Source organism: Sphingobacterium sp. 1.A.4 (assembly GCF_002734245.1).
Classification (GTDB): Bacteria; Bacteroidota; Bacteroidia; order Sphingobacteriales; family Sphingobacteriaceae; genus Sphingobacterium; species Sphingobacterium tenebrionis.
In genome coordinates this window covers 1-50,031 of sequence record NZ_PEAZ01000045.1, presented here as the reverse complement: position 1 = coordinate 50,031, position 50,031 = coordinate 1, and the positions used below count along the sequence as shown (strand labels likewise).

Sequence of the window (50,031 nt, the reverse complement as noted above, 5' to 3'; positions counted from 1 at the left end):
CAAATGCAGGGACAAAAAGATAGCTTTTACAAAGCTAGGTCTGTGGCACAATCAGGTTGAGAATGCGGGCATTGCTTCCTTTGAGAGCGTGGCAAGATCCATTGCAGCACATCACCAATATATACTACACTACTTCGATAACAGAAGCACCAATGCCTCGGCAGAATCTTTCAATGCAAAACTCAAAGCTTTTAGGAGTGTCTTTCGTGGCGTAAGGGACACAACATTCTTCCTGTACAGAGTGATGAAATTATATGCTTAAAAATCTTTACCCCCCAAACTTTCGGTATGATCCGTTACTTTCAGTATGGTTTTACTACGAAGGTAATTCAACAAAAAAAGGCGTCCATTTGGACGCCTATTAACCGGGTAAGTAATGGGGCTCGAACCCACGACCCCTAGAACCACAATCTAGTGCTCTAACCAACTGAGCTATACCTACCGTGATTTTGTGATACAAAAGTAGAACTTAAAAGCATATTCTCCAAATAAATTCAAGTAGATTTTATCCAAGACCATCGAATAAGCTCATTTTGAATTAGATAATTTTTTAGGAAACTTATTCAAACAACCTGCGTTTATACCCCAATTGGGGTAGGTGAATTTTCAAGTTTGTTGTAACATTTATGATATAAGTTGTTGATTTGTAGCTGATAAAACTGTTTTGGTTAAAGGTAAATCCTTATGATTAATTATTTATTTTATTATTATTAATAAAAAATACGTAATAACAAGTAATTAGAATAATTGATATATTTGATAGGTGCTCCATACAGGGGTGACAATAACCAAACTAGATTAATAACATGGTTTCCAAGAATATTTTAGTAGACACGACCAGTATTGGTACTTTTAAATTCTTCGCCTATGTATTTAATGATGAAGAGGGAAAAGTAGGGTTTGGTTTGTTCCCAAATGATGGGCCTTGTCCTTTAGTCTATCTTCTCAATGTACAGGGCAATAAAATCAAGATCTTTTTCAATGATGATCTGATAATGCGGATCTGTGAGCAAAGTAAGTTCAGCACCAATGAACGTCGAGAACTTTTTCGCCAATTCCTGGACTATGCGTCCAAAATGGAAAAGAAAGCGGCACGATTAGTTTTCCGGGATAGCAAAATGTCCTACTTAGCGGAGTCGAGAGAAATGGTGAGGTATAAACGATTATATATTCATTATAAGAATCCGATGAGTTTCTCTGGCGATCATGTTGCCGCCAATGAACCCGCTTAATCCTTTATTTAGGATCTATTTTATCCAACATCAATACCATATTCTTTAGTATGCTTATTGTCTGTTCCATTTCCTGTTGGTCTAAATGACCGAATCCAACCCGCATGCTGGTTAACTTGTTGTTTTGATAGAGAATGGTCTTCGGAATGTACAGATCATGCTTTAACGCCAACTGCGAAAGCTTATACAGGTTGATGGGTTTTCTCCAGGTCAACCAAAATGCTAGGCCAGCATTGGGAATCTGGAAGTCTATTTCATCTCCCAGTTCTTCCATCAATCGGACCGCCATTTCATTCCGTCGGGATCGGTATATCTTTAAGGACTTTTTCAGATGCCTATTGATGCTACCATCTTCGATCAGCTCGCCTAAAGCCTGTTCCATCAATACATCGCCTTGGCGGTCGATCATGCCAAGGTGTTTCTTCAGCTCTTGAATGAGGTTTTCCGGACAAACAATAAATCCCGTTCGGAATCCTGGAGCTAAGGACTTACCGAATGAACTCACATAGATGACCATCCCCCCATCATCGTGGCTTGCCAATGGAACCAAAGCGGGTTTGTCGTATTGAAAATCATACTCCTGATCATCTTCGACAATAATGAATCCATATTCCTTGGCCAATCGTAGCAGTTCCATCCTTCTTTTAGGGCTGAGGCTCACGGTGGTGGGGTAATGCACATGCGGGCTGATATGAACCATCCGGACCTTGTGGTTTTGGCAAATATGGCGAACAGCATCTATATCCATGCCTTCTTCGTCAATAGGTACGGTCATGAGCTGGCTTCCTGATTTTTGAAAGATCATGTTTGCTGAGAAATAACTCAATTCCCCAACCAAGACCAGGTCTCCGGGAGAAAGGATGACCTCAGAAAGGATATAAAGGCTCATTTCCATGCTCCTCGTGATCAATAGGTTACTCGGGCTGATCTTTAATCCTCTCGAATTGGCCAGATAGGAGGCCAATTGCTCCTTAAAATATTCGCTTCCTTCCTGGTTATAATAGCCCATTTTCTTTCTGTTGCTACGGCGTTTGAGGTTTGCGCTATAAACCCGGGAAAGATCTTCCAATTGGGTCAATCGGATATCCGGACTGCCATCATTCCAAACATACCTGCAATTGATATATTCGAAAGGATTATCAAAAAGAAAGGATTTTTTGAAGGTATAGCCGGTCCTTATTGGATACTTGTTTTCCGGTTTTGGGCTGTTGTTGGTCTTTGGAAGTAGGGAAGCCACAAAAGTTCCTTTGTTCGGGAGGATATCCACCCATCCTTGACTATGCAGCTCCTCGTAACTTGCGGTAGCCGTATTGCGGTGCATATGTAATTGTTCGGCTAATTGCCTGCTTCCTAAAAGTTTTTGTCCTGATTTGAGGATGCCACGATTGATGGCCAATACCATCTGATTCGTGACCTGAAGGTATACAGGAACATCCGAAAACCGATCAATTTTAATAAAACTTGCGTAATTATATTCCACCGGACTAGTTGTTATCTTTAAACTGGCACCTTATGCTGGTCCGGCAAGATAGTATTTTTGTTGGAAATTATTTAACATGAAAACCATTCTCCAAGAAATTGTTGCTGATCCCCATCTGCATGCGGCTTGGCTTAATACGCTCTCTTTTATGGAAAATGCCGGAGCCAGAAAGATTTCGGCATGCGAACATCCCGTAAAGACACAGATTATCCAACTAAAACACGCCGCTGAAGAGCATAGACATGCGTATTACCTGAAAAAACAGCTTTCCAAATTGGAGGTGAAGGGCTTTGAGGATTACGCAGATGGGAATCTCTTGGCAGCCAGGTCATCTAAACAATACCTTGCCCGTTTGGATCTGTTAGCCTGTCGTTATTTGAAGGAACAATTTTCCTTGGCCGATGATGATCTTAAGTATGCTGCTTATCTTTTTGTAACCTATGCGATTGAGGTTCGGGCGGATGAGCTTTATCCGATTTATCAGGAATTGCTGAGTGCAGCTGGCTCCAAGGTGAATGTGAAATCCATTATTTTGGAGGAAGAAGGGCATTTGGAGGAGATGATCTCTCAGTTGCAGGCTTTTGATTCGGGTTGGGAAAGGCATGCCCAGGAAATCTTGAAATTGGAGAACAGTTTATTTGAATTATGGGTAGCTGAATTAAGGAAACATGTTTTTCCGGCTGTGAATGTGCATGAAGGATCTTTGGGATAAACTGGAGGTGAGAAAGAGACTTGGTTCTTTACGTTTCTTAAAGGAAAGGGGCGAGGGGATCGACTTTTATTCGAATGATTATTTGGGACTTTCGAGGAATCTGGGTTTTAGGGAGGAGATGGTGAAGTTGGCAAGGAATAATCCGGAAGCATTGTTGGGAGCGACAGGGTCGAGATTGATATCTGGGACGGGAAAGATGGTGTTGGAAGTGGAGGATTTTATTGCGGATAAGCATGGGATGGAAGGAGCATTGTTATTTCCATCGGGGTATATGGCGAATGTGGGATTGGTTTCTAGTTTGTTGGGTAGGGATGATGTGTTAATCTGTGATGAGTATATACATCGATCGGTGATCGATGGCTGGAAGATGACGAATGCGAAACGGTTGAAGTTTAGGCATAATGATGTGGGGGATTTGGAAAGGGTACTGGGGTGTTTGGATTGCTTAGTCGTGCCTCCTCGCAAAATATTTATTGCGATTGAATCGCTTTATTCGATGGAAGGGGATTTCGCGCCGATCAAGGAGATTGTTGAATTGGCGGAGAAATATCAGGCTCATGTGCTATTGGATGAGGCTCATGCTTTTGCTGTATTTGGATGGGGTTTGGCGCATCAGCTTCAGATTCAAAATCGAATACTTGCGATAACTGTTACTTATGGAAAAGCCATGGGCCTTCATGGAGGGAGTATCCTGGGGTCCAAAAATCTGATTTCCCATCTCATTAATTTCGCGAGTCCTTTTATTTACAGTACGGCCCAACCAGAGTTCCATGCCTTATCCATCAGGACAGCATATGATTTCATAGAAAATAATCCAGAGTTGCCTATGCGCTTGTTTGAAAACATCCGATTATTCCAATCTTTGAAAACAGGTCCAGCATCTCCCATTCAAAGTTATTTCCCAAGTGCTGCCGCTGATCTTCAACAAATTCAAACCAAACTTTCGGAAAATGGGATCCTAATATACCCTATTTTCCCGCCCACTGTTCCAAAAGGAAAAGAAAGAATCCGGATCTGCCTTCATGCCGATCACCAAGAATCTGAGATCCGATTGATGCAGCAGCTGCTAAACGAAACGATTTAAAATGAACATAAAACCCAGACAATATTTTGTAACCGGTATAGGTACTGGCGTCGGAAAAACCATTTGTTCCGCGATGTTAGCCCAATTATGGCAAATGGCCTATTGGAAGCCTATTCAATCTGGCGACCTCGAGCAGTCGGATTCCATGATGCTGAACCATTTATTAGATCATAAAATCCAGATTTTTAAGGAAAGATTTAGACTCCATACTGCCGCATCTCCACATCAATCGGCCTATATGGATGGCATCGCAATGCATTTGGAGGATTTCGAATTGCCAGACAAACAGATCGATTTATTGGTCGAAGGGGCAGGTGGGTTATTTGTACCCATCAATGATAAGGAATGTATCATCGATCTTATCAAAAAATTGGCAATTCCAGCCATTCTGGTTTGTAGGGATTATCTAGGTGCCATAAACCATAGCCTTTTAAGCATAAAAGCGCTGGAAAACCATCAAATCCCTTTACACTATCTGGTGCTAAATGGGGAGTTCAATCCCTTTAGTAAGGAAATCCTTTTGAAACATATGCCAGGAGATTGCAGGTTGATCCAAATACCTGAATTAGGGGAGTTAGATCCAGCGCAAATGCAGTATGCCCTCTCCAAAATAACCATTGAAAAATAGTAGTAAATAGTAGATAAAATGAATAACATGAATGAAAATATGCTGAAACATGATTGGACCAAAGAAGAGTTGTTGGCCATCTATAATCGACCGTTGATGCAATTGGTCTTTGACGCAGCAACTGTACATCGGCAATGGCAAAAGCCAGATGAGGTGCAGATTTCCACTTTATTGTCTGTGAAAACGGGGGGATGTCCGGAAGACTGTTCCTATTGTGGACAGGCTGCAAGGTATCATACCGATATCAAAGTTCAGGCCTTATTGCCTACAGAAACAGTATTGGCGCATGCCCAAAAGGCGAAGGATTCGGGTTCATCCCGTTTTTGTATGGCAGCTGCTTGGCGGGAAGTGCGCGACAACCGGGATTTCGATCGTATCATTGATATGGTCAAAGGGGTCAATGAGATGGGGCTGGAAGTTTGCTGTACTCTTGGTATGTTGACCGAGAGCCAAGCTCAAAGGTTGCAGGAGGCTGGACTTTACGCTTATAACCATAACCTGGATACTTCGGAGGAATTCTATGATGAGATCATTTCCACGCGCCAATTTGATAATCGCTTGGAAACCATAAAAAATGTCCGTAAAGCTGGTATTACCGTCTGTTCTGGAGGGATCATCGGATTAGGTGAAACGATAGATGATCGGGTTTCCATGCTTCGTAGCTTAGCGAATATGGAAAAGCATCCGGAATCCGTGCCGATCAATGCCTTGGCCCGGGTGGCCGGAACGCCATTGGCAGACCTCCCAAGGATTGATATTTGGGAGATGGTGCGAACAATTGCTACCGCTAGGATCGTGATGCCAGCTTCTATGGTACGTTTGAGTGCTGGGCGCATCGAGATGTCCGAAGTAGAGCAGGCATGGTGTTTTATGGCCGGTGCAAATTCCATTTTTACCGGAGAAAGGCAAACCTTATTGGTTACTCCTAATCCTGGTGTTTCCGAAGATATGCAGATGTTGAAGAACTTGGGGTTAAAAGCCATGGTATTGGAAAAAAAAGAAGCATGCGCCAACTGATAGAACGAGATCTGGCTGTCAATTGGCATCCCTATTCCCAGATGAAATTGAGTCATCCCATACCGATCATTAAGGGCGAAGGCGCCTATTTATTTGCCGAGGATGGACAAAAGTATTTGGATATGGTTTCTTCCTGGTGGGTCAGTATTCATGGACATGCCAATCCAACTATTGCAAAGGCGGTATTCAACCAATTGAACACCTTAGAACAGGTTATTTTTGCAGGTTTTACGCATGAACCTGCCATTTTATTATCCGAAAGGTTATTGAATCTGTTGCCTAGCAATCAGCAAAAGGTGTTTTATTCGGATAATGGCTCCACGGCGGTAGAAGTTGCCCTGAAAATGTGCCTTCAATTAGGCCATAATCTAGGCAGGCCGAAAAATAAAATACTGGCATTTAAAGAAGGTTACCATGGTGATACCTTTGGTGCCATGTCGGTCAGTGAAAGAGGGCATTGGACTGCTCCTTTTTCCGACAAACTTTTCGACGTGATCTTTATAGATCCACCAACCTCATTGAATTTGGAACAGACAAAAGAATTGATTAGAGAGCATGCAGCAGAAACCGCATGCCTGATCTACGAGCCGCTGATCCAAGGAGCAGGAGGGATGTTGATGCACAGTGCTGAAGATCTGTCGGAACTGATGGCATTTTGTAGATCTTTGGGTATTCTTTTGATCCAGGATGAAGTTTTTGTGGGATTTGGAAGAACAGGGACCTTATTTGCCGCCGATCAGTTAAGTGTTGCTCCGGATGTGATGTGCTTTTCTAAGGGACTTACAGGAGGGACCATGGCGATGGGCATCACAACTTGTACGGATGAAATCTATCAAGCATTTTATTCCGATGAGAAGCAGAAAGCGCTCTTTCATGGTCATTCTTTTACAGCAAGTCCGATTGGCTGTGCAGCAGCATTGGCCAGTTTGGAGATCTTATTGTCTGCTGATTGCCAGCAACAGCTTGACAGCATTCATAAAAAGCATCTTGCTTTTTTAGGTAAGTTGATGCTGCATCCGAAGATCCAACAGCCCCGATTGATGGGAACAGTCCTGGCTTTTGAATATCATACCGCAGAACGGGATGGCTATTTTCATAGCGCGCAGGAATTCCTTTACCAAGAATTTCTAAAGAGAAATATCATCATGCGGCCTTTGGGAAATACCATTTATCTGGTGCCACCTTATTGCATAAAGGAAGAAGAGCTGGAGTACGTTTATGACATTATATTGGAAGTCCTAGATTGTTGATCTAAGGAATTTTGAACCATCCCATTCATAGATTTCTTCTGATTTCTCCACCTTGTAAATGACTTCAGAAACAGTTTCATCGTTAATGTCTGATTCGGATTCCCCTTGTTCGATACGCTTGACGATGATCTGTTTCCCTTTTTTATGGGTATTGGGAAAGACTAATTCCTCCGAATAATAAAATATTCCAGCATCACTTACCGAGGAAGTTTCAGGTAAGGAGTGGAGTTGCTTTCCATCCCAGGAAAAATAAAAATCGAAGGTATAGATCCCGCAGGATTCCCCAGAAAAGCTTACCTTAATGATGTTTTTGCTGTTTGCTAAGCCTTGGGCATCAGCAATTTCATTGTAGGAAAAAGATTGGCTGGATGGTAAATAGGCAAAGCTTTCCGTATCGATCAACTGCTTGTTCTTGTCCAGCACCTTAAGTTCCGTCCAATAATAATTGTTGTCCTCTTCTTGGTTCTGCCAAGCAAAGCCATGTAGGAACGTATTACCGGTTTTCTTGTCCACATTTGACCCCACTGCCAAAAGACCAGCCCAGATATAGCCTCTTTTCTTTTGGCCATTAAGAAGCACATATTCGATATAGTACCAAGGTAATTTCATCCCCCGAATGAGGGTTGGATTGATGGCATCAGCGCCTATGTATTTTAGTTCAGTTCCGAGAGCGAGTGAATCCAAAAGCTTGCTTTTCGTGCTGGGCTCCTCCCGGATATAGGCCATATTGGCAAAGACCAAAGTTTCTTTCTGATCATGTACCTGATAGAAGTTGAATTCCTCTACTACTTCATAGGCTGCAGGTGCTTGAGCGAAACTAAAGGAAATGCTCATCATGGCTAAGCTCAAAGCGAAAATAAATACTCGAAAATTCATAAAAGAAGATGCGTAATGTCTTAAGATTTAATAGCCGTGATGGCATATAACATCGGGATTTTGCCTTCCAATCCCTTAATTCTGTATTTGTCTGGACCATCCTGAACGGTATTCAAAAAACAGTTATAGGGTGAGTAATCAAATTCCTCAAAAGAGCTTATCTGTAAGTTATTGTTCAGTAGTGCCTTAAACACATCGCTCAAGGGATGGTTCCAAGAAACAGATTTGTTTTTGATGTCGGCATTACGGTCTGCATAGGTGCCTTCGGTGGTTTCAACAATCGTTTCGACATTGAAGTAACTGTAGGCAATTTTGCTGAATTCATAATCAAATGCCCAGACCATCGGATGAAATTCTACAAATACCAATTTGCCCTGTGGTTTTAAACAGCGATGAATAACCGCCGCCCATCTATCCAAATCTGGAAGCCATCCAATGGTTCCATAACTGATGAACACCATATCAAATTGGCCATTGAGTTCCTCAGGGGTATTATAAACATCGGAACAGATAAATTCTGCATCTAATGCCAAGTCCTGTGCCAATTGTTGCGCAAAGAGTATGGCTGCATCGGAAAGGTCGACCCCCGTCACTTTCGCACCCATTCTTGCCAAGGATAGACTATCCTGACCAAAATGACATTGTAAATGCAGGATGTTTTTACCTCTTACATCGCCCAGTAAATTTAACTCCACTTCCTTTAAAGAGGATTTCCCTTCCAAAAAGGAAGGCATATCATAAAATTCAGAAGAAGTATGGGAATTGGTTTTATCGTTCCATAGCTTTCGATTGATCGCTAGATAATCTTCATCCGGATTGTCCGGTTGGAATGCGGTATGGTCTGCCATTTTATTTCAAATTAAACATCAGGAGATATATCCCTAAGTGTCGGCATGAATCTTTTCCTCCGCCAATTCTTCATCTGCTTTTGTCTGCTCCAATTGGTTATCCTCTTGTTCCTCCTCAGCCTGCTTTTCATACTGAACCTTCACAAAGATAGGAAAATGGTCCGAGTCGAAATTATCCAATTTCTTAAGAGATATTAATTTAAAATCTGCAGAGATAAAGGCATGGTCCAATGGGAACTGCATTAAAGGCATTTTGGCATGGAAGGTATTGTAAAAACCTCTGCCGCGCCGAGGATCTAAAAGCTGACTGGTTTTTAGGAAAAGTTCCGTGGTATAACTCCAGGCCACATCATTAAGATCTCCAATTACGATGACGGGCATATCCAATTTTTCAGCTTTCTTGGCCACCAATAACAGTTCCTTATCGCGTTCTGTTGAACGAGGGTTTTCATTGGGAACAGGCGGGGTAGGATGTACCGCAAACACTTGAACCCGCTGCCTGGAAGGCAATTCCACCTGACAGAATATACTTGGGATCTCCTCTTCCACCAAATAGTTTACAGAAATTTCGTGAAGTTTGAATTTGGAGAATAAGAGCATGCCATAGGTATTGTCAATCGGGACTTTTACTTGAAAAGGGTATTCCTTATCTAGGCTTTCTGTTTCTTTCGCCCAGATATGATTGGTCTCTAATAAGAGGATAAGATCGGGGTCATTTTCATGGATCACCTGAAGGCATCCTTGATAATTAACATTATCTTCATATACATTGGATATCATTACAGCGATCTGATTGTTGGGCTCCAATTTTTCAGCCCGATAAACCTGTTTTTTTGCCAAAGGTGTAAAAGGCCAAATCTGCCAACAGAGATAGATGCCATTGATGATCAGGGCGTAAAATAGGATTTTTTGAAAGATGACTTCTTTATTTCCAAAGGATATATATAATACTATCCAAAGTATAACGAGTGCTAATTTCTGGATTCTAGGATATTCAAATACTCGGAAGGTCCAAAAGTCACTTCGGATTAAAGGTAGAATACTAAATAATAATATCAAGCATCCCAAAATCGGCAAGAATACGTCCATACAACCCTTAAGATTAATTTGTTTTTTTAAGTTTATTTCATGCAAAAGCAATGCCTTTTTTTTGTGACAACAGCTAATTTTTCATAATTTGATACCATCTAAGGATCCACCTAAGGATCTACTTGGAAAGGGATGTGAAAAATTAATAGCAGTCTTATGGCAAATCTATCAAGAAAAAGTTACGATACATTAAGCGAAGCAGTAAATGACCTGCAGAAACAAGGTTATACCGATGATTTTTTGATTTCAGAGGATGGCGAATGTCTTCGCTGTGCTGGAAAGTCTATGGAATTATCTCCAGATGAATTCATTATCGATGATATCTATCGTTTTGAAGGCATGACGGATCCAGCGGATGAAAGTATTCTATTTGCTATTTCTTCCAAGGATAATCTGGTGAAAGGTTTGGTAGTGAATAGTTTTGGCGCTGAATTCAGTTTCAGATCTTCGAGATTGGTGGAGGAATTGTATAAAAGATCAAGAAGTTAATATGTCAATTCAAGTGAATTTAGAGGATCTTATCTTACGGAATGCCCGAGCAGAGGAAGCAGAAGCAATTTGGTCGATCATAAAACAGGCAATAGATAAGCGGAAGGAGGAAGGAAGTAATCAATGGCAAGATGGTTATCCAAACCTAGGAGTTATCCAAGGGGATATTGAATTAGGTTATGGCTATGTGCATGTGGATGCTAATGGCGAAGTATATGGCTATCTTGCTTTGATTTTTGAGATAGAACCTGCTTATGAAATCATAGAAGGGAAGTGGTTGAGTGATCAGCCTTATGGCGTAGTGCACCGTATCGCAGTCAGTCAGGCAAATTATGTCAAAGGACAGGCAAGTAAGATGTTGAAAGAGGTAGAAGAATTATGTAAAGAAAGGCAAGTATACAGCCTACGTGTGGATACGAACTTTGATAACGTAGGAATGCTCCGCGTTTTTGAAAAACTGGGATATACCTATTGTGGCGAAGTGTATTTCCGTGGGGGAGCCAGAAGAGCCTATGAAAAGGTTTTAAACTAAATAGTTTTCTTCATTCCTAGTTTGCATACCAAATGATCTTTCCTCCGCAGGGATTATTCTTACGCAGGAATCTTTCCTACGCGTAGGTAGATTTTCCAAACGGCATCTTTTACCAATTGCGGGTTGCCCCAGATTTTCTCGACTTCGGGTCTTAATTGATCAATAGGGTTTTGACCAACCTGCTCGATGAATCGTTGCGTTGCAGACCAACTCAAAAGATGCCCTAAAAGATCTTCCATCTTAAATCTTTTTCGGATATAGAATTCAGGAGGCTCGATTTCCCGAAATGGGAAGGGGATGGTCGTATATTCCTGATCGATACTGCGGGTTTCGATCGGCCAATAAGGACCAACGGTTTTTTGATGGAAATGCTTGATCAATACATCCAATTCCTTATTTATACTGGGTATTCCATATGCCCAGGTGGCAATAATACCTCCTTTTTTAAGGACTCTTTTGACCTCCGCGTAAAATTTATCATAATCAAACCAATGTATGGCTTGCGCAATAGCCACCAAATCCACGGATTGGTCTTTTAATGTTGATTCCTCTGCTTTTTCGACCTTATAGGTCACCCGATCATGGGCGAAGGCATTGGTGATCTGTGCTTCGCTGGGGTCACTAGCATATACCGAATCGTAAAAATCTGCGAGGTGTATGGCAGACTGTCCATTCCCTGTACCACAATCCCATGCTAATTCATGGGTGGGGGTTAATTCGGAAAGATAATCGTAAAGCTCATGCGGATAGGATGGCCGGTATTGGGCATAAATGGAAGCTTGCTTAGAAAAATTGTCATTGAATGTAGCCATAATGCATATCTATTAACTTCAATTACTGCTAATAAATATACAAATTTTCAAAGAAAATTGATCTTTATTCTTTTGTTAACCAGCAAGGATTCAGATTGATGCAGACGAAAATGTAGATTTTTCATTACAAGAATATCTTATTTGACCCTTGAACATAATAAATCTTTTTCCACTGTATTTTTTGGAGTAAAAATTGCTATTGATTTTTTATATACAACCACATTTTCACTACTTAAGGAAAACACAAGTAAAAGTCAGTCCCAAAAGGGCTGACTTTTTTGTACATTAGAAATCCATTAAAACGCTATTACAATTCCATAAGATGCTCATTAGAGATATGTTAATTTCCTATTTTGATTAAATGTTTAACAATTAATTAATCCATAGGTTGTAGTTTTGCAGCACATTTATAGGGTAAATGGTAAATCTGCTGCGGATTCCTTTTTTAAGAGGAATGAAAAACAATTCTCAAAAATTCATCAAAATAATATGGAAACACCAATAACAAATGCACCGGAAAAGAGCTTGTCCGAAAAAATGCAGGAGCTCGTTATTAATTGTTTTACTTCAGCCAATAATTTGGAAAACCTGGATGAAGAACAGCAACAATCGATCTACAACCTATATGCAAAAATTAAATATAAGGATATCATCGATCAAGGATTTTGGAGTTTAGGAGGTGGGCTGACGCATTATTTCCTGAGCCTAAATGAGATGAAGCTTTCCTTGTTGGAAATTATGTCTACCAGATCTGACGAGAAAGAACGATTGATCCTAAAAGAATTGTTTCTTTTTCTGAATATCCTCGACGACCGAAGTTTCTATCAACTATTCTCGATTAGGCAGTTATTGCACTGTCCAACCGAAATCTTTCCTGAAAAATTGGAAGACATCAGTAGGGAATATTTTGATTAAAGAATATACTGTTGTTTGTATGTCTAGAGGGTGTTTCTGTAAGGGATTCACCCTTTAAACTTTCCAAAATAGTTATGTAAAATTTATAGGTATTTAACGAATTTTTCGAGGCATTTTAATTAAATTAGAACCAATTACCCAAAGGCTATTTAGCTCAGGGTTAAATCAGGTTATCTTCTATGGGATAACTACTGTGAACCAAATAAACTTATATGCACAACACAAGATTGACGGAGGAACATCTAATTTTCCGAGATAGTCTGAAGTCATTTATTCAAAAAGAAATTCTCCCACACATCGACAAATGGGAAAAACAAGGTGCGATTGACAAATCCATCTGGGAAAAATTAGGCGACATGGGATATATGGGGCTTATATACCCAGAACAATACGGCGGCCTAGATCTTGACTTTTATTATTCCCTTATCTTCTGCGAAGAAATTTCCAAATGTTTTTCTGGTGGTTTTAGTGTTTCGGCACTGGTGATTCAATTCATGTCTACGCCTTATCTTTGGAAACATGGTTCTGAAGAATTAAAATCGAAATACCTGACAGCCGTTATCCAAGGAGATATGGTAAGTGCCGTTGCGATCACGGAGCCTGTTGCTGGTTCGGATGTGCAGCGTATGAAGACCACAGCGGTGCTCGATGGCGATGAATACATTATCAATGGATCCAAAACATTTATCACAAATGGCTATTATGGCGACTTCTTTATCACTGCGGTAAAGACAGATCCTGCTGCGGGAAGCAAGGGCATCAGCTTGATCTTGGTCGATCGGAATACGCCTGGGGTAACCTGCAATAAAATTGAAAAATTAGGTTGGCATGCCTCGGATACCGCCGAAATCGGTTTTGACCATGTTAGAGTTCCGAAATCTCATCTTATAGGTGTGGAAGGAGAGGGCTTCAAATATCTAATGGGAGGTCTGCAATTAGAACGCCTGACAGCAGGCATACATAGTTTGACCACGGCGGAATCAGCCATGGAATATACCTTGGATTATCTTCAACAGCGGGAGGCCTTCAATAAACCCTTGAAAGATTTTCAGGTATTGCGCCATCGTTTTGCGCAAATGTATGCGGATGTGGAGACACTGAAAGCCTTTATCTACCATTGCTGCGATTTGCAGAACCAGGGGATATATGCCGTAAAGGAATGTTCCATTGCCAAACTGCAGGCCAGTGAATTGGCAATAAAGGTGGTATCCGATTGCCTACAGATGTTTGGTGGTTATGGTTTTACCGAAGATTATAAGATTGCCCGTTTATACCGTGATGTACGCGTTGGCACCATTATCGCTGGTACTTCCGAAATCATGCTCGAAATCTTGGCCAAGATCAGTATCGACCAAGTCGATTATTCAAAAAAATAAATCTATGGAAATCAATCACCTGCCCAAACATATACAATATCAAGAAAGAAACATCAATGATTATGTCTTAGAAATTTATGTGCATAATTCATTGGAAACCGCTTATGAGTTGGATTTTGGTTTTGTACGCGCTTTACTTCGCCGTGTTCAGAACCATTTGCTGAAGCCCGAAATAACCGGTTTGGTCCTGCATTTTTCAGGATCATTTCAATCCCTAAATTTCAGGCAGTTGTTCAAGCAGGCAAAAGAAAAGATCGAATTCAAGAAAAGGTTGTTTGAAATCATGGATCTGATGGTGGGAATCGATCAATTAAAAAAACCGATCGTTGGCATTTTTGATCATGCGCTGTTGGGTATAGGATATACCCTGGGGCTAGCATGTTCGAAATTGATCGCCGTTGGAAACCAGGCGACAGTTGGTTTTCCAGAGGGGGCCTATGCCGTCATCTATGGAATGGGATCGGTGGTCCACCTCAAAGAAAGAGTTCCTCTTTCAACAGCTTTTGAAGTGTTGACCAAAGGAAAGATCTATAAAGGCAGTGCTGCGCTTGAACTGAATCTGATCGATTCCTTTGTGGATAACCTGGATGATGCCCTAGTGGATGCCCTAAACTTCCTGGAACAACCAGGGAACGGCCTTAAAAGGCAGCAAGCCTTGAGTGATGAAGAGATCAACGGAGAACTGCAAAAACTTAACAAACAGGCCAATTCCAATATTCCGGCACATATTTCCTGTTTCATCATTTTTAAAACCAGTCCTTTCTTGAGCAAAGCGGAATTGTTGACCATGGAATTGGTCCAATTTGAATACATCCTTCATGAAAAGCAGACCATGTCCATTATCCGCACGATGTATTATTCCATGAAGGAAGCGGCAGCATTGGGTGCTAAGGCGGAAAGCCAGGTCAATAAACTAACGGTTTTAGGTGCAGGTATGATGGGTTCCGGGATAGCTTATGAGGCAGCGAAAGCTGGGATAGAAGTCCAACTAAAGGACATATCCGATGCTGCCGCCGAAAAAGGAAAGAGCTATTCGGAGAAAGTGACCAACAAATTGATGGAATTGGGTAAAATGACGCCCGAAAAGCAGCAGAAGATACTGGATTTAATCAATCCCATATCTCATTTTGAAGGGTTGGACAAACAGGACCTGATTATTGAGGCTGTTTTTGAAGACCTGAACCTAAAAGCTGCGGTCATCCAGGATAGCTTGCCGATATTAAATCCAAAAGGATTCTTTGCCTCAAATACCACGAGCCTTTCAATCCATAAGTTGGCTAAATTTAGTGCTAATCCCAGCCGATTTATCGGACTTCATTTTTTCTCACCGGTAGACCGGATGGCCTTGGTAGAAGTGATCAAAGGTGCAGATACCAGTCCTGAAACCTTGGAAGAGGCATTGACCTTTGTCCATAAGCTTCGAAAGATACCTATTGTGGTCAATGATGGCCCCGCCTTCTTTACCTCCAGGATTTTCTTCAACTACCTTCTGGAAGGGATTACCCTGTTATTGGAAGGAGCATCGGTAGAGGTGATCGATCGCCAAGCGAAGGAAGCCGGCTTTGCTGTCGGACCATTAGCTGTATTGGATGAGATTTCATTGGATCTCATGGTTCATGTATATGATCAATTACCAAAACTTCATACGAGTCAGAAAAGAGCTTATAATTATCTGAAAAAATTGATAGCAGAAGGTAGGCACGGAAGGAAATCAGGGAAGGGGTTCTATGAATATTCCAGCGAGGACCGAAGTAAAAAGCCTTGGGAGGATAAGGAGATTGAAAAGCCAGCTAAGCCAGCCTGTTTGATCATGATCAAATACAGGTTGTTGCACGTGATGGCTTTGGATAGTTACCGTTGTTTGGAAGATGGGATTTTGACCAGTCCGAAAGATGGCGATCTAGGCTCGGTACTGGGAGTTGGTTATGCGATGCAGACAGGAGGTGTTTTCGGTCATATCGATCAGGTAGGCCTGCATGCCTTTGTTAATGATTGCCTGGAGTTCGCTAAATATGGTGAACAATGGGAGCTCCCGAAATCCTTGATCGAACTATCGAAGAAAGACTTTAAATTCTACACAGGTTTTGATTCCAATTGGAATGAAGGCCCTTCAAAATAAGGAAGAGATTACTTTATAAAAAAAACATCGCCTACATTTAGGCGATGTTTTTTTTATGTGGTTACTTATACCATCATATCTACCAGGTCATTGACCGATAATTTGATGAAGTCTTCGTATTCCAAGGTATGTTGCAATACTATTTTCTGTTGTTTTTCGGCAAATACACGAGCAAGATTGATCTTATATTTTTCGATCAGTTTCGGGATACCTTCGGATCTGCGGCGTTTATGTCCAATCGGATATTCTACGACCACTTCTTCCAGGATGGTTCCATCGTTCAGCTCCAGTGTCAGCGCATTGGCGATCGAACGTTTCTCCGGATCATGGTAATCCACGGTGAACTGTGGATCTTCAATACAAGTGATTTTTTCCCTTAATGCATCGATTCGCTCATCTTTGGCGATATTATCTTCATAATCTGCTGCGGTCAAGCGTCCGAAGATCAATGGAACGGCCACCATGTATTGGATGGCATGGTCACGGTCTGCAGGGTTATGTAAAGGACCTTTTTTATCGATAATGCGGATGGCCGCTTCATGGGTTCTGATTTTAACGGATTTGATATCCTCCGAAGTTTTTCCCAATTCTTTTAATTTTCCATGTAAGGTCATGGCTGCTTCCACCGCAGTCTGCGAGTGGAATTCTGCTGGGAAGGAAATCTTGAACAACACATTCTCCATGACGTAGCTTCCATAAGGGCGTTGGAACTTGAATTCCCGACCTTTAAAGGATACATCATAGAATCCCCAAACCGGAGCAGTAAGTACCGATGGATAGCCCATTTCACCTTTTTGTGCTATCAACGCCAAACGTACAGCTCTGGAGGTGGCATCACCTGCTGCCCAGGATTTACGGCTACCGGTATTCGGAGCGTGTCGGTAGGTACGCAAGGATTGCCCATCTACAAAGGCTAAAGATAGCGCATTGACCAACTCATCGCGGTTCAAGCCCAAAAGTTTACCGACAACAGCGGTAGATGCTATCTTAACCAGGATCACGTGGTCTAAACCCACTTTATTGAAAGAGTTTTCCAAAGCCAGCACACCCTGCACTTCATGAGCCTTTACCATGGCTTCCAGCACGGTCTCCATCTTCAAGGGCTCTTTTCCTTTCTCCAGGTTGTTTCTACTGATCCAGTCGGCAACGGCCAATATACCACCAAGGTTATCGGATGGATGACCCCATTCAGCGGCCAACCAAGTGTCGTTGAAATCCAACCAACGAACCATAGCGCCAATGTTGAAGGCTGCTTGGATGGGATCTAACTGATAGGGGGTACCAGGCACCTTGGCACCATTCGGAACAATCGTTCCAGGAACGATTGGGCCAAGCATTTTCGTGCAAGCCGGATAGGTCAAGGCTTCAAATCCACAGCCTATCGTATCCAAAAAACAATAATGGGCGGTTTCCTTCGCTAACTGACTATCAATTTTATAGTCTAGAATATAATCTGCAATATCCAGTAATACTTGATCTGGATTGGGTCTGTTGTTGGAAATATGTGATGACATTTCTGATTGTTATGTACTTATTTTTATCTGTCTTTTAATGGAATGAATTTCTGGTTTTCAGGGCCCGTATAGTTGGCGCTAGGGCGGATGATCTTGCCATCTTCACGCTGTTCGATGATGTGTGCCCCCCAGCCGGAGATTCTCGACATCACGAACAATGGGGTGAACATATCGGTTGGGATTCCCATCAGGTGATAGGCCACCGCAGAGAACCAGTCCAGATTAGGGAACATTTTCTTTTCGTCCCACATCAGGGTTTCCAAGCGTTCGGCGATATCGAATAATTTCATATCCCCCAATTCCTCTGAAAGTTCCTTGGCGATTCTTTTGATGACCTGATTGCGGGGGTCTGAAATGGTATAGACCGGATGTCCAAAGCCGATGATGACCTCCTTTTTGGACAATCGCTCACGGATATCCTTTTCCGCATCGTCTGCATCCTTATACCTGCTTTGGATCTCGAATGCTACCTCATTGGCACCTCCATGTTTTGGTCCACGTAGCGCTCCGATCGCTCCGGCGATACTTGCATACACATCGGAACCGGTTCCAGCAATTACGCGTGCCGTAAAGGTGGAAGCATTGAATTCATGTTCGGCATAGAGGTTCAAGGAAGTCTGCATGGCCCGTACCCAAGCTTCAGAAGGTTTCTTTCCATGCAAGAGATGGAGAAAATGACCTCCTAAGGTCGTATCGTCGGTTTCTACTTCAATTTCTTTTTGGTGATGGCTGTAATGGTACCAGTATAATAGGGCAGAACCCATGCTGGCCATAAGACGATCGATGATCTCGCGGGTCTTTGATGGCTCATGTTCCAAAGGTTCCGGTTCCAATGTGCCGAACATGGACACGGAAGTTCGCAGCACGTCCATTGGATGAGCAGATGCAGGGATCAATTTTAAAACTTCTTTCAGTTTTTGAGGCAGGCCCCTTTGCTGAACAAGTTTATGCTCGTAGTTCTCCAATTCTTTTGCATTGGGCAATTTGCCATGGATCAGTAGATAGGCCACTTCTTCAAAACTGGCTTGATCGGCTAGGTCCAATATATCATAACCGCGGTAGTGGAGGTCGTTTCCACTTCTTCCTACCGTACAAAGGCTGGTGTTTCCTGCAGGAACCCCGGATAGGGCAACGCTTTTTTTCGGTTTAAAACCTGATTCATTCGTTTCTTTCATATCATTTCTTGTTAAACAATTGGTCTAAACGATTCTCATAATTATAATAGTCAATACTTTGATAAAGTTCTTCACGGGTCTGCATGGTTTCCAGAACAGCTTGCTGGCTACCATCATTCCGGATATGTTGGTACACATTCAAGGCAGCCTTATTGGCTGCGCGGAAAGCTGAAAGTGGGTAGAGTACCATGGAAACCTTAGCGCCTTTAAGTTCCTCCACGGTGAACAAAGGCGTTTGCCCAAATTCGGTGATGTTGGCTAATATGGGAAGTTGGGTAGCCTCCTGAAAGCGGGTATAATCTTCCAGGGAGCGGACAGCTTCTGCAAAGATGAAATCCGCACCAGCCTCTGCATAGGCTTTGGCTCGTGATAAGGCATTTTCAATGCCTTCGGAAGCAATGGCATCGGTTCGGGCACCGATCACAAAATCAGCATCTCTACGAGCATCTACCGCTGCGCGGATGCGGTCTACCATTTCGTCCAAACTGACCAATTCCTTGCCGGGACGATGCCCACAACGTTTAGCGCCTACTTGGTCTTCCATGTGTATACCGGCAGCACCAGCTTTTTCGAGAGATTGGATGGTACGAGCGATATTGAAAGCGGATGGTCCAAAACCGGTGTCGATATCTACCAATAAGGGAGTTTTACAGACATTGGTGATACGTTCTACATCGATTAGCACATCTTGTAGAGTGGTAATTCCAAGGTCTGGGATGCCCAGTGAACCTGCAGCTACGCCACCTCCAGAAAGGTAAATGGCTTTGAATCCTGATTGTTCTGCTAATAGTGCATGGTTGGCGTTGATGGTTCCTACGATTTGTAGGGGTGATTCGGCTTGAAGAGCTTCTCTAAATTTTTTTCCAGCAGATTCCTTCATTCTGATGAGGGATTTTTTAGTTTATAAATAGGGTTATGGACGCTGGAGCTTCATCTTCTTTTGCTGTCCAGCGACCTTTTTAAAGATAAGAAAATCTGATGGGTTTAGGAATTAAAATAGAAAGCTTGTCATGCTGAGCGTAGTCGAAGCATCTGTACGGTGGTATGGTGGTATACGAACAGATCCTTCGACTTCGCTCAGGATGACATGGGGGAAGATTGCTTCGTCGTGCCTCCTCGCAATGACGGTATGGCTTGCCTCCTCGGAAGGACGGGTTTTGCTTCGTTGCTCCAAAGGATGTGCGGTCTTCTCGCAAAGACGGGATGGCTTGCTTCCTCGCCATGAGAGGTTTTGCTTCGCTCTTAAAGCAGGGTGAAAGTAATGTAAAAGTATGTATTTAGTAACCTAAGTATACTAAAACCCGCTTTAAGGTTGCTTAAACCATGGTTTTACTACGAAAACAAGCTTTTAACATAGGAAAACAACAACATTATCTAATTTAACAAAAAAAAGCCGTATCAACATCGATACGGCTTCTTAATATTAATAACCTGGATTCTGAATCAATCCTGGTTCTACGCGTAAGCTGTTCTCATGGAACGGCCACACATAATTATGTTGTTGGAACGTTCGATCTTCAATCTTTAAAGTTTCCACTTTTCCATTTACCAAACGGGTGTGTCCTAATGCGGGTTGGTTCAACACCTGTTCCGCAATTCGCCAACGGATGATATCGTCATATCGGATACCTTCTCCAGCTAATTCCGTTCTGCGTTCGTTACGGATCAAGTTTACCCATTCCTCTTGGGTTTTGCTGCCCAATTTCACGTCTGCCACGGTCATATCCAATCCAGCACGTTTTCTCAACTGGTTGATGCAATCTTTCGCCAGGTCATCCACTTGTCCCAACATGATCTGTGCTTCGGCATAGGTCAATAAAACCTCCGCATACCTTAACAATGGGAAATGCATGTTACCACCAGATTTGAAAGCATCGGTTTCATCGACAAACTTCTTGAACCAATAGCCAGATTTACTGGAACGTTGGTTCTCAAAATAGAATAAGCTAGCCGTATTGTAAATATCGATCTTATCGCCGTAAAACGTATCTCCTTGGCCAAAAATACTGGCTTTTAAACGTGGGTCACGATTTAATTTCGGATCCAGTTCATATTCCTGTTTCGTGTGCAATGGACAATTGTCGATCGGTCTACCTTGTAGGGTCCAATACGAATCCACCAAAGATTTGGTCGGAACAGAATAGGATTGTCCATTACCCGTACGGTATTGTGGTGCCAGGTCGCGGAAAGAGTTGGTCGCCGTATTATTATGACTTTCCATATCGAATTTCATGATGAACTCCTTGTTGGTCTTATCCGCTTTGTAATTGAACAGATCGGCATAGTTCGCATGCAACTGATATTTTCCACTTTCGATGATCTCTTTGGCCAATTTGGCTGCCAGTTCGTATTTGCCGTTATACAACGCATAACGCATGGTCAATGCCTTGAACGAATACTTATTGAACATATAAGCATCTGAAGTATACTCATTTTCCGGTAGGCGGGAAGCAATTTCTTCCGCTAAAGGAAATAGGGTTTCCAAAATTTCTTCCTTGCTTTTTGCAGGCTGAAGGGCGGTTTCCATGTTGGCCGGCTCCAAGTGGAAAGGTACATTTGCCCAACGGCTGGTCAATTTGAAATAATGCCAAACACGCAGCGCTTCCAAGATACTCTTGAATTTAGTACGAACGGCTTCATCCTCCACATAAGGAACATCCACATTCGCAATAAAGGTATTCAGACGGCCCAAATGTTTCATCTGCAATTCATAGTAATATAAGAATGCAGTGGTATTGGCGTTGATATTACCATTGGCGATACGTTGGTGATGGTCATTTTCGATGCGGCTATAGGCATTGTCCGATTTAGAATCTTCCAAATAGAACAATAATCCGCGAGCACCCACCGAAGTGAACACATCCACATAACTACTGTACACCACACGGCGAAGGTCTTCCTCGGTATTGAAGAACTCAGTAAAGGAAGTTGCCGTAGGATCTGTTTTATCTAAGAATTTTTCACAACTGGCCAAAGACATACTTGCCAATAGACCAAAATATATGATTGATTTTCTCATTTTCTTTCTCTGTTTATTGATTAAAAGATAGTGGCTCTGATACCAAAACTATAGGTAGCCATGCGTGGGTAGTTACCATTTCCACCGTTACGTTCTGGCTCTAATCCCTCGTATTTGGTGAAGGTAAAGGCATCCTGTGCATTCACATACACGCGTACATTTTGGAAAGCTTTGCCCCATTTCGGGAAAGTATAACCCAATTGAAGCATCTTGATGCGGAAGTACGACGCGTCGCTCAACCATACATCACTAAGGAAAGTGTTGGTGCTTGCGCCGGTCCAAACCCTTGGAAAACGGGAGTTCGGATTTTCTGGTGTCCATCTGTTGTCTGCATATTCTTGGCGCGGTGCACCTAATGCATTCGATGCATTATCTACGTAGATCGGATAGCCTTCCTGTCCGCCAATGCGGGATGTACGGCGGCCAACACCTTGACCCAAGGCTGCAAAGTCCCAACCTTTGTATTTCAGGTTTAGGTTGACTGAATAATTCAAATGTGGGAATGGATCACCTAGTTCCACACGGTCATCATCATTGATAATGCCATCTCCATTCTGATCTCTATAACGGATGTCTCCAGGAATGGTATTCGGTAATTTTGCTGTTGTCGCATCAATTTCCGCCTCGTTCTGGAAATATCCATCGGTTTCATAGCCATAATAGTTATCAATGGCAATGCCGTTGTACCAGATTTTATCGTTGGTGTTTTTGAAGATTAAGGTGTCAGTTTTATTGTAACCAGCCTTTTCAACTTTGTTGCTGTTGTCGAAGAACATACCACCAATGGTATATTTCAAATCCCCGATATTATCTGACCAATTTGCCGAGATTTCATATCCTTTATTTCTAACCTCACCAATGTTTACCGCCGAAGTTAAGGTGTTCGATCCGGTTAGTGGAGGTACTGGGAAGTCGGAATAGATCAGGTCGTACGAGAATTTGTCGTATACATCCGCTGTAATATTCAAGCGGTTGTCCAATAAAGTCAGGTCTGCACCTACGTTCCATTGTTTTTGTTTTTCCCAAGAGAATAATGGATTTGGCACACGCATGGTCCATCCCCAGGTATTCACTACTTCCTGCCACAGGTATGGATCCACATTCTCATTACCGATCAAACCGTATGATGCACGGATCTTGAAGTTGGTCAAGGTTTTGCTGTCGCGAAGGCTGCTCATGAAGCTTTCGTTATGCAGGTTCCAAGCTAGGGCAGCAGAAGGGAAGAAGCCCCATTTCTGTCCTGGCGCAAATTTACTACTACCGTCTGAACGTGCGGTTAATTCCAGCAAATAACGTTCATCGAAGGAATAGTTCAACTTTCCGAAGAAAGATGCCTTATTGATCTCGCGGTAATCGGTGTAGGTGAAGTTCATCATCTCTGAACCAGCTGTCAGGTACAGTTTATCCTTGTTTCCACGAAGATCTTTGGTATAGTTTACCAATGCTCTAGCCGTGATTTGGGATTGGCTGACACCTTGATCGGCAGTCACCGAATTCGCCCAGATGGTAGCCGGTTTTCCGGTGGCATCATAGAATTTAAAGGTCTCACGAACAGATTTGTTCGCCGATTTATTGATCATATACGAAATATTACCCTCAATGTTCAAGTTCGGATTGATGTAATATTTTGGTCTTAGGTTGATCGTACTCCGGTCGTGCATGTAGTTTTTGATACCACCATGGTTGATGGAAGCAACCGGGTTCAGGTTGTTGTGCAACATGTAGTGATTCGGAAGGTCTGTCCCTTCAAAAAATACTTGTTGCGTAGGGTTCATTCGCCAAGCGATCTGGTATAGGCCATGGCCATCATCATTGGCCATCAAACGATCTACCTGTAAACGGTGGGCATAGAAATCGGCAAGAAGCACGAATTTGTCTGCAATATTGACGTTGGTATTGAAGCGTGCGGAGAATTTTTGTGTTCCTTCAATGTTGTTCAATCCATTTTCCTGGATATGGCCAAGCATTAGGTTAAATGTTCCTACACCACCACCACCGGAAATATTAGCCGATTGGTTATGGGCATAGGCGCGACTTTGCATCACTTCGTCCAACCAATTTACACTTTTAGTCTCGCCGCTTTCCGCTTTTTGGATATCCTCTGCGGTGTATAGCGTGGTTTGTCCTTGAAGGGATCTGGCTTCATTGTTCAGACGCATGTAATCTGCGGCATTCACAAAGGTAGGTAGGTCGATTGGGTTGTCGATCGATCCCCAAGCATTCAGGTCCACCTTGAATTGTCCAGTTGTACCGCGTTCTGTTTCAATGATGATTACCCCATTGGCACCTCTAGAACCATACATGGAGGTAGAAGCCGCATCTTTAAGGACGGTTAGACTCTTGATCTGGTTCGGGTCGATGTCGCTTAAGGATTGTTCCATTCCATCGACAATGACCAAAGGACTTGCATTCTGCAAGGTACTCACACCGCGGATAGCAATACTTCCTGGGGAGCTTCCTGGAAGGCTGTTGCCCTGCAACATGGTCACCCCTGGAATGGTTCCGCTGAAAGCTTGTTCCATTTTCATGATCGGACGCGTTTTGGTCTGCGACATGTCCATTTGGGCAACTGAAGAGGCTAAGTGTTTCTTGTCGACTGTAGAATAACCCACAACTACGACCTCATCGATGCCTAGGTTTTTTTCGGCAAGAATGACATTCAGGTTTTTTTTGTCGCCAATGTTGACCTCTTGGTCGTCATAGCCGACTGCGGAGAAAATCAAGACGGAAGCTGTCGCTGGGACTTGAATTTCGAAGTTTCCGCCTGCATCGGAAGCAGTACCTAGGTTGGTTCCTTTGACCAAGACACTTGCATTCACCACAGGTCGATTTTGATTGTCTTTAATGGTACCCGTAATGGTCTTATTCCCTTGGGCATAAGACAACGAGCCGCATAAGACAATGAATAACATCATTGTAAAGATATTTTTCATGATCTGATTTTGGTTATTGATTATATAGATAGTTAAATAATTCAATTCCATAGGCTTAATCCGGTAGATGTTGAGGATTTTGCTCGCCGAAAATACAATTAATTAGTTTAATAATGTTTAATAAGGTTGAATAATGTTGTTAAATAAAGTTTATAATAGTTTGGGAAAGTATAGATTTTATAGATAAGAAAAGAAATAGTAAGAATAATTAATTTTATGATTAAAAAATGCCGTTTGGGTTGGTGGGTTTATCTTTAGGGGTAAATTTTGTGTTGGAAATGTTACAATTGGGGGGGGAGGAAGGGAAGGGAAGGGAAGGGAAGGGAAGGGATGAAGGTTGGAGAGAAAAGGTAAGGGGTAAAGATGGGGATGGAAGAGTGGGAAAGGGATGGAATGGAAGGGGAAGCGGATGGTGGTTGAAGTGGGACGGTAAGGGGCGAGGGAAGCTGGAGAGGGAACGGGATGGGTTGGGGAGTTGTCATGCTGAGCGTAGTCGAAGCATCTGTACGGTGGTATACGAACAGATCCTTCGACTTCGCTCAGGATGACATGGGGGAAGATTGCTTCGTCGTGCCTCCTCGCAATGACGGGGGGACGTGCTTCCTTGGAAGGACCTCGTACCTCCATGCAATGACGGGAAGCCTCCATGCAAAGACAGAAATTACATCAGGTCTGCTTGGATAGTTAATATTTTCTTTTTCTGCAGGAAGTATCGTTGATAAATCAAATAAGGCAGGGCTTCCATGGCTTCTCTTAAGATCATTATATTTTCATCTACATAAGCTGAGACCATGAAATATTTCCACTCCTTATCCATATACTTTTTTAAATTTTCCACATACTTCTTGTCCAATTCATTTTCAAACCCTGGATATTCCAATAATTCCTTCAATTCTTTTTTCAGCCTCAACTCTAAAACCTTGAATTCAATAAAGAAGGTTTCTATTTGATTATAATCCAAGACTTGGTTCAGATAGCTAAATTTATTGTTCATCTCATAATAAAAATTCATCTGATCTTCATAGATCTTATCATAAGCCGACAGTTGCAGATGAGCTTCCAAAAACTCCTGCTCCATATTCCTGGTTTTTGCCAGATGATGGAAATGTTTAAATATCTGAATATTCAATTCATCCAATTCAGCTGCTTTAGATTCTTCCTCCTTTTTCAATCTTTCCAATAACTCAGGAATGGCTTTCCGATGAAATTTAATACCATCATAATCAAAGGTCTTTACTCCAATTTCTTTAGCCTGAATAGATTTTAAAGTGCCAATATCTTGACGCAGGGCTTGCAATTCATACGATAGCTTCGTATCCTCATCCGAGAAATAGGATCTTTCTGGAATATTACCATCTAGATCAATCTTTTCGTAATCAGAAATCACTGGGGTTACTAAGTTGTAATATTCATTGAATACCTTATCAAAACTTCCTTTGTTAAAAGCCAATTCGTATTTATGGATAAATTCATCCGCACCCAATTTAACAATAGGTATGTTTGCATTTGGCCCTTCATCCTCCAAAAACAAATTTTTAAATAGGAAATCTGATATTTCCGAGATCACTTTATCCTTATCCTTGATCATATCCATCGCGGGGCTATCCTCTTCCACCGCCTTAACAATATTCAATTGCCTAACCTTTTTCACCCGGTCGGCAGTGCTCGGATGCGATGCCCATTGGTTTTCGAAGTTCAGTTTAGATTTATCGTATTTGAGATTGCTATCCAGATCGATCAACGGCATGCCATCCTTCATCTCATAACTGTTCTTTTTTGCTAAAAAGCGAAGCATGGTCTGATGATCCGCATAAATATCATCAGGAAAAAAACTTTCGGAGGAGCGATTAAAATAGAACTGCACCGCTTCATTGAAGGCATGGTCAGCAAAATCTAAACGCATCAGGGAGCTGCTAAAGGCTTCCGACCCAGCAATATGGGCTGCCACTTCATCCGCATGGAATTCCATCTCGCGGGATAAGGCCATGTAATTCTTATTAATGAAATTATATAATTTTTTGAGGATCCATTGAATCCCTCGGATAGCATAAATCGCTCCCCAGAGTGTGATGACTAAAGAATTACTCCAGCCGGTTACCCTATTGATCGTTCTATCAAAAGATTCATTGTTATACAGCATGTTAAAGATCACTTGGTTCACATGGTACACGTAGGAACCAAGCTTCATGCTCCGTTGGGAGAAATGACCAAATTCATGCGCAATAATGGCCTTTAACTCCTGTTTACTAAGCACATTGATCAAGCCCATCCCGATTTGGAGGTTTTTCCGAACGGGAATGATCATGCTCCAAAAACTGGAATTATAGAAAACCGAGGCATTAACTTCCTGTGTTATAAATACTTTTTTGGGGAAGTCCGTTCCAGCTTCTTGTACAACCTCATGGATCATTTGGAACAGTTCAGGTTGCATGTCTGCAGTAATCTCAAACATTCCCTCCGTATGGTTTTGATTCTTGGAAAAGATGAATTTTATAAGGAAAAACAGAATGGTCAATCCGGCAAAGATTAATCCTGCACCAAATAAAATGATATATAAATTTGGAATTTCTATGATCAAGTGGATACCAAAATAGGTGAGCGCAATGGTTAATCCTATTGCGGCTATTAAAAGCAGCATATAGACAATGACGAAAATGAGAATGGAAGTAAGGGTTTTTTTGACGCTTCGCTGAAATGCCGGGCTGGTCTGAATATGCATAAAAGGTAATTTCGATTAGTTTTATAAATATAGACGAAATGAAGAATATATTTTACAGAAAACCTATTAATAATATTTAGTTAATATTTCTTTGGCCGTTAAATAGCCTCTATAGAATGCTTCCTCGAATAGGGAGAGTCCGGAAAGGTCAGAATGTGCAAAATAAATCCGGTCGGCAATTGGTTTGGCCATTTCCTTCCGGGCCTCACTCATCATGAACCCTGGAACTGGGCTGATCATGCCATGGCCTAAACGATGGATACGCATATCCAATATTTCCTCCTCGATGCCATAATGTGCTTTGGAGAGATCTTCAATAATGAAATCCCGCCATTGTTCCTCACTAAAATCCAATAGTTTCTTTCGTTCCTTTCGAAGGTCTTGGGCATCTAAAGAATGGTAATAGCTGATTACATAAGGAGCCTTATATTGGGCAAGGCTCTGATGCTGATCAAAGATATAGCCTAAGCCCTTGCCATCATGGATCACATTGTCCCAGGATAAGGGAGCGCCCGAAGCAGCGGGGAAACTTTTCAGGGTGATCGTGGCAATTAACCATGGTGCATAAGCAAATTTATCGCTTAAGGTTTTCCGTGAAGTGATCAGGTATTTATTTACAAATTGCGGACAACAATTGATGAGTTGATTAGTTATATAAAGAGTTGATTTATTGGTTTTAATGTCGTATACCTGAACTTGAACTTTGTTCTCATCCCATTCTATTTTATAAGCTAAACAATTGTTCTTTATCTTTCCTTCCGCGTATTTTTTCAATAAGGACACCAATCTTCCATTGCCTTCCTGCCAGGTCAATACGGCTTCTTCATTTCCGAGGTAATCATGCTTTCTACTGGAAAAATAATGTATACCTGCAAAAGCTGAGGTATGTTTAACGCCTGTACCGAAATCATCCCTGCAACAGTAATTCACATAACTAAATACCGGTTTTGTTTTGAATCCTTGATCCAGCAGCCACTTTTCCATGCTGATGCTATCCAGATCCTCCAGATCATGATCGTTTGATGCGAAAAGTGTTGGAATATCAAATACATATTTTCCATCCCTACCTTTCATTTCCGTAAAATCCTTCATGAGGCCATGAAAACGCTCCATTTCGGCCAATTCTTCCTCATCTAGCCCATATTCAGGAACAATGCCATTCTGCCAATAATTGTCGATAAAGAGCCTATGCATCGGGTCAAAGGACAGCTGTTCTTCATCAAATATTGGTTCACCAGTTGCTGTCCAACCCTTAACGATCTTTGACTTTTCTAAAAATTGGTAAATTTCTTTGTTGGAGGCGTTGGGTATGGGCAGGTAATGGGCGCCCTGTGGATGTTTACTGTAGGAATTTGACCCTGATTTGGAGTTTCCGCCCACTTCATCTTCCATTTCCAATAAGAGAAAGTCCTGGAAGCCCTTTTCATGGAATTGATATGCAGCAGATAAGCCTGCGATTCCACCTCCAAGAATCAATACAGGGATTTCAATCTTTTCAGAAACAGGGGGGAAGTCGGGTAGCCATAAGCGATGCCCTAAGATGTGGTTGGTGCCGGTCAGTTTTAATAAGATATGGTTTGCCTTTCTTTTGCAGGCTTGCAGGAAAGTAGTGCCAAGACCCAATAAAAGGCTTGCTTTCAGGAAATGTCGTCTGTTCCACTTATATCTTGCTCCACTCTTCATCGAAATACCGCACTAAAATCTGATTGTCCAAACGATTGATCTCCACCGGTATTTTTTGCATATCTGTTGCAAAGTCCGTGAGTTTGGAGAAATTGTAGTCATAGAAACGCAGGTTGTCCACCTTATGGTTCACCTGTTGGAAATCTACGTTTTTATCTGGGGAGAATAAACAGAAGCCCCATTCGCCGAAGGAAGGCACATAGGCATGGTAAGCCTGTGGATTCGGAAAAATAGAAGCTATGGTTTCATGAATGCACCAATAGGCTTTGGGCGCATAATAGGGTGATGTAGTCTGCACAGCAATAATGCTTTGCTCATGCATCAAAAACCGTAAGCGCTTGTAAAAAGCATTGGTGTACAATTTGCCTAAGCTGTAGTTGGAAGGATCCGGAAAATCGATGATGATGACATCATATTGCTCCTGATGGTCCTTTATCCAGATAAATGCATCTTCATTTACGACCCTTACCTTAGGGCTGTTCAATGCATCCTGATTATGCTGACGAAGAATTTCATTAGTCTGAAACAATTTGGTCATCCCTTCGTCCAGGTCGACCAAGGTAATATGTTCTACCATAGGGTATTTCAGGATTTCCCTGGCGGCCAAACCATCGCCACCCCCTAAGATAAGCACACGTTTCGGCGTTTTGGCAACCGACATGGCGGGATGCACCAGGCATTCATGGTATCTGTACTCATCCTTGGTGTTGAACTGAAGGTTGTTGTTCAGAAACAGCTGGTAATTTCCGTTGGAGGAGGTCAGTACAATACGCTGATAGGTCGTCGAATGCTTGTAGATGACGTTGTTTCCATATAGCTGGTTCTCCGAATAGGCCAAGAGCCGATCGGAATAATAAAAGACAATCAGCAGGAATACCAAACATAGTATAGCCTTGATCTTCATCCAGGTCGGCCTTTTCAGGAACTTGCTCAGGTAAAAGGCAAGGAAAACCCCTACACAGATATTGATGATTCCGAACAGGAGGGAAGTACCCATAACCCCTAATTTTGGAATCAGCAGGATCGGGAATAAAACCGAAGCGATCAATGCACCGATGTAATCAAAAGCGAAAACATTGGAGACCAAATCCTTGAATTGCACCCTGTCCTTGAGGATGTTCATCAACAAAGGGATTTCCATTCCACAGAGACAACCTGTCAGAAATACAATAAAGTATAAAATAAACTGGAAATGTTCAACCTGTTGAAATAGAAGGAATAAAAGAACAGAACTTGTACCCCCAATAATACCTATCAAGAGTTCGATCTCGATGAATCGATCGAACAGGTTCTTATGGATAAATTTGGCAAGATAGGATCCAACCCCCATTGAAAAGAGGTAAGTGCCGATGATGAAAGAGAATTGCTTTACCGAATCTCCCAATAGATAACTGGCCAATGCACCAGCCACCAACTCGTAGACTAATCCACAAATGGCGATGATGAATACAGCTAATAAAAGGAAGATGGAAAGATTTTTCTTTCTATCCATGAATTGAGGCTGCGATAATAATGGAGATGCCTAAAATAAAGCTGGCAAAAACGATTGCCAAGGCGACATTATGGTTTTTGACAATCTCCTGCCAGGACTTTTCCGGCGTCAATTTCTCGATCAATAGATAAGCCAATAACAGGATTACTATTCCGATAAGGGAATAAATAACCGAGGCAGCAATACCTTTGAAAAAATAATCGTAATTCATATGCTTTTGCTTATTTATGACTACCACTCATCAGTGGCGATCTAGTGTATATTATTCTGTTTCCTGTACGGGTATGGTCCACCTGTGCTTGCACTTCTAAATCTGCACTACAGGTTTTCATGTTGTCCTCATAGTATTTATAGGCAGGGAGGGCAAGACAAACAAAGAAAAACAGGATCAATAATCCATCTTGTTTGATCATGTACCAACCTGAAAAATCCCCTCGTTTACTTAGTTCCGCAATTTTATCCGGTTGGTTAAAATTGATGAAAAAGAAAATAAAGATCATCACCGTGGCTGCATAGGTAAATATCAAAGGCGTATAACTGACCCCACCATATTTCAGTTTGATCTGTTCCTCCAATTTGACCGCTTGATTAGGCGATCCGGTCATCGAGGTTTCAAATACTAAATGGTATTGTCCCGGTTCCACCCTACAAAAATCAATATTCAAGGCATTAGCCTGATTCGAAGGATTAAATTTATGCACGTATGGTCTAACTTGGCTGACCTGATTGGTCTTCTTATTCACTAGATTGACCTGGATTACCAAATTCGGTACCGAAGAGATGGAGAATCCGTCCATAACCAACTGTTTTTTGGTATTTCCCTTCAATTCAAATGGCGTGGAAACAAAGCTGTTCGCCAGGTTTTCGCTGGTAAAGGTTTCATTGAAGGTCAGGGTCTGGGTACTGAGCTGATTATAATACAAAAAGTAAAATAATATCCCAGGAATAAGTAGAAATGGCAATAAAGCCCCTAAGAGCTTGGAATTGATGTGCTTCTTTTTCTCTTCGAACTCCCTGTACTTCTCAAACATGGAGTAATAATTAGGACCGTGTAGATACTTTCCGGCATAATATTCCCTCTTCCCTTGGAATATTTCTTCCGAAATAAACTTATCCTCATTCAAGGAATGAGCATAGGTAATGTAAGAGGAGGTGGCATCGAGATCTTCAAAAACAAAACCTTCCGCATAGATCACATTTTGCGTTCCGCCTTCTTCCCGATTATAATTACCATCGTATTTAATGCGATTTTCAGATTTGCGGTCGATTTTATCTTCGGAAATCGGCTCCAGAAAACAGGCATACTCATCTCCATCGGCCAAGTACAGTTCCTCATCATCCGTAGATAATCCGACATATTCGTTGGATTTTCCTAAAACACCGGCACGGCGGATTTTGGTGATGATCTGATAATGATTGCCTTGGAAATTAATGAATTCCCCAAGGATTGGCCATAGCACATCCTTTCCAGGATTCAGGTTTTTTTGAAAAACCCACTTATCCGGATCGGTACCTTTAAAATAGGCATGGCAATTCGGGCAGACGTAACCCTGGAATTCGGATACTTCTACCTTAAAATTCTGTTTATGTTGGCATTTGGAACAGCTGATCTGCATAGCTTAGCGATTTACCAAAGTTTCGTTCAAAACCGTAGCTTCAAAATATGCTTTATATTTTTCTCCAATGGCTATTACCTTTTGTGAATTGTCTTTCAGGTAATTACATAGGTAAATATCAAGGGTTAGTTGATGGAATTCTGGCCAGGTGTGTACACAGATGTGGGATTCCTTCAAACAAATGGCCGCCGTAAATCCGTTCCCATCAAACACATGAGAGGATAAACCTACTACCTGTAGATCTTCTTCAATCAATAAGGATTGGCTGAAGGATTGGAACTGCTCCAAAGAAGTCAGTAATTCCAGATTAGAAACCTGTAGGGTAAGTAAAAGATGTTTTCCGGGCCTGTATTCGTTAAGCATTAATTTTGGCTAATAATTAGGCTCGAATATACACAATTTTTAAGGATTCCCTAACTTAAATGATAGCTTTGGTTCTTAAATTCCATGGAAGCATAATAGCTGTACTTCTCTTTATCGAGGGGATAGTCCCAACAGCCCATCCGATGATAGATCTGTCCACCGAAACCGCTTTTAAAGCGGAATAATCCATACATGGGATGCGAAGGATCGGCCTGTGGCGATATCCCGAAGAAATCGTATTCTGTACAGTCTTTTTCTTTTGCTAATTGCATGGCTTTCCATTGCAGGGCGTAGGTTGCCATGTAATTTCTGTTTTCGGTAGCGGAAGCACCATAAAGGTAGGTCCCCCGGTTCTTGGATACGACGAGAAACATCGCAGCCAAAGGAAGTTCATCCACCTCGGCCAATAAAAGATACACATCGGCCGGTGATTGCGTATCATTTGCCCGGGCAGATAGGACTATGCGGAAATAATTGATATCATGGAGGAAGAAATTATTCCTTTTGGCGGTTTGTCGGTATAGTTCATACCAGATATCCAAGCTTTCCAGTCCTAGGGATTTTACTTTTACTCCTTTACGGCCAGAAAGGTTGATGTTGTATCGGGTTTTTGGCTTCATCATTCCCAATAAATGATCCTCATCCTGATTGAGATCCATAAAGATCGTATTGGATGGCAGGATATCGGTATTGGCTTTTCGGAGGTTCCAATGTTCGGTATTGAAGTTGAAACGAAGTTCTTGGATCCTTTTTTCGGGAACACCGATCCAATTACCATGAATATCATAGCAGTCTTCTTCTTTCGCCCATAGCGACTCCCAAGATAGGTCGTAGCGGATCATGATGCAGTTTTTGGGAAGGAAATGCCTCAGTGTTTCGGATAATTGTTCCAGAAAGTATCCTTGGTTTTCTTCGGAAGGTTCTAATTCCGGACCGTAAGGCACATAAGCAATACAATGCTCCTGATCAACAGCCTGCAAGATGATCAATAGATCGCCGATGAAATAGGCATCATCCTCGGAGCCAGCGAAAAGTTCCGAATTCTTCACCTTGAAATTAAAGGCCATAGAGTTGACCCCCTGAAGTCTTTTGACCTCCGACCAATAAGCTGTCTGTTGGATAATAGACGTATTATAGATTTCCTTAATCGCCTTGTCTTCTAAATCTGCAATCATGATTGGGGGCAAACATAGCCATAAACTTTAAATAAAGGGTTTTTATTTGTCACAATTGGGTTAAAAGAAAATAGATGTAATCACAATTAATAAAATTACAGGTTAGATGATAGTAAAAAAAAAGAATACTAAAATTAAGGAATGTTCGTTTAAAGATTATATTTCAAATTTGTTATGACATATATAGGCTAATTTGTAGCTTTAACACTACAAAACAAGCTAATAAAAGCTGGAGGTATTAAGAATAACTCAATTTTTTATTTAGCTTTGAGTGCTAGTTATTAATTCGCTGTATTAATATTTATTTAATTGAAACTTTCGCGAATATCGTTCGTTAAAGAATTATAAAAGTTGACATTTGTTGGGTGAGAAGATGGCTCCATCTTCTTTTAACTTGTGTATATAATAGTGTGATCTAAGGCCTGAACTCCAGTTCAGGCCTTTATTATTAGAAAAAATTGTCTATTTTGCTTTGCAAATACCAAACCCTGTGAAATTACACTGCCTATTATTGATCTCGTGCATTTTTTGTGCATGTACATCTGCGCATAAGACGAAACCCGAAAGGGAAAAAGTAAAAGATCCGTATAATACGATGGCCTATAAGTTTCTGGATGATCAGCAGCCGGATAGTGCCTTTTATTATTTCGATAAAGCGAAGACGTTTTATATGAAACGGAACGATAGTTTAGGCATTGCTGCTGCCTATATCAATATGGCGATCACGCAGTTTGAGTATAACGATTTTTACGGTTCGCAGGAATCATCCATCGAGGCCATCCCATACCTGGATACAATTGATCAAACGAGTAGATCATATCTCTCCATGAATTATAATACCCTTGGAAATAGCAGTGATGAGATCAATTTGCCCGAGAAAGCAATCTATTATTACCAGCAAGCTATTCGATTTGCATCAGATTCTTCGCAGGTAGCTGTATATCAGAATAATTTGGCATTGAGTTATCGGAAAATCGGGAAAAAAGTGGAGGCCTTGGAACTGTTAAAATCAAGCCTGGCAAAAAGCGAATACGGATCGCTGGATTATGCTCGCACCTTATCCAATATGGCCAATACGCGAAGATTATTGGGGGATACGACCAATGTGCTGAAGGATTTACATCGGGCACTGCAAATCCGTAAGAAAGAGAATCATCTGATTGGGATGAATTCCAGTTATGCTTTACTTAGCGATTATTATGTTGGGAAGAACAGCGATTCAGCGATGTACTATGCGAAGAAGCGATATGAAATGGCAAAACAACTGAAGATTCCCACAGATCAGATGAAGGGTTTGAAACAGCTCATTGCTCTCCAACCCAATCAGAATAACAGCGATTATTTTAAAGCATACATCCGGATTCAGGACTCCGTGAGTACCGTTCAGACCATAACCCGAAACCAATTCGCGTTGATCAGGTTTGAGGCGGAAAAATCAAAAGCTGAAAACCTTCAACTGCAGAAGGATAAGGCTTTGGCCGAAAAAAGCCTAGTCTGGCAAAAGGCCGGAACTGCTTTTTTGCTCCTAACGGGTCTTTATGCGGTGCTGTGGTTTATCAGGCATCGAAAGAGACAGGCCTTACTCATGGAGAATAAAATTCAGGAAAATAAATTGAAGACCTCCAAAAAGGTGCATGATGTGGTGGCCAACGGAATCTACCGGGTGATGATCGAAATCGAACATCAAGATCAGTTGGAAAAAGAACATGTGTTGGATCAATTGGAAGATATGTACCATAAATCGCGCGACATCTCCCATGAGCGGGATATGGAATCGGAGGAGGGTGTTCATGACCAGCGAGCCTATCATGAACAGGTAGGTGATCTGATTAAATCATTTGCGAATGAACATTGCAAAGTGCTATTGGTCGGGAATGAGCCGGAGACCTGGAAGGGGATTTCCAAGAAAAATAAACAGGAGCTGTTGAATGGATTTCAGGAGCTGATGGTGAATATGAGTAAGCACAGCATGGCCAGTACAGTTCTTTTTAAGTTTGAAAGAATGAACGGATTCTTGTTGATCCAGTATTCGGATAATGGAATTGGTGTTAAAAATGGGTTTGAAGGAATGGATGCTAGGGCCTATTATGGAAAAGGTCTTAAAAATACGGTTTCCCGTATGGAAAGCTTGAACGGGCAGATTAATTTTGAAAGTAGGGAAGGAGAAGGATTCAAATGTAGGATCGAGATTCCAGTGAAGGACTAATGCTTTCCATTAAGAATTGAATTATGTTTAAAAAAGTACTCATTGCTGAAGATCATGAGATTGCGAATATCTCGGTTCAGAAAACGTTGCATGAATTTGGAATTCCAGATGCTAAATATGTTTTCTATTGTGACCATGCGCTGACCTGGATCAAAAAGGCGGTTGCACAGGGGGAGCCATATGATCTTCTGTTAACGGATATTGAATTTGAGGATGATGATAATCAGCAGGAGTTGCTGAATGGTTTGGACCTGATCCGTGCGGTAAAGACTGTTCAGCCGGATATCAAGGTAATCATTCTTTCGGCTTTGGATCGGACAGCTGAAATTGATGGCCTATTCAAACAAGGTTTGGTAGATGCATATGTTCGAAAAGCACGGAAGGATGCGCAGCACTTGAAGGAAGCTTTGCAGGCTATAGCCATGAACAAAACCTATAAATCGCCAGATTTAAAGAAGGTAACGCAGGAGAAGAATTCGCATGAATTTTCGAGTTTGGATATGCATATCGTGCGGTTTTTGTATGAAGGTATTCCTCAGAAGGAAATGCCTAAGTACCTACAGGAAAGAAATATAAAGCCATCCAGTTTAAGTTCCATCGAGAAACGGTTGAATTTGATGAAGGATGTGCTGGATTTTAATAAAAATGAACAGTTGGTTGGTTATTGTAAGGAGATAGGATTGATTTAATTTTCAATCCTATGCTCTTTATTCTCTTTTTTTAATACCTCTTATGAACTGGTCTTCTTATGAACTGGTCTTCAAAGAAGCCATATCAATCACAAATCGATATTTAATATCCCCTTTCAGCAATCTTTCGTATGCCTCATTGATATCTTGGATATTAATCACCTCCACATCGGCAGTAATACCATTTTCTCCGCAGAAGTCCAACATTTCCTGGGTTTCTTGAATACTTCCGATCGTTGATCCAGCAAAGTTCTTTCTGGCTGGAATCAGACTAAAAGCCGCAATAGGTAGTGGATGTTCCGGTGCGCCGACCAGGGCCAATGTCCCATCGACCTTTAACAGTTTCAGGTAGGCATTCACATCATGCTCCGCAGAAACACAATCCAACACAAAATGTAAGGTATTGGCATTGGCCGACATCTGTTCCGGATCGGTAGAAAGAATGACCTCATCTGCCCCTAAACGTTTTGCATCCTCGATTTTTGATGTTGAAGTTGTAATAACCACGACATGGGCACCCATGGCTTTCGCCAATTTAACCCCCATATGGCCAAGACCCCCGATTCCAACAATACCGACTTTCATCTCTGGACCGATATTCCAATGCTTCAACGGCGACCAGGTCGTCACTCCGGCACATAATAATGGGGCGGTCGCAGCAAGATCCAGATTATCGGGCACGCGTAAAACAAAGTCTTCATCTACCACCAGCTTCTCCGAATATCCCCCGAAGGTCTGTTTGTTCAAATGCTTATCCGGGGAGTTGTAGGTTTGAATATTCCCTTTTTCACAATACTGCTCACTTCCTTTTTGGCATTGTTCACATTCGCGACAGGAATCGACCATACAGCCTACGGCCGCTAGGTCACCCACCTTAAATTTACGGACTGCATCACCAACCCTCGTGATCCGACCTACGATTTCATGTCCCGGTACATTCGGATATACCGTTCCATGCCATTCATTGCGTGCTGTATGCAGATCGGAATGGCATACCCCACAAAAGAGGATGTCGATCTCCACGTCTTTGCTAGTAGGTTCCCGGCGGTCGATTTGCATTTCTTTCAATGCCGCTTCTGGAGCATCGGTTCCAAAAGCCTTAACGGATTGTGTATTCATGGTTGTGTTTTTCTAGATATATGCTACAATATACATAATTGCTGATTTCTTTGGTAGCTTTGTTATAGCAATATTTTGATTATTACCGTTTAAATTTAAAAGGAGATACAGATGGCAAGTACAGGAATGAACAGAAAAAACTTTATTAAGAAATCGGTGTTGGGAATATCAGGTTTCAGTATGTTAAGCAGTTTCGGAGAATCGAAAGATTTCAGGGATGAAAATCATGATGGAACAGCGTTCCAGGAAAACCAAAATATAGCAGCTATGGATACTTTACTATTTAAGAATGTTCGTCTGGAAACAGGTTTTGTATACCAGGGAGAGGAGGTCATTGGAACCGACACCGATTTATTTCAGGTGGAGGTAGTTAATGGGAAGATCAATAAAATAACGGCCCAGCATGGGGGTCTGGGCCTGGGCTTGTTTCTGGAGCAGGGCAGGTCATCGATGCGAAAGGAAAATTGATGCTTCCTGCATTTAAGGATATGCATATTCATTTGGATAAGACCTTTTATGGTGAAAAGTGGCAAGCTGTACGTAGAGGTTCTGGAGGGGTGAAAGGGATGATCGCACTGGAGCAGAAGATCATGCCGGAGATTTTGAAGAATGCAACTGCCAAAGCGGAAAAGCTGATCGAACTGTTGCAATCTAAGGGGTCAACCTTTGCAAGAAGCCATGTGAATGTGGAGCCGACCTCATAATTGGAGGCCTTAAAGAAATTGCAGGTGGCTTTGGATAATAAAAAGGATTCGTTTTCTGCGGAATTGGTTGCTTTTCCTCAGCATGGGCTGTTCTATACGGACTCTGTTCCTTATATGAAGGATGCCGCACAGGCTGGAATTGATTTTATTGGAGGGGTGGATCCGTTTAGTTTGGATGGAAGTATTGAGAAGCCGATCGATTTTACGGTGCAGCTGGCTTTGGATCATGGGAAAGGGATTGATATACATTTGCATGAGGGCGGTGAATCGGGTGTGAAGACGGTGGAGTATTTGCTGGATAAGGTGTTGGAGAATCCTGGGTTAAAAGGAAAGACCTATCTGAGCCATTGTTTTGTGTTGGGAAGGGTGGAGAGACAGAAGCAGGAGGAATTGGCGGTTAGGTTGGCGGAGGCTGAGGTGGGGATTATATCGACCATTCCGTTTGGGGGATTGCAGATGCCTATCCCAACGTTGTTGAAGCATGGGGTTAAGGTGATGACGGGGAATGATAGTATAGTGGATCATTGGAATACGTTTGGAACAGGGTCGGTATTGGAGAAGGCTAATTTAGCGGCGCAGTTGTATGGGTATGTGTCTGAGTTTGATCTTTCTAGGGCGCTTAAATTGGCAAATGTGGAGGTGTTGCCGTTGGATGATAAGGGGAATATGAAATGGCCAAAGGTTGGAGATGTGGCGGATTTTGTGTTGATGGATGCGAGTTGTTCTGCGGAGGTGGTTTCGAGGGTATCGGATGTGAATATGGTGGTGAAGAATGGGAAGGTGGTTAAGGATTTGAAGATTTTTGAGGTGTAGATTTGACGTGTAGAACTGTATCGTCATTGCGAGGAACGAAGCAATCTCCTCGCCATTGCGAGGCCCTACGTCATTGCCAGGCCATCGTCATTGCGAGGAACGAAGCAATCTTTCGACTAGTGTAAAGATTGCTTCGTCGTGCCTCCTCGCAATGACGCGGAGATTGCTTCGTCGTGCCTCCTCGCAATGACGGAGGGCTTCAAATGACGTTAAAGATTCAAATCGCCTTCTTTGCCTAAATCATTCTTCTCTCCAGTTATAGCATTTTTAAGCATTTCAAATAAAGTTACAATTTTACTTGATCCCGTATCCCAATAATGAGCATCTTCCGGGCTCACCTTCAAAACCCTAATATTCGGATCTTCTTTTCCTTTTTGGAACCATCCCTCCATCATTTTGTTCCAATATTTATCAATACGTTCCTGATCCCTGCTCATAGATGCTTTCCCATTAATACTCAAAAACGTATAGTTCTTCGGATCGGCATAGAACAAAGAAACCCGATTATCCTTTTCCAGATTCTGGAAAGTCTCACTCTCTGCGGAACATAAATAAAAGATATTTCCAGATTCATCCACTTCCTGACGGCTCATCGGAACCCCATGTGGATAATTTGAACCCGATGGAAAGGAACAAACCGTACCTACATCAATATCATCCACAATTGTCTTTAATTTCTTGATCGCCTCTTCGTTGTTTTTATTACTAATAGCCATGATTTTCAAATTTTGATTACCTATTCAACACCAACATCAACATAAAAGTTTTAGGAAATAAAATTTAAAATACTAAAAATATTAGTAAATTTACCCTGATCATAGGAGGGAATATGTTTGATTTTGGTGATAAGCTACAGATATTGGCCGATGCTGCGAAATACGATGTAAGTTGCAGCTCGAGCGGAGGGAAAAGGAAAAACATAGGAGGTATAGGAGATTCTTCAAGCAGCGGTATTTGCCATACCTATACCGAAGATGGCCGCTGCGTATCCTTATTAAAGATTCTGATGACCAATTACTGCATCTTCGATTGCGCATTTTGTGTGAGTCGGAAGAGTAATGATATCCAACGGGCAGCATTCTCGGTGAAAGAAGTGGTGGAACTGACGATGAATTTTTATCGCCGGAATTATATCGAGGGATTATTCCTGAGTTCTGGAATCTTCAAATCGGCAGATTATACGATGGAACGCCTGATGATGGTGGTCAAAAAGCTCCGAACGGAGGAGAAGTTCCATGGCTATATCCATTTGAAGGCTATTCCAGGCGCCAGTGAAGCTTTGTTGAAGGAGGCGGGATTGTATGTAGATCGGATGAGTGTTAACCTGGAGATCCCTACGGAAGAAGGGCTGAAATTGGTAGCTCCCGAAAAGGATCATCAATCCGTTCGTGAACCTTTGCAGACCATCAAGACCGAAATCATGTCTTTAAAAGAAGAGAAGAAAACCATTAAGAAAGTGCCGCTTTTTGTACCTGCAGGACAAAGTACACAAATGGTGATCGGAGCAACAGGAGAGAGCGATCTGGATATTATGGGCACCGCCAATGAATTCTATAAGAGCTATAATCTGAAAAGGGTGTATTATTCGGGTTATATCCCCATCAATCCGAAGGATTCCTTGTTGCCACAAGTAGGCACAGCACCGCCATTGCAACGTGAAAACAGGCTTTACCAAACCGATTGGTTATTGCGATTCTACGGATTTTCGCTCCATGAGATCTTGAATACAAAGCATCAGAATCTGGAATTGGATATGGATCCGAAATTAGCCTGGGCCATTCGCAATCCGCAGTTCTTTCCGATAGATATCAATACAGCATCCTATCAATGGATCATTCGGATTCCGGGGGTTGGCAGGCAATCAGCGAATAAGATTGTACAGGCGAGGAAATTTGGGAAATTGCGGGAGGATCAGGTGAAGAAAATGGGGATTGCTTTTAATCGGGCGAAATATTTTATGAGCTGCGCGGATTCGGTGTTTGGCTTGGGATTTCAATATCCAGAGCAAGTAAGAAAAGCCTTGGTCAAGCAACCCTTAATCGGAGAGGCTTCAAATTCATCCCGATTGATTTCTGAGGTTGATTCTTATCAGCTGACCTTATTTTAAATTGAGAATTATTCATGTAAATTAAGAATCAACCATGTACTATATATTCGATGGCACCTATGCCGGTTATATCTGTTGTGTTTTCGAGGCTTTTTCGCGGAAGGAAATCGATGCTCGACCGACTCGGTTGGATCTGATCCAAACCACCCTGTTTTTCGAAAGTCGGCCGATTGAAACCCATCCGGAGAGATTCCAGCGGGTAGTCCAGGCCATGGAAAAGAAAATAGGCCATGCCGGCATGAAACTTTTCTACCAGAATTTTCTGGCGGATGAGGAAAAAGCTTGGCTGAATGGATTCCAATTATTGATCAAGCTTTTCCAATCCGAAACTTTGGATCTGAAGAACTATGGAGATCCGCAGATCCTGCAGTTCCATCAGACCATCAAGAAAGTCAATCGCGAGCGGCATCGGATGAAGGCTTTTGTTCGCTTTATGAAGGATGCCAATGAGTTATATACAGCTATTATAGAACCTGATTTCAATGTGCTTCCTTTGATCATTGATTTTTTTAGGAACCGTTATGCCGATCAGCAGTGGCTGATCTATGATATCCGTAGGCAATACGGCTACCATTATAACCTGAAAGAAGTGCAGGAGGTATTCAGCACGGCCGAAATGCTGACGGATGAAAGCCAGAGTCTGCAGGTGAGTCTGGACTTGAAGGAGGAGGAATACCAGATTCTTTGGAAGAAATATTTTAAGAGTACCAATATCGAGCAGCGCAAAAACCTGAAGCTGCATATCCGACATGTTCCGCAGCGCTATTGGAAATATTTGACAGAAAAGACCTAAACAATTTTTGTCCTTTCATGTTCAATAGGTAACCATAATTTTTAGACTTTATACCATTTATCATGAAAAGCAAAAAAAATCCAAAGACTGAACAATTGGACAAGCATGTTGTGGACAACATGGACCGTATGATGACCAGTAACGATGGAGTGCCCATCCATGACAACAACAATACCCTGAAGGCCGGCAATCGCGGACCTTCCCTGCAACAGGATCATCTCTTTTTTGACAAACTCATGCATTTCGATCGCGAACGGATTCCGGAGCGTGTGGTTCATGCTAGAGGATCTGGCGCACATGGTGTATTTGAAGCCAAGGAGGACCTTTCGGATATTACGGTGGCTGATTTCTTGAAGAAAGGAACAGTAACTCCGGTGTTTGTCCGTTTTTCTACCGTTGCTGGATTTAAAGGATCTACGGACCTTGCGCGAGATGTGCGTGGATTTTCCGTGAAATTCTATACCCAAGAGGGAAATTATGATTTGGTAGGAAATAACATCCCGGTTTTCTTTATCCAAGATGCAATGAACTTTCCGGATGTAGTACATGCGGTTAAGCCAGAACCCGATAAGGAAATCCCACAGGCGGCATCAGCCCATGATACATTCTGGGATTTTATCTCCTTGATGCCGGAATCTGCACATATGTCTTTATGGGTGATGTCGGACCGGGCGATCCCACGGAGCTTGCGGATGATCGAAGGATTCTCGGTGCATACGTTCAAGTTTGTGAATGCAGAAGGGAAAACGACTTTTGTGAAATTCCATTGGAAACCAAGATTGGGTGTACATGGGGTAGCTTGGAATGAGGCACAGAAGATTTCCGGATTTGATGCGGATTTCCATCGTCGTGATCTTTGGGATGCGATTGATCAAGGCAATTTCCCACAATGGGATTTGGGCGTGCAGTTGATCCCGGAGGAAGATGAAATGAAGTTTTCTTTTGATATTTTGGATCCAACGAAGATCATTCCGGAGGAATTGGTGCCGGTGAAGATCATCGGAACGATGACCTTGAATAGGAATCCGGAGAACTTCTTTGCGGAGACGGAGCAAGCGGCTTTCGATCCGGGAAGATTGGTGCCAGGAATTGATTTTTCGGATGATCCGTTGTTGCAGGGAAGGATTTTCTCGTATATGGATACCCAGAATTACAGATTGGGTGGTCCGAATTTCCATGAGCTGCCGATCAATAGGCCGGTGAATGGGAAATATAATAATCAGAAGGATGGATTTGGAAGGATGGATGTGTTGAAGGGGAATACCAGTTATTTTCCGAATAGCCAGGGGAATGGCTGTCCATATCATGCAATGTTGAATGGGGAGATGGGAGGTTCTGAGGGAAATGCTGGTTCTGCTGATGGAAAATCTGGTTCTTCTGATGGAAAGGGGGGGATGCATGCTGCTCAGGCGGGCATGAAGGGTACCCAGGGCTATCAAACCGGAAGGCAGGAAGTGCAGGGTTTGAAGGTTCGCGAACGTTCAAACTCTTTTGCGGATCATTTTACGCAGGCCAGGTTGTTCTTTAATTCCTTGAGTGAAGAGGAGCAGACGCATATGATCAATGCATTTAGTTTTGAGCTATCAAAAGTGAACTCGGAGGATATCAGGAAAAGGGAGTTGGCGATCTTGTATCAGGTAGAGCCTAAATTGGCGAATGCTATTGGGAAGAACTTAGGATTGACGCCTTCGAAGACTTTGGATGAGCTGACCTTGAAATTTGCGCGGAACAATCATCCGGATTATCCGATCAAACCGAATAAGCCAGAAGTAGAGAAATCTGCGTATTTGAGTATGAAGGTGAAGGATGGTGAAGGTACTATTGAGACGCGTCAGGTTGCTTTTTTGCTGGATGATGGGGTGAGTTTTGAGAGTGTGGATAAGGTGAGGAAGGCTTTGGAGAAAGCAGGAGCGAAAGCGGTGTTGATTTCTTCGAAAGTGGGTCAGTTGAAGTATAAGGGCGGAGAGACAGAGAAGATCCAGCATACGTATTTGACGGATGCATCTGTTTGTTTTGATGCTTTTTATACGCCAGGCGGTGATTCAATTGCGAAATTGGCTGAGAATCCGGATTATCTTCAGTTTATTAATGAGGGATATAGGCATTGTAAGGTCTTGGCCTTTGCAAAGGATGCGGAAGGATTGGTGGAAAGGTCTTTTATTAGGAAGGATGAAGGGGTTGTCTTTGAATCGGAAAGCGATTGGCTAGCGAATTTTATTACTCAGATGAAGAAGCACAGGATCTGGGCTAGGGAGATGGCAAGAAAGGTTCCTTCTTAGGAAGAGGGGCGTCATTGCGAGGAGGTACGACGAAGCAATCTTTCGCTAAGTGTAAAGATTGCTTCGTTCCTCGCAATGACGTAGAGTTCATCGAAATGACGGGTATCTCCAATTCTTATTGTACTCACATTGTATGCAGACTGTAAGTGAGTTGTAAGTGCCTTTTAGCACTTACACCTCACTTACATATCACTTACAACTCAATTGCAGTAAGAACCAAAACTTGTACAAACCTTGTAAAAACCTTGTACCAACATTCTCCTCAAAATCATCAAAAACCCCATCCCAAAACTAAATTCCATCCCATCCCCAAATCCTTCAAATCCCCATACAATCCATCCCCTTCACCATGACGTAATTTTCATTAACTTTGCTTCATGTCTACATCATCATTGATTTCCCAAGATACCATCATCGCTTTAGCGACCTCACCAGGTGCTAATGGAGCTATTGCTGTCATCCGATTATCCGGTTCGGAAGCCATTTCCTTAGTCAATCAAGTTTTCAAAGGAAAAGATCTTTCCAAGCAAGCCTCCCATACCGTTCATTTTGGTACCATCCGCGATGGCGAACAAATCATTGATGAAGTATTGATCACATTATTTGTAGGTCCAAATTCCTATACCAAGGAAAATGTGGTAGAGATTTCAACCCACAACTCCAAATACATCATCGAACGAATTATCGGTCTTTTGATCAAAAAAGGTGCTCGTGCGGCTAAGGCTGGGGAGTTTACCTTACGTGCTTTCTTGAACGGTGGAATGGATCTTTCCCAAGCGGAAGCTGTGGCGGATCTGATTGCTTCCAACTCGGCGGCATCCCATCAGATTGCCATGCAACAGATGCGCGGTGGATTTTCCAACCAGTTGCAGAAGTTGCGGGAGGATCTGGTGCATTTTGCTTCCTTGATCGAATTGGAATTGGATTTTGCGGAGGAGGATGTGGAGTTTGCCAATCGGGAGCAGTTGCGGTCTTTGATCCAGGAGATCCATCAGGTGATTTCCAAGTTGATCCGCTCTTTTGAGCAGGGAAATGTGTTGAAGAATGGAGTTCCCGTGGTGATTGCTGGTAAGCCGAATGTAGGGAAATCAACCTTGTTGAATGCTTTATTGAATGAGGAGAGGGCGATTGTTTCGGATATTGCCGGAACGACCAGAGATACCATTGAGGATGAGATCAATATTCATGGGGTTACTTTTCGGTTTATTGATACGGCGGGGATCCGGGATACGGAGGATGTGATCGAGGCTAAAGGTGTGGAGCGGACTCGGGAGAAGATGAAACAGGCGAGGTTGATTATCTATCTTTTTGATCCTACCCAGGATTATATCGCTGCGGTGCAATCGCAGATTGAGGAAGTGAGGTCTTTGAATATTCCATTTGTGACGATTATTAATAAATCGGATCTGTTGTCGGAAGGGGAAAGAATGGAGTATGCGGTTTTGAACCCGATTTATATTTCTGCGAAGCAGGGATTGGGGATTGAGGAACTGAAGGATGAATTATTGAACCAAGTTAATCTTTCGAATATTAATACGGAGGATGTCATGGTGACTAATATTCGTCATGTTGAGGCTTTGCAACATACGCAGGAAGCTTTGGAAAAGGTGTTGTATGGGATTGATAATCCGATTACATCGGATTTTTTGGCGATGGATATTCGGCAGGCTTTGCAGTATTTGGGCGAGATAACTGGGACGGTTACTACGGATGATTTGCTGGAGAATATTTTTAGTAAGTTTTGTATTGGGAAGTAGTTGCGTATTACTGGATAAAACTAGATATTAGTAAATAAATATAAAGCATTGAAAATGAAATATTTTCGATGATTTATTGTTTGTAATGCATTAGTTTTGAAACGATGCACTTTGAATGGTTTTGTACGTGGTTTGTATTTTTTGATTTCGCCACGTACATGACGTACAAATTTTAAAAACTAATATCTTATGAAATCTTACAGAGTTACGCTACGTGAGCAAAAGAACAAGTCCGGCAGAACCAGTCTTTACTTGGACATCTATCCACCGATTTACGATGAGAAGAAGAAAAAAGAAACCCGTCGTAAGTTTTTAGATTTATATCTGTTTGAAAAGCCGACAAACAAAATCGAACGTGAGCATAATAAGTTCACCATGGTTAAGGCTAAGAAAATAGAAAGTGAATGGCAAATGGATCTGCTCGGTCAAACGCTTGATATGCCATTTATCTCCAGTAAAGACTTAGACTTTCTAGCCTATTTTAAAAGCATCGTCAAGAAACGATACACTTCGAAAGGAAATTACGATAACTGGCTATCCACCTATAATTATTTGGAAGATTATACGAAGGGGCAATGCCTGATGTCCGAGGTGGATGAAGCTTTTTGTCAGGGATTTAAGGATTATTTGGATAGCTGTTATACGAAGAAATCATCAGCCTATAAATTGTCGGTCAATTCGAAATACAGCTATTTCAATAAGTTTCGTGCAGCTATTAAACAGGGAATGGAAGATAAGCATATTCATCATAATCCTATTTTAAGGATTAAGGCATTTCCACAGGGAGAAAGCTTCCGTGAATTTTTGACACTGGATGAAGTCAAAAAATTGAAAGCTGTTCGTTGTGATAATCCTGTTTTGGAAAAAGCTGCTTTCTGGTCGATACGTACAGGAATGCGTTGGGGGGATTGCCTAAAGTTAAAATGGATCGACATACAGTATTCGGAAGATCAAGGTTATTTTGTACGTTTTAATCAGAACAAGACAAAATCTTATGAAACTTTGCCTATTACGGAAGAAGCGGTTAAAGAACTCGGAAAGCCTGTTTTTGATTTGCAAGAGTACGTGTTCAAGGGATTGACTTATAGCTCGCATAATAATTTCTTGTTAGCCAAGTGGGCAATTAACGCAGGGATTAACAAACATATTACCTTCCATTGCTTTCGCCATACTAATGCTACGTTATTGATTAGTGCTGGCGAGGACATTTATACCGTATCGAAAATGCTTGGGCATAAAGAGTTAAGGACAACCGAAATTTACGCAAAAGTGTTAAATTCGAAAAAAGTAGAGGCAGCAAATCGTATAAAATTTTAAATGTTATGACCAATTTGATTTATATAAATAAAGATAATTTTCGTGAAAACCATCTGTTGTCAAAAATTAGTTTTTTATTCCATGAAATGACTTTCTATTTCGATGCCTCAAAAGAGTTGAGAATGATGGGGTTCAATATTGCATTAAAAATATTTAATGACCAAAATATCCAAATTTATAAGACTGTGCTGATAATCAAGAAATATTTTGCGTTGGTATTTCGCATATTGATATTATTGACGGCTGTTTTCGTGGGGTTTTGTTTTTTAGGAGAGAATATAAATTTTTTAGGACGAGTCGTTTTTCTAATATCCGTAATGATTGGATTTCTTTTGTTTGCGTTTCTTTTCTCGAAAGATGAACTCGATAGTATCGATAATTCGAAAGATACATTTTATGAGTTCACTGAAGAAACATTCATGTCTGCTAATATGAATACGTCAACGGAAAATAATGTAAAATCAACAGGCAAAATATTAGATCAAAAATGCTTACCTCTAACTGATGAAAAAAATAATATTCTTGGTCTTCCTCAGGATGTCGTCTATAAGCTTATCTTACCACTTAAAGATGGAAGTTTAGGTGACGGATTAAGAATGAAGAGCGACGAGTTTGAAAATTTTTATAGAAAATTTACCACGGATGACGGAGAGCCTTTTATTATAGCTAAATCCATCGAAGATTATAAAACTTATTTTTACTCTTTGTATTATCATTTGAAAGGAATCAGTTATCGTTATGATGTTATCTTCGATAAAAATCGATTTTTTAAGGAAATTTCACGAACAATCAAAAACTTTGAAGGAAAAAAAGCCAGTTTTCTTAAAGTTCATCCTAACCGTCTTTTGTTAAAAAAAAGAATAATAAAGCATTTTGAATCGATTGAAGTATAAACAATCAAACTTTTTTAAAAGCATTTAGAACGTATTTTAATACGCATTGTACTTTTAGTGCGCATTGATTTTAATTAATCATACTCGATAATAGTTTTGCTTCAAACAAAGAAGTATAAGCTATGGAAAATCCATTCATCACTTTAAGTCAGCGTTTAGAGAAAATCGAAGACTTAATAGTAAACTTAGATAACTCGTTTCGAAAGCTTGGTCTTTCTGAATTGAAAACTAAGCGCGAACCGGAATTTTTGGACGCAATAGAAGTCGCTGAACTTGCCAAAGTGAAGCTTACAACGATTTACGCCTATAATACACGCGGGACTATTCCTATTTATTCCTCTGAAACGCCTATAATTTATAAGCGGGATGAAGTTATTGAATGGCTAGGTAATGGAAAACGCTTAACACCACGCCTGGTTGAGCTAATGCAGTTACGAAAGATGGTTAAATAGCGATCGTAAAAGCATAATGATAGCAAAGGTAACTGAAAATAGAAGAAAGTCTTTGGTCGTCACTCCAAACCATGTGATGGATCTTTTATCGTTTGTCGATTCCACTTATCAATTGCACATCTTTCTGTTGATTTTGGAGAATTTAAAAGGTTTTGCTCAAAAAGAGTTCGATAATCACTTGTCGGGACAGAGAAGTTTGTTTGGTGAAGAGGTTATAGTTATGCAAATCGCACTTTCGGAAATTTCCAATGCATCGGAGTACAGAGATGTCAAAAAGGCATTTTTAAACATGTCTAAAATCCATTGTGAAATAAAGTATGATGAATCAAATGAACGTAAGGTCTGGAGTGGAAGTTTATTTAGTGTGAGTATTCCGGTTGTTCCTAATTATTCATCTTTTGTGAAAATCCGCATGGATATTGTTGTGGCGAAACTATTCACAAATTTCAGAATGAACTGTAACCCTCCCGAAAATTCGGACTGTCTGAAACGCGAAAATTCGTAACTTAGAACAGTACAATGAAAAAGACAAGAATCAGCGAGAGCCAGATTGTTTCTGCGATCAAGCAACATGAATCGGGTAAAAGCACTTCGGACATCTGCAGGGAGTTGGGTGTCCACCAAGCAACCTTTTACACTTGGAAGAAGAAGTATTCCGGGATGGACAGCCAAGAGCTGCGCCGTATGAAGGAACTGGAGGAAGAGAACCGCCGTCTCAAGCAGATGTATGCGGACCTCGCCCTGGACCACAAGA

At 41.7% G+C, this 50,031-nt stretch carries 46 protein-coding genes and 1 tRNA gene; 27 read left to right on the top strand and 20 right to left on the bottom strand.

The window, feature by feature from the left end; genetic code table 11:
• The coding region (locus CRJ00_RS06980) for a transposase (protein ID WP_144038071.1) at positions 1-262 on the top strand (262 nt) is incomplete at its 5' end.
• Positions 263-368: 106 nt separating this feature from the next.
• Here the strand turns inward: CRJ00_RS06980 and CRJ00_RS06975 are convergent.
• A tRNA-His gene (locus tag CRJ00_RS06975) sits at positions 369-442 on the bottom strand.
• Positions 443-806: 364 nt separating this feature from the next.
• Here CRJ00_RS06975 and CRJ00_RS06970 point away from each other — a divergent pair.
• The gene (locus CRJ00_RS06970) at positions 807-1,232 is read left to right on the top strand and encodes a hypothetical protein (RefSeq protein ID WP_099366151.1); all 426 of its coding nucleotides are present in this window, start codon (positions 807-809) and stop codon (positions 1,230-1,232) included.
• A gap of 4 nt (positions 1,233-1,236) precedes the next feature.
• Here the strand turns inward: CRJ00_RS06970 and CRJ00_RS06965 are convergent, their stop codons facing one another.
• Positions 1,237-2,712, bottom strand: a complete 1,476-nt coding sequence (locus tag CRJ00_RS06965) for an aminotransferase-like domain-containing protein (RefSeq protein ID WP_257213711.1) — start codon at positions 2,710-2,712, stop codon at positions 1,237-1,239.
• A gap of 76 nt (positions 2,713-2,788) precedes the next feature.
• Here CRJ00_RS06965 and CRJ00_RS06960 point away from each other — a divergent pair, with 76 nt between their 5' ends.
• The 5 genes from CRJ00_RS06960 to bioA are packed head-to-tail and all read left to right on the top strand — an operon-like array spanning position 2,789 to position 7,403.
• Positions 2,789-3,424, top strand: a complete 636-nt coding sequence (locus tag CRJ00_RS06960; RefSeq protein ID WP_099366149.1) for a hypothetical protein — start codon at positions 2,789-2,791, stop codon at positions 3,422-3,424.
• On the top strand, positions 3,405-4,508 hold the full coding sequence (locus CRJ00_RS06955) for an aminotransferase class I/II-fold pyridoxal phosphate-dependent enzyme (RefSeq protein WP_257213710.1): 1,104 nt from the start codon (positions 3,405-3,407) through the stop codon (positions 4,506-4,508). Before CRJ00_RS06960 ends, CRJ00_RS06955 begins: the two co-directional genes overlap by 20 nt.
• Before the next feature lies 1 nt (position 4,509).
• Entirely contained in the window at positions 4,510-5,136 is a 627-nt protein-coding gene (gene bioD, locus CRJ00_RS06950; RefSeq protein ID WP_099366147.1) for a dethiobiotin synthase, read from the top strand.
• Positions 5,137-5,163: 27 nt separating this feature from the next.
• Complete coding sequence (gene bioB / locus CRJ00_RS06945) at positions 5,164-6,153, top strand: biotin synthase BioB (RefSeq protein ID WP_099366153.1); 990 nt, start codon at positions 5,164-5,166, stop codon at positions 6,151-6,153.
• A complete protein-coding gene (gene bioA, locus CRJ00_RS06940) occupies positions 6,141-7,403 on the top strand; it encodes an adenosylmethionine--8-amino-7-oxononanoate transaminase (protein WP_099366146.1) in 1,263 nt (420 codons plus the stop codon). The genes bioB and bioA overlap by 13 nt, the downstream gene beginning before the upstream one ends.
• Here the strand turns inward: bioA and CRJ00_RS06935 are convergent.
• From CRJ00_RS06935 to CRJ00_RS06925, 3 genes are read right to left on the bottom strand one after another with little or no spacing between them, the layout of a single operon-like run.
• On the bottom strand, positions 7,392-8,279 hold the full coding sequence (locus tag CRJ00_RS06935; RefSeq protein ID WP_099366145.1) for an SH3 domain-containing protein: 888 nt from the start codon (positions 8,277-8,279) through the stop codon (positions 7,392-7,394). The two genes, bioA and CRJ00_RS06935, sit on opposite strands and share 12 nt — an antisense overlap.
• 20 nt (positions 8,280-8,299) lie before the next feature.
• The gene (locus CRJ00_RS06930) at positions 8,300-9,127 is read right to left on the bottom strand and encodes a class I SAM-dependent methyltransferase (RefSeq protein ID WP_099366144.1); all 828 of its coding nucleotides are present in this window, start codon (positions 9,125-9,127) and stop codon (positions 8,300-8,302) included.
• Between the two features lie 33 nt (positions 9,128-9,160).
• Positions 9,161-9,967: an endonuclease/exonuclease/phosphatase family protein gene (locus CRJ00_RS06925; protein ID WP_257213709.1), complete on the bottom strand. Its 807-nt coding sequence runs from the start codon at positions 9,965-9,967 to the stop codon at positions 9,161-9,163.
• Between the two features lie 405 nt (positions 9,968-10,372).
• Here CRJ00_RS06925 and CRJ00_RS06920 point away from each other — a divergent pair, with 405 nt between their 5' ends.
• Entirely contained in the window at positions 10,373-10,705 is a 333-nt protein-coding gene (locus CRJ00_RS06920; protein WP_099366142.1) for a phosphoribosylpyrophosphate synthetase, read from the top strand.
• A 1-nt stretch (position 10,706) separates the two neighbouring features.
• The gene (locus CRJ00_RS06915; protein ID WP_099366141.1) at positions 10,707-11,237 is read left to right on the top strand and encodes a GNAT family N-acetyltransferase; all 531 of its coding nucleotides are present in this window, start codon (positions 10,707-10,709) and stop codon (positions 11,235-11,237) included.
• A 59-nt stretch (positions 11,238-11,296) separates the two neighbouring features.
• Here the strand turns inward: CRJ00_RS06915 and CRJ00_RS06910 are convergent, their stop codons facing one another.
• A complete protein-coding gene (locus tag CRJ00_RS06910; RefSeq protein WP_099366140.1) occupies positions 11,297-12,049 on the bottom strand; it encodes a class I SAM-dependent methyltransferase in 753 nt (250 codons plus the stop codon).
• A gap of 489 nt (positions 12,050-12,538) precedes the next feature.
• Between CRJ00_RS06910 and CRJ00_RS06905 the strand changes: the two genes are divergently transcribed.
• The 3 genes from CRJ00_RS06905 to CRJ00_RS06895 all read left to right on the top strand — a co-directional run bounded on the left by CRJ00_RS06905 (position 12,539) and on the right by CRJ00_RS06895 (position 16,459).
• Positions 12,539-12,964 (top strand): hypothetical protein, encoded by a 426-nt coding sequence (locus tag CRJ00_RS06905; RefSeq protein WP_144038117.1) that lies wholly within the window; start codon positions 12,539-12,541, stop codon positions 12,962-12,964.
• Positions 12,965-13,176: 212 nt separating this feature from the next.
• Positions 13,177-14,340, top strand: a complete 1,164-nt coding sequence (locus CRJ00_RS06900) for an acyl-CoA dehydrogenase family protein (protein ID WP_099366138.1) — start codon at positions 13,177-13,179, stop codon at positions 14,338-14,340.
• Between the two features lie 4 nt (positions 14,341-14,344).
• Positions 14,345-16,459 carry a 3-hydroxyacyl-CoA dehydrogenase NAD-binding domain-containing protein gene (locus CRJ00_RS06895; protein WP_180268440.1) on the top strand — a complete coding sequence of 705 codons (2,115 nt, stop codon included), beginning with the start codon at positions 14,345-14,347 and terminating at the stop codon, positions 16,457-16,459.
• A 65-nt stretch (positions 16,460-16,524) separates the two neighbouring features.
• On the opposite strand, the gene CRJ00_RS06890 is transcribed toward CRJ00_RS06895, so the two are convergent.
• From CRJ00_RS06890 to CRJ00_RS06870, 5 genes are all read right to left on the bottom strand, one after another.
• Entirely contained in the window at positions 16,525-17,973 is a 1,449-nt protein-coding gene (locus tag CRJ00_RS06890) for a bifunctional 2-methylcitrate dehydratase/aconitate hydratase (protein WP_099366136.1), read from the bottom strand.
• A gap of 23 nt (positions 17,974-17,996) precedes the next feature.
• Positions 17,997-19,148: a bifunctional 2-methylcitrate synthase/citrate synthase gene (gene prpC / locus CRJ00_RS06885; protein WP_099366135.1), complete on the bottom strand. Its 1,152-nt coding sequence runs from the start codon at positions 19,146-19,148 to the stop codon at positions 17,997-17,999.
• 1 nt (position 19,149) lies between these two features.
• Entirely contained in the window at positions 19,150-20,028 is an 879-nt protein-coding gene (gene prpB / locus CRJ00_RS06880) for a methylisocitrate lyase (RefSeq protein ID WP_099366134.1), read from the bottom strand.
• 543 nt (positions 20,029-20,571) lie between these two features.
• Entirely contained in the window at positions 20,572-22,167 is a 1,596-nt protein-coding gene (locus CRJ00_RS06875) for a RagB/SusD family nutrient uptake outer membrane protein (protein ID WP_099366133.1), read from the bottom strand.
• 20 nt (positions 22,168-22,187) lie between these two features.
• Complete coding sequence (locus tag CRJ00_RS06870; RefSeq protein ID WP_099366152.1) at positions 22,188-25,100, bottom strand: SusC/RagA family TonB-linked outer membrane protein; 2,913 nt, start codon at positions 25,098-25,100, stop codon at positions 22,188-22,190.
• A gap of 227 nt (positions 25,101-25,327) precedes the next feature.
• Here CRJ00_RS06870 and CRJ00_RS06865 point away from each other — a divergent pair, with 227 nt between their 5' ends.
• The gene (locus CRJ00_RS06865) at positions 25,328-25,648 is read left to right on the top strand and encodes a hypothetical protein (RefSeq protein WP_099366132.1); all 321 of its coding nucleotides are present in this window, start codon (positions 25,328-25,330) and stop codon (positions 25,646-25,648) included.
• Between the two features lie 113 nt (positions 25,649-25,761).
• On the opposite strand, the gene CRJ00_RS06860 is transcribed toward CRJ00_RS06865, so the two are convergent.
• The 7 genes from CRJ00_RS06860 to CRJ00_RS06830 form a co-directional block, all read right to left on the bottom strand.
• Positions 25,762-27,738 (bottom strand): M48 family metalloprotease, encoded by a 1,977-nt coding sequence (locus CRJ00_RS06860; protein WP_180268439.1) that lies wholly within the window; start codon positions 27,736-27,738, stop codon positions 25,762-25,764.
• Between the two features lie 147 nt (positions 27,739-27,885).
• Positions 27,886-29,502, bottom strand: coding sequence for an FAD-dependent oxidoreductase (locus CRJ00_RS06855; RefSeq protein WP_099366130.1), 1,617 nt, complete (start codon positions 29,500-29,502; stop codon positions 27,886-27,888).
• Positions 29,480-30,994 carry a polyamine aminopropyltransferase gene (locus CRJ00_RS06850; protein ID WP_099366129.1) on the bottom strand — a complete coding sequence of 505 codons (1,515 nt, stop codon included), beginning with the start codon at positions 30,992-30,994 and terminating at the stop codon, positions 29,480-29,482. Before CRJ00_RS06850 ends, CRJ00_RS06855 begins: the two co-directional genes overlap by 23 nt.
• Positions 30,987-31,205, bottom strand: coding sequence for a DUF350 domain-containing protein (locus CRJ00_RS06845; RefSeq protein WP_099366128.1), 219 nt, complete (start codon positions 31,203-31,205; stop codon positions 30,987-30,989). Before CRJ00_RS06845 ends, CRJ00_RS06850 begins: the two co-directional genes overlap by 8 nt.
• Before the next feature lie 10 nt (positions 31,206-31,215).
• Positions 31,216-32,610, bottom strand: a complete 1,395-nt coding sequence (locus tag CRJ00_RS06840; RefSeq protein WP_099366127.1) for a DUF4178 domain-containing protein — start codon at positions 32,608-32,610, stop codon at positions 31,216-31,218.
• Positions 32,611-32,613: 3 nt separating this feature from the next.
• Complete coding sequence (locus CRJ00_RS06835) at positions 32,614-32,973, bottom strand: S-adenosylmethionine decarboxylase family protein (protein WP_099366126.1); 360 nt, start codon at positions 32,971-32,973, stop codon at positions 32,614-32,616.
• Positions 32,974-33,023: 50 nt separating this feature from the next.
• Positions 33,024-34,148: a lipid II:glycine glycyltransferase FemX gene (locus CRJ00_RS06830; protein ID WP_099366125.1), complete on the bottom strand. Its 1,125-nt coding sequence runs from the start codon at positions 34,146-34,148 to the stop codon at positions 33,024-33,026.
• Between the two features lie 595 nt (positions 34,149-34,743).
• Between CRJ00_RS06830 and CRJ00_RS06825 the strand changes: the two genes are divergently transcribed.
• Positions 34,744-36,354: a tetratricopeptide repeat-containing sensor histidine kinase gene (locus CRJ00_RS06825; protein WP_099366124.1), complete on the top strand. Its 1,611-nt coding sequence runs from the start codon at positions 34,744-34,746 to the stop codon at positions 36,352-36,354.
• Positions 36,355-36,377: 23 nt separating this feature from the next.
• Complete coding sequence (locus CRJ00_RS06820; RefSeq protein WP_099366123.1) at positions 36,378-37,043, top strand: response regulator; 666 nt, start codon at positions 36,378-36,380, stop codon at positions 37,041-37,043.
• A gap of 57 nt (positions 37,044-37,100) precedes the next feature.
• Here CRJ00_RS06820 and CRJ00_RS06815 read toward each other — a convergent pair whose 3' ends face one another.
• Positions 37,101-38,162 carry an NAD(P)-dependent alcohol dehydrogenase gene (locus tag CRJ00_RS06815; RefSeq protein ID WP_099366122.1) on the bottom strand — a complete coding sequence of 354 codons (1,062 nt, stop codon included), beginning with the start codon at positions 38,160-38,162 and terminating at the stop codon, positions 37,101-37,103.
• Positions 38,163-38,273: 111 nt separating this feature from the next.
• On the opposite strand from CRJ00_RS06815, the gene CRJ00_RS19150 reads away from it, so the two are divergent.
• The 3 genes from CRJ00_RS19150 to CRJ00_RS19140 are packed head-to-tail and all read left to right on the top strand — an operon-like array spanning position 38,274 to position 39,679.
• Complete coding sequence (locus CRJ00_RS19150) at positions 38,274-38,630, top strand: hypothetical protein (protein ID WP_257213708.1); 357 nt, start codon at positions 38,274-38,276, stop codon at positions 38,628-38,630.
• A gap of 20 nt (positions 38,631-38,650) precedes the next feature.
• Positions 38,651-38,866 (top strand): hypothetical protein, encoded by a 216-nt coding sequence (locus CRJ00_RS19145; protein WP_257213704.1) that lies wholly within the window; start codon positions 38,651-38,653, stop codon positions 38,864-38,866.
• 30 nt (positions 38,867-38,896) lie between these two features.
• Positions 38,897-39,679 (top strand): amidohydrolase family protein, encoded by a 783-nt coding sequence (locus tag CRJ00_RS19140; RefSeq protein ID WP_257213703.1) that lies wholly within the window; start codon positions 38,897-38,899, stop codon positions 39,677-39,679.
• Positions 39,680-39,888: 209 nt separating this feature from the next.
• Here CRJ00_RS19140 and CRJ00_RS06805 read toward each other — a convergent pair whose 3' ends face one another.
• Positions 39,889-40,395 (bottom strand): pyridoxamine 5'-phosphate oxidase family protein, encoded by a 507-nt coding sequence (locus CRJ00_RS06805; RefSeq protein ID WP_099366121.1) that lies wholly within the window; start codon positions 40,393-40,395, stop codon positions 39,889-39,891.
• 113 nt (positions 40,396-40,508) lie between these two features.
• Between CRJ00_RS06805 and CRJ00_RS06800 the strand changes: the two genes are divergently transcribed.
• From CRJ00_RS06800 to CRJ00_RS06760, 9 genes are all read left to right on the top strand, one after another.
• A complete protein-coding gene (locus CRJ00_RS06800; RefSeq protein ID WP_099366120.1) occupies positions 40,509-41,786 on the top strand; it encodes a putative DNA modification/repair radical SAM protein in 1,278 nt (425 codons plus the stop codon).
• A gap of 34 nt (positions 41,787-41,820) precedes the next feature.
• Positions 41,821-42,579: a TIGR03915 family putative DNA repair protein gene (locus CRJ00_RS06795; RefSeq protein WP_099366119.1), complete on the top strand. Its 759-nt coding sequence runs from the start codon at positions 41,821-41,823 to the stop codon at positions 42,577-42,579.
• 62 nt (positions 42,580-42,641) lie between these two features.
• Positions 42,642-44,858, top strand: coding sequence for a catalase (locus tag CRJ00_RS19290; RefSeq protein WP_099366118.1), 2,217 nt, complete (start codon positions 42,642-42,644; stop codon positions 44,856-44,858).
• 377 nt (positions 44,859-45,235) lie between these two features.
• Entirely contained in the window at positions 45,236-46,615 is a 1,380-nt protein-coding gene (gene mnmE / locus CRJ00_RS06785) for a tRNA uridine-5-carboxymethylaminomethyl(34) synthesis GTPase MnmE (protein ID WP_099366117.1), read from the top strand.
• Between the two features lie 189 nt (positions 46,616-46,804).
• Entirely contained in the window at positions 46,805-47,932 is a 1,128-nt protein-coding gene (locus CRJ00_RS06780) for a tyrosine-type recombinase/integrase (RefSeq protein ID WP_099366116.1), read from the top strand.
• Between the two features lie 5 nt (positions 47,933-47,937).
• Positions 47,938-48,825 (top strand): hypothetical protein, encoded by an 888-nt coding sequence (locus CRJ00_RS06775; protein WP_099366115.1) that lies wholly within the window; start codon positions 47,938-47,940, stop codon positions 48,823-48,825.
• Between the two features lie 122 nt (positions 48,826-48,947).
• Positions 48,948-49,277 carry a helix-turn-helix domain-containing protein gene (locus CRJ00_RS06770; protein WP_099366114.1) on the top strand — a complete coding sequence of 110 codons (330 nt, stop codon included), beginning with the start codon at positions 48,948-48,950 and terminating at the stop codon, positions 49,275-49,277.
• A 16-nt stretch (positions 49,278-49,293) separates the two neighbouring features.
• Entirely contained in the window at positions 49,294-49,782 is a 489-nt protein-coding gene (locus tag CRJ00_RS06765) for a replication initiation protein (RefSeq protein WP_144038115.1), read from the top strand.
• Positions 49,783-49,796: 14 nt separating this feature from the next.
• Positions 49,797-50,031: transposase (locus tag CRJ00_RS06760; RefSeq protein WP_144038043.1), on the top strand; the 235-nt coding region annotated here is incomplete at its 3' end.

Bases quoted from the DNA above. Each gene is read 5' to 3' on its own strand.
- CRJ00_RS06835 (WP_099366126.1), bottom strand. From the start codon at position 32,973: ATGCTTAACGAATACAGGCCCGGAAAACATCTTTTACTTACCCTACAG.
- CRJ00_RS06935 (WP_099366145.1), bottom strand. From the start codon at position 8,279: ATGAATTTTCGAGTATTTATTTTCGCTTTGAGCTTAGCCATGATGAGC.
- CRJ00_RS06840 (WP_099366127.1), bottom strand. From the start codon at position 32,610: ATGCAGATCAGCTGTTCCAAATGCCAACATAAACAGAATTTTAAGGTA.
- CRJ00_RS06930 (WP_099366144.1), bottom strand. From the start codon at position 9,127: ATGGCAGACCATACCGCATTCCAACCGGACAATCCGGATGAAGATTAT.
- CRJ00_RS06970 (WP_099366151.1), top strand. From the start codon at position 807: ATGGTTTCCAAGAATATTTTAGTAGACACGACCAGTATTGGTACTTTT.
- CRJ00_RS06780 (WP_099366116.1), top strand. From the start codon at position 46,805: ATGAAATCTTACAGAGTTACGCTACGTGAGCAAAAGAACAAGTCCGGC.
- CRJ00_RS06870 (WP_099366152.1), bottom strand. From the start codon at position 25,100: ATGAAAAATATCTTTACAATGATGTTATTCATTGTCTTATGCGGCTCG.
- CRJ00_RS06800 (WP_099366120.1), top strand. From the start codon at position 40,509: ATGTTTGATTTTGGTGATAAGCTACAGATATTGGCCGATGCTGCGAAA.
- CRJ00_RS19145 (WP_257213704.1), top strand. From the start codon at position 38,651: ATGCATATTCATTTGGATAAGACCTTTTATGGTGAAAAGTGGCAAGCT.
- CRJ00_RS06960 (WP_099366149.1), top strand. From the start codon at position 2,789: ATGAAAACCATTCTCCAAGAAATTGTTGCTGATCCCCATCTGCATGCG.
- CRJ00_RS06855 (WP_099366130.1), bottom strand. From the start codon at position 29,502: ATGAAGAGTGGAGCAAGATATAAGTGGAACAGACGACATTTCCTGAAA.
- CRJ00_RS06875 (WP_099366133.1), bottom strand. From the start codon at position 22,167: ATGAGAAAATCAATCATATATTTTGGTCTATTGGCAAGTATGTCTTTG.
- CRJ00_RS06795 (WP_099366119.1), top strand. From the start codon at position 41,821: ATGTACTATATATTCGATGGCACCTATGCCGGTTATATCTGTTGTGTT.
- CRJ00_RS06860 (WP_180268439.1), bottom strand. From the start codon at position 27,738: ATGCTGCTTTTAATAGCCGCAATAGGATTAACCATTGCGCTCACCTAT.
- CRJ00_RS06775 (WP_099366115.1), top strand. From the start codon at position 47,938: ATGACCAATTTGATTTATATAAATAAAGATAATTTTCGTGAAAACCAT.
- CRJ00_RS06805 (WP_099366121.1), bottom strand. From the start codon at position 40,395: ATGGCTATTAGTAATAAAAACAACGAAGAGGCGATCAAGAAATTAAAG.
- CRJ00_RS06765 (WP_144038115.1), top strand. From the start codon at position 49,294: ATGATAGCAAAGGTAACTGAAAATAGAAGAAAGTCTTTGGTCGTCACT.
- mnmE (WP_099366117.1), top strand. From the start codon at position 45,236: ATGTCTACATCATCATTGATTTCCCAAGATACCATCATCGCTTTAGCG.
- prpB (WP_099366134.1), bottom strand. From the start codon at position 20,028: ATGAAGGAATCTGCTGGAAAAAAATTTAGAGAAGCTCTTCAAGCCGAA.
- prpC (WP_099366135.1), bottom strand. From the start codon at position 19,148: ATGAAAGAAACGAATGAATCAGGTTTTAAACCGAAAAAAAGCGTTGCC.
- CRJ00_RS06915 (WP_099366141.1), top strand. From the start codon at position 10,707: ATGTCAATTCAAGTGAATTTAGAGGATCTTATCTTACGGAATGCCCGA.
- CRJ00_RS06900 (WP_099366138.1), top strand. From the start codon at position 13,177: ATGCACAACACAAGATTGACGGAGGAACATCTAATTTTCCGAGATAGT.
- CRJ00_RS06955 (WP_257213710.1), top strand. From the start codon at position 3,405: ATGAAGGATCTTTGGGATAAACTGGAGGTGAGAAAGAGACTTGGTTCT.
- CRJ00_RS06850 (WP_099366129.1), bottom strand. From the start codon at position 30,994: ATGGATAGAAAGAAAAATCTTTCCATCTTCCTTTTATTAGCTGTATTC.
- CRJ00_RS19290 (WP_099366118.1), top strand. From the start codon at position 42,642: ATGAAAAGCAAAAAAAATCCAAAGACTGAACAATTGGACAAGCATGTT.
- CRJ00_RS06905 (WP_144038117.1), top strand. From the start codon at position 12,539: ATGGAAACACCAATAACAAATGCACCGGAAAAGAGCTTGTCCGAAAAA.
- bioD (WP_099366147.1), top strand. From the start codon at position 4,510: ATGAACATAAAACCCAGACAATATTTTGTAACCGGTATAGGTACTGGC.
- CRJ00_RS06865 (WP_099366132.1), top strand. From the start codon at position 25,328: ATGCCGTTTGGGTTGGTGGGTTTATCTTTAGGGGTAAATTTTGTGTTG.
- CRJ00_RS06895 (WP_180268440.1), top strand. From the start codon at position 14,345: ATGGAAATCAATCACCTGCCCAAACATATACAATATCAAGAAAGAAAC.
- CRJ00_RS19150 (WP_257213708.1), top strand. From the start codon at position 38,274: ATGGCAAGTACAGGAATGAACAGAAAAAACTTTATTAAGAAATCGGTG.
- bioB (WP_099366153.1), top strand. From the start codon at position 5,164: ATGAATGAAAATATGCTGAAACATGATTGGACCAAAGAAGAGTTGTTG.
- CRJ00_RS06845 (WP_099366128.1), bottom strand. From the start codon at position 31,205: ATGAATTACGATTATTTTTTCAAAGGTATTGCTGCCTCGGTTATTTAT.
- CRJ00_RS06830 (WP_099366125.1), bottom strand. From the start codon at position 34,148: ATGATTGCAGATTTAGAAGACAAGGCGATTAAGGAAATCTATAATACG.
- CRJ00_RS06825 (WP_099366124.1), top strand. From the start codon at position 34,744: ATGGCCTATAAGTTTCTGGATGATCAGCAGCCGGATAGTGCCTTTTAT.
- CRJ00_RS06820 (WP_099366123.1), top strand. From the start codon at position 36,378: ATGTTTAAAAAAGTACTCATTGCTGAAGATCATGAGATTGCGAATATC.
- CRJ00_RS06910 (WP_099366140.1), bottom strand. From the start codon at position 12,049: ATGGCTACATTCAATGACAATTTTTCTAAGCAAGCTTCCATTTATGCC.
- CRJ00_RS06920 (WP_099366142.1), top strand. From the start codon at position 10,373: ATGGCAAATCTATCAAGAAAAAGTTACGATACATTAAGCGAAGCAGTA.
- CRJ00_RS06770 (WP_099366114.1), top strand. From the start codon at position 48,948: ATGGAAAATCCATTCATCACTTTAAGTCAGCGTTTAGAGAAAATCGAA.
- bioA (WP_099366146.1), top strand. From the start codon at position 6,141: ATGCGCCAACTGATAGAACGAGATCTGGCTGTCAATTGGCATCCCTAT.
- CRJ00_RS06890 (WP_099366136.1), bottom strand. From the start codon at position 17,973: ATGTCATCACATATTTCCAACAACAGACCCAATCCAGATCAAGTATTA.
- CRJ00_RS06815 (WP_099366122.1), bottom strand. From the start codon at position 38,162: ATGAATACACAATCCGTTAAGGCTTTTGGAACCGATGCTCCAGAAGCG.